Genomic DNA, 57671 nt, shown 5'->3' on the forward strand with positions numbered 1-57671 from the left:
CGTTTCCCATTCTTTGGCTTCGCGACTCGCCGTCTCAAAATTATCTCGTGCTTGTTTGACTAAAGCTTGGTTCGTTTCGTTGTCATTCTCTGCCTTGGCTTTTTCTGCTTCTTCTAACGCAATTGCGGCTTCATGACGTTTCGCTTTCGCTTCTTCGCCAAATTTATTAGCAAGCAAACTTCCTGCTTCCGCAACATTTGGTCCAAATTTCTCTGTCACCTCACGTTGGAAATCAAGTTCTTTTTGAACATCATCTTTATTAAAACGGTTCTCTAATTTGCCACTTTGGCTTTGTGCACTCTCTGTAGTGATATCTGTTTTTATCGCAGCAATTTCTTCTTGTACCGTTTTGCCTGTACGTTTTAATTGCTCTGCTTCATCTTTAATTATGATATTTTGTGTATTAATACCACTTTTTGTTGTGCTAGATTGACTATCAGAATCTTTACCATAGCCCATGCCATAAGAGAATTGGAGAGACTCCTTGCCTTCAGCCAATTTCTTGGTGTTCTCTTGTCCATCTACTCCTTTAGAATTAACGGTTGTATTGCCATTTTTATCGGTATAAAGCAGATTACCATCTTTATCTGTGGCTTGTTTTGTACTTTGAGCTGCACCATTCTCTCCAAATGGTGTTTCAAAGTTAGCTGACACACTGCCACTTACACCAAAACTGCTACCGCTGTAGTTTGAATGGTTTTCAATATCTGAATGAGTCAGACTGCCCGTGCTAAAATGGTTTTTGCCATCTTTTTCTGCCTTTTGTATAGACGTAATCAATGCACCTTTAAGATCAGTATGTTTATTAACATTAATATCATAACCTTCATCTCCGGCATAAATTCCTGCCTGTTCATTCACGCTAGCATGATCAGCATTGATTTTTGATTTATTGAAACTACCACCTGCGGCAAAACCATAGCCTACTGTCACACTACCACTTACATTCATTTGTTTACCATGGTAGCTAGATTTATCTTGCAAACTCTCAATATTCAAGTTTTCAGCATTAAGTTCTACTCGTTTGCCTTTTACTTGGCTACCAATAATATTGGCATCACCACCGGCTTGAATCACGGTTTTACTCTGACTATCACCTACATGGCTAGCAACATAAGTAGTTTCATCACCATTGCCGTAGCCTTTCCCGTAATTACCACCAACTGTAATACCTGCGGCAACACCACTGCCAACTTTAATAGCAACCCCCGCATTAAAGCCACTAGATTTATTGGTACTACGCTCTTTATGATTCTGCTCAACCGCTTTAACAATCACTTGATTATCAGCCGATAAAAACGTGCCTTGTTTACCAGAAACATCTGAACCTTCAATGCTAATATTAGAATCCTTGCCCGCACCTGTCGCACCAATATTCACCTTACCACCAGCATTTACTTTAGATTTTGCTGCAGTATTACCTTCGATATGGGTTCTCGATTCGTTCTTTTGTTGTCCATACGTAATTTGAACACCTACGACAGAATCCATATTGCCACTATCCATAAAATCTTGAATAGACTTACCCGCTTTCATTACACTATCGCCTGCACGGTAAGCATCAAAGCCCGCATTGGCTGCAGCCATTGCGTTTACACGATCGTGCTTACTAGCACCCACTTGTTTAGTAGATTGCACCGCGCCCTGTACAGCCTGAATAGCAGAAAGAACAGGAGAAGTAATCGCAATATTTAAACCTTTTTGTTGAAAAGTTTGTTTATTATTGGTTTCGTATTTATCATCTGCCGCTTTAATTTGAACTTTTTTTGCCAGAATATTTACGTCACCTTTTACTGCACTGACCGTACTCGCTGTTTGTCTATAATTATTATCGGCAATCATCGTAGTATTGCCGTTCAAGCTACCTACTTGGCTACCTTGTGCATAAAGCTTAGTTTGATTATCTTCTGCAGTTCGTCTTTGACTACCAAAAGTGATGCCAATCCCACCACCAGTGAGCGCTCCCGATCTTTTCTTTTGGTAATAATCATCAGAATACACTCGGTTCTCTGCTTCACGAATATCAATATTATTAGCCTTGATCACTAATCCATTTTCAGCTACAGCATTTGAACCTTGAATATTCACATTTCCTTTATTCGAATGAATATAAATTTTATCTGCATCCAAGGTTGAACCTTGAGCAATATCATAATTGTGATTATGGCGACGAGTTTCTCCTTTTGATTGGAATACACCACGTTTAGTCCATTTCGTCGCCTCTGACAAACTTTCTTGTTGGCGACTTTCACGAATATTAATATCTCCCTCTGAAAGCACGCTCATTGTGCCATTACTTACCGAAGAAACTCCGCTCATTTCAACAGAATTTTTACCCACAAAACGAGCATCGCCTTCAATATTAAACTCCGAACCAACTTCATTACGTTGTTCAAGTTTATAGTAATTATTGCTGTTTTTAATATAGTGCTGCTTATTTTCAGTTTCTACTGTACCAAGAGAAAGCTTGTTATTTGCGTGGAAATTCGCTTGACCTTTTACATCAACTTTCGCTCCCTTAAAAGTCATATCCTCTTTAGCGTGAAGTGATACTTGACCTTGATTATTTTTAGCTCCTACATTAATGGAAGCTACTCTATTGATCGATTTATGTTTAAAACGCTCATTATCTGCCGTTTCAGAAAGAGAGCTTTCAATATTAATAGTTTTTGCAATACCAACAAGATTATTCGTCGCATTTAATGCACCACCTAAATTATTAATGCGATTTTTTGCGAGCATATATAAATCTCGTCCCTGAAGTGTACCTCCAGTGTTTTCAATATTATTTGCACTCAAATGTGTTAAATTACGTCCAGAAATCACACCACTATTTTTTACGTCACCTTGCGTATCAATAATAACGTCATTTGCTGAAATCACAGCTCCTCTGCTATCAATATCTGCATTACGACCGACAATATAAACCTGTGGTACAAGTACTTCTGTTTTCGTACCATCTTTTAACGTAACTTCACGTTTCACCATCCATACCATGTCTGAAGTGAGCTGTTTCATCTGCTCAGCCGTCAATGCTACACCAGGAATTAAATTAAGTTTCGTTGCATATTGCGCACCATTATCCATTAAGGCTTTATACTGTTCATAATCTGACGAATACCCATGAAGGAAACGTCTGCCAGTAAGTTGATTAATTTGTTCATTAACTAAACGTTGTTCATAGAAACCATCCCCTAAACGTTTCAGAATATTTTTCGGATCGTTATGAATCTGTTTAAACATATAGTCACTGCTAAGCCATTTTGATCTCTGTGTAAAACGCGGATCTGTTTCAACTAAAAACTGTCCAGATGCTGCTGGATTGATTTTATAAAGGCTTGCTTGCGGTAAACTAATATTAGGTAAATGAGTTTTAATACCAAGATCATCTTTGTTTTTAACCACACCAGAAGTTATCGAGTCTAGATTTACACGATGCGCATTCAAATCTGTGTTTAAAGGTGTTTTTTCAGCTACAGAAACACCTTGGAAATCAGATTTACCATCAACAGTAGCCCCTGTTTTTTCGACAGGTTCAGCAATTGTCAATAATTTCAAACCAAAACTAAAATCTTGGGTTGGATGAACATCAGTAAAATCACTATAATTATGATAGTGATGGTGCCCCTTTCTACCGCGTTTACGTCTCACTTTATATTCTTGAACGAATTGACCTTCATCAGTGATATCAATCGTACCGTGTATATCATCATTATCTAATTTAGAAATTGCGCCACTTAAACGTTCATTTGTTGATTGAGTAAAGACCTTATCGTCGAGTAATAATTTTTGCCCTACAAAAATTTGACTTTGTTTATTATTTAGATCTTCACCTGAAAGGTGTAATTCTCCACCAATTAATATTTTTGCTGGGTCCTGATGTTCTATTGTTGAAGTAGTAGTTGTTCTCGTATAGCGCCATTCTTTCCAACCAAATCCTTCTATACGTGTTCCATTGTTTAATTGGAAATATGAATTTGGATTACGACTACCATTATTCAGGTTATAGTAGCCGTCAACACCACCTCGATAACGATGTGAATCACTTCCTAATGAATATTCATTAATCTGTTCTTTTTCTACTTTTTTACCTAATTTTAAGTGTAAATCTTGGTTTAAAAGATGATGTGTCTTAATCCAACCACTTCCTAAAGCTTCAATGGTCGCACTACCGTTATCAATGCTATTTGCATAACCAGTTGCTTGATTATTTTCATTTAACTGTCCACCAATATAGATATTACCTAAACTCATAATAAGTGAATGGTTACGATTTACTAAATTACCGACACCTAAATCAAGTCTCTCGCGAGCAGCGATAGTCGCCGCTGTTCCGTCAGCATTCTCAAGGTTATTTAAATTGTTTGCTTGAATTGCAAGGTGCCCGCCATAAATACGTGCCGTACCAATGTTATTTACATCATTGGCTTTAATCACTGTGGTATCGCCATCAATTAAGCCAAAGTTATTTAACTTATTAGTTTGAATACGTGTATTTATTGAAGAAATTTCTGCATTAGCATTATTTTGAATAGTAGATCCTTCAACTGATGCTGAATTACCTACCACAAGGTTGGAGTTATTAACAAAATCACCTTTTGTTTTAAAAGTAAGATTATTGCCTACACCAAAGGCTTTATTTAGGGTAAAGCTATCATTTAACTCAATACCCAAATCTCCTTTTGTAATAATAGAACCCTCATCAACTAATGTTTTAGCTTGCAATGTTGTGCCAATCACTGATTCAATTGTTCCTAGTGCATTATTTACAACTAAGGTCAAATCTGGATTTACAATATCAACTCGACCAGTTGATAAAATCTCACCTTTTTGATTATCAAGAGATTGATTAATTGTAAGATTTGCTGATTTTCCAACATAAATGCCGCCAGATTGGTTTTCAACATGATCTGCATTCATTACTAAATTAGCTGTTTGAATACCTTGAGTAGGGGTATCTTGCTTAGCTTTTGTATTTTTATTATTTACATTTGTAACATTTAACACTAAACGATTTGTTGCACTAACCAAAGAGCCTTTGTCACCTTCAGCCTCATTATCCATCGTGGTCAAATTTAATGTTGAATTCACACTTTGAACAATGCCACCTTTGTTATTTAAATTTGTACCAGATAATGTTAAATCCTGAGACGAAATGACACCTTGTGCATTATTTATTGCAGCAGAAGAAATCGCTGCTGTTTTCGCTGAAATATCACCTTGTGTGTTATTCAAATTTTGGGTTTGAATCGTTAAATCAGACTCTCCCTGAATCACTCCTTTAAGGTTATTTAAATCATTTGCAAGCAATGTCGCACGAGAAACAGATGAAATAATGCCATCTTGGTTGTGTAAATTTTCTGTTTTTAATGATAGTTCGCCTTGGCTATAAACAATACCACGCTGATTATTAAATTGATTAACTGATAAATCTGCGCGATTTCCGGCAATCAGTTTTCCATCTTCATTATTAACTTGCTGCGCAGTCAATAAAACTTGTCCACCTAACATTTCACCTTTCTGGTTATTTAATGTTGAGGTACTAATATCAAGACTATTTTTTCCAAATAAATAACCAGATTGAGACTCTATATGTCCTGCATTTGTGTTAAGTTTCACACCTTGATTTGACCAAATCACACCTTGATTATTTTGAATTAACGGACTTTGAATAGAGATCAACCCTTCAGCAGCGATTTTCCCTTGAGTATTATCTAGCCCTTTTTTTAAATTCAGTGAAAAGGCTTCTTTACCACGTTGAATCCAGCTACTCTTCTTATTATTAAGTTGTGCAGTATCTATCACAAAATGCCCTGCATTTAGGTTAGTATTCTCCGCTAGAATAGCGTCTGGACTGATTAATGTAGTATTCCCCTCACTGTATAATGTTGCTTGCTTCAAATTTAAAGGTGAGTAAGTAGATTGGAGAGCAATACTATCAGCTGTTGATTGACTTTCAGATAAATCAAGGGTACCTGCTTTAGCATTAATTTGGCCACTCGCTAGATGCTGAGCTTTAGATGAAACAGAATTTTCAGCTGAGAGCATAATGCTAGCACCTTGGGCACTTTGACTATCTAATGAACGAGTCTCACCTTTTGTAGTTTCTTGAGCAGTTACACCTGCAGCGATTAACGCACCTTTACTAGCCTCAATATTCTTCGCTTGGTAAGTAACATTACCCTTCACTACAGTTTCACCTGTTTGAGTGAGATTATCCTTAGCTTGAACTGAAATCCCACCCTGACGCGAAACAATCGAACCATGTTGTGCCACATTAGCTTGAGAGCGTAATGATACATTACCTTGCTTAGTTTCAATTTTCCCGGTATTTTCAATCGTTTTCTTTGCTCTGAGCTCAGCTTGTTGTGTCGAACTGATAGTACCACTATTGACAACTTTCCCTTGGCTATCAATCTTCACATCACCTGCAGCAGCACCAATATGCCCTGCATTACGTACACCAAGACCTTGACCGTTATCCACTAAATGGATTTTCTCAGCATACATCCCGCCTAATTGGCCCACATCCACACTGTAGCCTTGGTTTTCGCCTTGGGTATTTGAGGTGCTCTCGGCTTTATCGGAGTTCTTATCGCCCACGTACACAACTGAATCATTAGTGCGGTCAATGTTGTTTTTACCTGTGGTAACTTTAATCCCTTTCTTCGACCAAACCCCACCTTTGATTTCGGCTTTCTCCGCGATAATATCGGTGTAATCAGATTGGCTGTTATCCATGCCTTTTTGGCCAACAGTCACTTTGCCGCCTTTTACGCGATAGCCTTTCAGCTCACCATTTTCTACTTCTGCTTTACCAGTTGTCAGCGTGGTGCGTCCCGCATTAATCACACCACAGCCATCACATTGGATACCACTAGGGTTGGCAATCACCACATCTGCTTTTTTACCCGCTACTTCTACATAGCCTTTTAAACGGCTTGGATTCGCTGAGTTAACTTCATTCAAAATCACTTTCGCTTCACCACGAGCAAGATTCGGGTTACCCTGCACCCAGCCTGCCATCTGAGTTTGATAGGCTTTACGAGCATTGTTTAATACAGCCCCTTTCTCTGCCACATCAAATTGAGAATATTGGTTACGCGATACTCCAGCCTGACTTGGTGCTTGAATATTAACTTGTGGGATGCCATTACCTGTTTGTAATACTGTCGGCTGTTGATTACCTGGTGCTGATTTATCCGCACGGATAGCCATATCTTCTGCTTGAACTGAAGGTGAAAGGAACACAAAGCCTAATGCCAACATCAAGCTAAAATGAATTGGATTGAGTGAGAGTGCGGTTGAAAACAACCCTGTTTTTGCTTGTACTGAACTCATATTCTCACTTTGTGCTTTACCTTGTGATTTAACAAGTTCAGATACCACAACAAGTTGATTTAATACACGGCTAAAAATAACTTTGTAATGACGTTTATTCATGTTCTCAATTTCCTTTAAATTTTAAATTCTGTCTAATTTCAATTAATCTGATAAATACGTATTAAAAACGGTAACTTACATTAAACCCGGTCGTCACATGACTGGTTCTAAATCCTTCTGGCTTTTTAATCGGTTTACCTACGAAATAATCATAGTTAATTCCCCATAATTTGCCTCTAAGACCAATCACCCCACCAATTAGGCTACTTCCTACTTGAAGCTCATCTTGACGAGAATGTACTTTACCTTGGTCTATACCTAAATAAAGCTCATGCCCTTTATTGGCAATATCCCAACCAAGTTCATTACGCCATAACCAACCTTTTTCACCCGAAAGCGAAAGCTCACCATCAAATCCTCGTACGGTATAACGCCCACCAATACTAAATTTATCTTGTTGAGTTAAAGGTGTGCGATTCCATTGACCATTCCAACTAGTATTGAAACGAAATGGTTGATTACCCATCGTAAATGGATACGTTAAATCAAGTCCTGCTGTAATAATTTGCATGCGTGAAGTCCCTTCACCAAACGCTTCTTCTGGTGCAGGTAGCGCTTTATTACCGCCTGTGCCACGCTTGTAACCAGCAAAAATCTGCAAAACAAGGTCGCTGATGTAGTGAGTATGATTAATCCCCACTTCCCAACCTGCTGTTCGACGACGTTGTACTTCAACTTCTGTATCATCAATATAGTTATGAGATTTTTTCGTCCATAACGCACCATTGATATACGTTTTATGTTGACTACCACGAGAGAGTAAGCGACTTAAATTCGCTTTCATTTGTTGGCTTTCGCCAGAATAGACATAAGACTCAAAAGCCCCTGCGACTGTTTGATGATAAGAATATTTAGAGCCTGAAAGAGTTAAAAGGTAGTTTCTCCAAGGAATAGAATAATAGAGTGTTACATTTTTACTGCCATAATCACCTTCTGCATCATCACTATTACGCTTAAAGCTACGCGTACCACTGATATAGAACATATCATTCAGTGTTAACACATTATCCCAAGAAAATGTTGCTGAGCCCTGTAAACGACCTGTTGCTTTACTGCCTGAATCATCTACACCTAAAGTTAAATGAAAAGGTAAAGTCTGCTTATAGGAAATCACTATATCGGTTTCTCCTACATTTTCACTTGGTACAAGCTCCATATTAGCATCAGCACTTGGTACACGTTTTAAGTTTTCTAATCCTTGCTCAATATTGCGTACATTTAACATGTCTCCTTGCGACATTGGCATAGCAAACCACAGCGTACCGCGTGTCGCGAATGGAATAGCACTTTGGTCTTGTAATTGAATGCGACCCACTTTACCTGGTATCACTGTTAAAACTAACATGCCTGAACGCAAATCTTGCGGTTCAACCACAACACGTGTTGTTACATAACCTGCATCAATCAAACGATTTTGAACTCGACGAAGTAAGACGTTAATCCCCTCCGAGCCAATACAAGCTGGTAGCGCAAAATCACGTTCAGCATAAACTGATTTTAATGCCCAAGAAAATTGGCTAGGTTGAGCAAGTTTAGGCGGAGTTGTTGATGAAGTAGATTCTTCAGCTTGATAGTCAGTGAGTGCTAATTGATTGATGGGGAAACATTGTGCTTCATTTTGTGGAAAGCTATGGGACGATTCTTTTTCTGCCTCTAAACGTACATTCGCTGATTGCGTTTGCTGGGCCAAAATAGCAGCCTCTTGTTCCGCTTGTTGCTTTTGTTGTTGGGCATCAATTTGTTTTTATACATTTGTATTTGTAGAAGGGGGATTGGCAAAAACAAAAGGGGAAATAAGTAATAAACTGGAAAAAAAAGAGAGCAATAAATTTTTCATCTATTATGTCGATTAGAGTTAAGCTATTGATAAATATAGACCTGTAGGATATCAAATTTTTCTCAAAAAAGCCATTAAAATTTATGTGGTTAAGATAACGACATATTGACTTTATTAAAGTTTCAAAACTATTTAAAAACTGATCGCACTTTTTGTCCAGATACTTTAATTTGTATGCTATTCAAATAGCACACAACCAGCCTCTATACTATCTAGCTCTTATTTTATTAGATATAAGAATTAATAATATTGGTGGTAATAATCCATAAATAATACAGCCTAAATAAAAATGAATTATAATAATTTTTTATACATAAGTGTTTAAAAATAAATTTTAAAAATATAAATATAAAAACAAACAAAACAATAATAAAGTTTTAATATAATTAATTAATGCAAAATAAATTTACATTGCTATAATGCCTTGAGTTAGTAAAAATCAAAGGTATTTTAATATGCGAAAAGGCATCATTATTCTAGGGTTATCGCTTCTTTTAACAGCTTGTGATTTAGGTTTTCCTAAAATGACCGTTAATTACGATAATTTACCTCAAGGGGAAATTAAAGAATATATTACTAAAAATTTTCCTAATGAGCCTGAAAGAGAAGCGCTAATCAAATTGATTTATCCTCATTTAAATGGTGATAATCGTGCAGATAGCATCAAAAAGGCAGTATCCCAAATGGGCATGACTTGTGAGGCTAGGAAAGAAATTTGCGAGTATACCGGATCCATTAGAACGAAACTAACTGGGCATAGTTCAGGAAGTGGTCGAGCAAAACACATTTATCATATTGTTATTTCGCCTAAAAAAGGAATGGATTCATTGACCCTTGAATATCAAATTTTAGAAGATACTGAAAACTAAAACCCAAGAAAGATAAAAGGTACTTAACATGAAAAAATTACTCACAATATCCCTTGCTCTACTTTCCTTTGTTTCAATCAGTTGCGAAGCGAGTAACCATCAGAATCAATCTGGGGTTAAGTCATCAATTTCAACTGAAAAAACTCGTGCAATAAATTTAAACTTAATGTTAAAGGAAGTGTTTGAAACTCGTATTACCGATATTGCAAGTCAACGTGCGGATGTTAGTCATATTGTCTCCAAATATCTTCATTCAGGAATGGATAAGAAAGAAATTAGTGATTTAATTTCGGACCAATTTGAAATTTTAGAAAAAGAGAATAAACTGTTTGCACACTATAAAAAAGGTGAAGGTTACTTGGGTAATAGACGTGACTTTTATATCGAATTGCTTTTTAGTAAAGATGGAAAATTATTAAAAAATAAATCTTATTTAGATAAAAGCAATAATCTTTAATCCCTTCTTTATAGTCTTATATCAACAAAAAGTGCGGTTAAAAATCAGCGTATTTTTAACCGCACTTTATTGTTACAATAACACAACACTTCCTGCAAGATACCTGATTTAATCACATATTAAACCTCTCAACAATCATACCAAAAATTGCTCATTCTTAAACCAATTGAACAAGCCATTTGAACTAACTAATTTTCCAAATAGTCAAAGCAATCGTAAAAGGAATGCTTTTACACGCCGGATTGCATAAGTGCTTTGGCAAGCAATCCCGACAAAAATGAAGGAGTAGATTTATGAAATCTAAATTGATGAAAGGGTTAGTGATTGTTGCATTAGCAGGAAGCTTAACCGCTTGTGAAATGGACAGACAACAACGTCATACTGCAACAGGTGCAGCAATCGGTGGCGTAGCCGGTGGTTTATTAGGTGGTGATATTGCCACAACTCTAGGCGGAGCAGCATTAGGTGGCGTAATCGGTAGCCAAGTAAATAAAGACCGAGACTACGATGATAGGGAATATCGCCATTATAAAAAACATAAAAGACACCATCATCACCACAGAAAACACCGTGATTGGGATGACGACTGGGATGATGATTAAGCCAAAATACAGATAAAAATGACCGCACTTTTAAGATACAAATCAAAGTGCGGTCGTTTTTTTAGGGATTTTATGAATTAATAGAGATTACCACCAGCCTAGTAGTTTCATCCATAATCCACCCACACCAAACCAAATCACTAATGAAAGGATGGAAACAATAAAGCTCACGCCCCACCATTGACCGGTTGAGTTATAACCTGAACCGTATAATGCTGGGCCAGGACCACCTGCGTATTGTGTTAAACTCATGGATAATGTTGAGGTGTAACCTAAACCAATTGCAGCAATGATTGGTGGTGTACCCACAGCGATAGCCGCTGCCAAGAAGGCTAGATACATTGCGGAAATATGTGCCATGGCTGAAGCAAAGAAATAGCGGGTATAGAAATACACTAACACCAAAATAGTAAAGGCAACTGGCCAGCTGAAACCGCCCACAGATGAAGAAATGTGGGTGGAAATCCAAGTGATTGCACCGTATTTATTAAGTGCATTCGCCATCATGACCAATACCGCAAACCAGAACATCGTATCCCATGCGGTGGTTTCTGCCACGATATTTTTCCAGCTCATAATATTGGTTAATAATAAAATAACTAAACCGATAAACGCTGAAATTGTTGCAGGAATATGGAAGACTAAATCACCTACCGTCCAAAGGAATAAGAGAAGGATAAAGTCTAGAGCAAGAATCCATTCTGCTTTGCTCATTGGACCCATGCTTTTTAATTCTTCACGTGCCATTTCTGCCATTTTAGGCGTATCTTTTAATTCTGGCGGATAAATTAAATACACGAAATAAGGTAAGACAATTAAGCTCACAATACCCGGCACGATTGCCCCTAAGAACCATGTCATCCAAGTGATTTCTACACCTTGGCTTTTCGCAAGTTCTGCAATTAACGGGTTACCCGCCATCGCAGTTAAGAACATGGTACAAATAATGGTATCGATTTGAGAGACAGCAATCGCTAAGAATGCACCCGCACGACGAGCGGTTGGACCCGGTTTGGACTCATACGCATCAGCAATAGATTGCATAATTGGGTACATAATACCACCCCCACGCGCAGAAGCCGAAGGAATCCCCGGACCGATAACAACATCAGCCAACGCCATACCATAAGCCACGCCCATCATTTTTTTACCAAAACGACCAACGAAGTACAGCGCGATACGTTTACCTAAACCGGTTTTAATCACCGCGCGAGATAAAAACATGGCAATAGCAATCAACCAAATTGTGCCGTTCGCAAAACCGGATAACATACCAACATCACCTTGTTTTGGCGAAATTGGTGTAAGCCCAGTTAATCCGCTGATCACCAATGCCACCAAGGTTGCAGCACCCATAGGCATGGCTTTAGCGATAATAGCCACAATGGTTGCCACAAACAGCGCTAGCATTCCCCATGCTTTAGCGGATAAACCTTCTGGTGTCGGGATTAACCAAATCCCTAAACCAACGATGATGGCAATCAGCAGCCCCTGCCATTTAAAGCCAAGTTTGACTTCTACTGCTGGAATTTTACTCTCCATAGGATAACTCCTAGATAAATGAACAAAAAAATAATTCATCACGTATAACGACCGTGACGCAATCGATTAAATAAGCGGATATAAAGATACCACTTATTTAGTATGAGTAAAGATTTAAGCGAGTTTTTTAATAAAATTGAGTAAAATTTTGATATAAATAAAAAATAACCGCACTTTTAAAGTGCGGTCGTTTTTTTATTAATTTTATGCAGCTTGTTTCGGTTGTTTGAATACCGTTACTTCAGGTGCATTACCAGTAAATTTTTCAACCTGAACAATACAGGTATTCGGTGAGTTACCTTGTGCAAGTTTTGATGTGCCTTCATCGCGAGTTAATACGTTCGGGCAACCATTTTTACACAATGGTTTTTCACTTTCACCTAAGTCCATTGGGTCGTACCATGCACCTTCATGGAGGGCGACAGTACCTTTGATGATATTTTCTGTGACAACCGCACCCGCAAGTACTTGGCCTCGTTTGCTATGAATGCGAACAATATCACCATCTTTAATACCACGAGCAGCCGCATCTTCAGGGTGAATCATCACTGGCTCACGATCATTTACCGCATATTTTTGACGTAATGAAGTATGCGCCAATTGGCTGTGTAAACGATAGTAAGGATGTGGTGTCACTAAAGCTAACGGATATTCTTCCGTCACATTGCCCGCAAACTCTTCTGGTTCCATCCAGCTTGGATGACCTTTACAGTCGTTATAATGCATTTTCTCGATAACATCAGAGAAAATCTCAATTTTGCCTGACGGCGTGCCAAGAGGATTGAGTAATGGATCTTCACGGAACTCGCCATAACGCACCCATTTTTTCGCGGTTTCACCTGCTTCAAAACTTAATGGTTTATTTTCTGCCCAGAATTTATCAAAACGTGGCATTGCAACACGGTTTGCACGTGCGGCAGTAAAAGCTGCATTGTAGAATTCTTCCAGCCATTCCATTTCTGTTTTACCTTCAGTGTATTGTTCTTCCACACCTGCTCGTTTTGCGAGTTCAACGAAAATATCGTAGTCATTTTTCGCTTCAAATTGTGGAGAAACCACTTGTTTCATCGGGTAAATGCTCATCATGGAGTAATCACCAGCCATGGTTAAGTCATTACGTTCATAACTGGTGGTTGCCGGCAAGACAATATCTGCCATGCGCGCAGTTGGCGTCCAGTTTACCTCATTCACAATCACCACTTCCGGCTGTTGGAAAGCCTTCACTAAGGTATTGGTATCTTGATGGTGAACAAATGGATTACCGCCTGCCCAATATACCGCTTTGATGTCTGGGTAAGTAATTTCAGTACCGTTATAGTGAATTTTTTTGCCTGGATTGAGCAACACATCTGAAATGCGCGCCAATGGGAAAGCGGATTTAGACGTATCATCCAACCATGTTTTTGCACCTGCTTTGCCTGATGGACTTGCGGTAATGGAGCCGATAATACCACCTGTCGCCGTTGGCACCCCACCATTTGAATAGTGATAACTTAAACCGAAACCACCACCTGGCAAGCCAATTTGTCCTAACATAGATGCAAGGGTTACTAACATCCAGTGAGTTTGTTCACCATGACGTTGGCGTTGCATACCCCAACCACCCATTAACATGGTACGTTTGCTGGAGAAATCCGCTGCAAGCTGTTTGATTGTTTCTGCCGGTACACCACAAATTTTTGCCGCCCATTCTGCTGTTTTTGGTTGGCCATCGGTTTTACCTAATAAATATTCCTCGAATTTAGCGTAACCCGATGTGTATTTTTTCAAGAAATCTTTATCGTGCTTGCCTTGTTCAACTAAAGTATGCGCAATACCAAGCATTAATGGCACATCCGTTGCGGTATTCACCGGAATCCATTCTGCATTCAGCATTTGGCAAGTTTCGCTTTTTTGTGGGTCGATACAAATAATGCGTTTTCCACTCGCTTGGAATTTTTTGAAATATTCAATCCCTTTTTGGTCGGTGGACATCCAAGCAATACGCATGGTTGTGAGTGGGTTTGCAGACCAAAGCACAATGATATCGCTGTTTTCTAATACAGATTCCCAGCTGGTTTGTTGTTCATAGACTTCTATAGTACCAAGCACATGCGGCATGATCACTTGCGCAGCACCCGTAGAGTAGTCCCCTTTGTGGCCCACAAAACCACCAGTAGCATTCATATAGCGTTGTAATAACGTACGAGAAGCATGTAATGAACCACAGCTAAACCAACCATAAGAACCTGCAAAAATACCTGTTGGTCCATGTTCGTCACGTACACGTTTAAGTTGATTGTGTACTAAATCTAACGCCTCATCCCAAGAAACACGCACCCATTCATCACGACCACGCATTGTAGTATCGCTTTTTCCTGGGTTAGCTAAAAAACCTTTACGCACCATTGGATATTTCACGCGAGTTTCGCTGTAGAGCTGATCAGCCACAACTGTTTGTAATTCGTTCGGTACCGCGGGCTCAATAGCAGGACCAGATTTCACAACCTTCCCATCTTTCACAACCACACCAAGCGGCCCCCAGTGAGCCGCGGTAACCACGGTTTTCATTTCAGCTTCTTTTGCGACCGCACTTTTTGATACAACGCCTACCATACCACCAGAAAGGGCACTACCTGCCACGCCTAAAGATGTTTTTTTCAGAAAATCACGACGTTGTTCGTTTACGTTATTCTTTTTCATTTCAGCCTCGTTTTAGATAGTTAATTCATTATTGTTTTGCCATATCTTTGGCATTGCGTTGTAGATAAATAGTTAACGCACGTACTTCATCTTTGTTCATTGATGTACGGTCTTTCATGGAATTCACTACACCAATCCATTGGTTAGCGGTGTAATGATCTGCACTAATTGCCGCGTGACAACCACTACATTGAGTTTGATTTAACTGACTACCGTATTGATTAAGTGCGGTCAGATCTGACGTCATTTTTTCTTTTGCGACATTCACCGCAGCATTGATTTCTTTCCAGTCAGAATCCGTTACTGCATCATGTACAGTTTTTACGACTTGAACATGGTTACGCGCATCTTCATCCAATAAAGCAAGCGTAATACGTTTGCCTAATTCTTGATAAACAACCGCTTCAGCTCCCACTTGTTGCCAACCATGTAAGGTGCCTTGAACTTGATCGCCATTTACTTTCCATTGCATTAATTCTGCATAAGGCATGAGGCGAACCTCATTTCCTTTATCATTAGTCGCTTTCACCATTTCAGTGGCAAAAATAGCTGAACCATCAGAGAGAGTACCACCTTGTAAAGCAGAGGATTTTTGCGCATTTTGATCGCCATGAACTTCAGGAAGGAAGTGAACAATGCCCTTATGACAATCAATACAGGTTTGGCCATTTGTTTGAGCATCTGTATGGGTTTGTTTTGCTAATTTAGTTTGTTTTGAAAGCTCCATTGCATCAAAACTATGGCAGCTGCGACAAGTTTCAGAATCGTTGGCTTTCATATCATTCCATACCATTTGAGCAAGCTCTGCACGGTGGGCTTCATATTTTTCTTTATTCTCAATCTTGCCTTGTGCTTCATACCACAAATCTTTTAGAGCAATAAATTTAGCTTTAACATAATGCCAACCTTCTTTTGGAATATGGCAGTCTGAACATTGTGCTCGCACACCTTTTGCATTAGCAAAGTGGCTAGAACCTTCCCATTCTTCTTTTGGATAGCTCATTGAATGACAACTTACACAAAACTCCGGTGTACTGGTTTTATGCATAACCCACTGTGTTCCCCACAATGCCACAGCGCCGACACCAGCCAAGCAAAGTGCGGTCACGATTTTCTTCATTTTTGACATAGACACTCCAACTATACAAATAACAAAAATAACCATAAATAAGTATTATGGATTGTAGGGATATAGTGAGAAATAAACTATGATCTTGCTCAACAAAAGGCTAAACACTTATGAAATAGAAATAAAAAAACATTATATAAATCAATATATAATGTTTTATGTTCAATCTAATTAGGGAGGTTTAAGAATGAAAAAATTGATTCACGCGTTCAAGCACCGCTTTTCTCACGTTATCCTTTTCAAAAAGGATTTCATGTTTTGCTTGAGGTACAAGCATGGATTCTGCATGCGGAAAAAGTGCGGTCAATTTTTCAAGATTTTTGTTATCCACAATTTTTTCCTTTTCCGCTTGTAGGATAAGCACAGGTGTTTCCACTCTTGGAATGATTTTAGGGAGCGCTTTAATTGCATTTAAACACAAATGTACCCAACGGAAAGTCGGGCCACCTAAGTGAATAGCAGCACGTTTTCGATTAATTCGGTTCATCCATTTCATTCGCGTTTTACAATGACTGAGTTCATTAAGATTTAAGTCTGCCGGTTTATAATGTCCTTTACCAAAAACATAGCGATGACCTTGACCAAACGCCATCATCGTTGCAATGATGACTTCATCCCGTAACGGATGTTTCATGGGAACCCCAAAGAAAGGCGAAGAAAGCACTGCTTTTTTAATATGATGATCGTAATTGGCTAGATAATAGGTGGAAATCAAAGCGCCAAGGGAGTGCGCGAGAATATATTGGGCTTGATAAGCATAAAGTGCGGTCGTTTTTTCAATGATTTTTGCCATATCATCGGTATAAAAACGAAACTCATCTAAATGCCCTTTTTGAGGAATAATACGCTGTGAATAGCCTTGTCCTCGATGATCGAAAAGCAAAACATCATAACCTTGTTGATAAAAGTCATAAGCCAACTCAGTCCATTTCAGCATATTTTCTGCTCGACCATTCACCAAAATCATCAATTTTCTGACCGCACTTTCAGGCTGAACCAAATGACGATAAGCCAATTTGATATTTCGTTCGCCAGAAAGATATTGCGTCGGAAATTGCTCAAAAAAAGGCAATAACTCAGCAAGAGCAAATTGATGAAAATGAGGTTCTCTGATCATAATTTTCCAATGAAAAGGGCGTAGTAAATACGCCCTTTGTAGTGAGAAAGTAAAACTTATGCTACCAATTGTTTTAAGATACGGCGAACTGGCTCTGCAGCACCCCATAATAATTGGTCACCTACAGTGAATGCCGCTAAGTATTCCGGACCCATTGCCAATTTACGTAAACGACCAACCGGTACGCTTAATGTACCTGTTACTTTAGCTGGGGTTAATTCACGTAATGTGGTTTCTTTGTCATTTGGAATCACTTTAACCCATTCATTGTGAGACGCTAAAATTTGTTCGATTTCTTCTAATGGTAAGTCTTTTTTCAGTTTGATGGTGAACGCTTGGCTGTGGCAACGTAATGCACCGATACGTACACATAAACCATCAACAGGAATTGGATTGTCGCTTAAACCTAAGATTTTGTTAGTTTCTGCATAACCTTTCCATTCTTCTTTAGTTTGTCCGGTTTCTGGAAGAAGTTTGTCAATCCAAGGAATTAAGCTGCCCCCTAATGCTGCACCGAAGTTATCCGTTGGGAAGCTATCAGAACGCATTTCTGCTGTCACTTTACGTTCAATATCTAAAATTGACGAAGCTGGGTCTTTTAATTCGCTTGAAACCGCTTGTTCTAATAAGCCCATTTGTGAAATCAATTCACGCATATTTTTTGCGCCCGCACCTGAAGCCGCTTGGTAAGTTGCGACAGATACCCATTCCACTAAATCTTTTTCAAATAAACCACCGATAGCCATTAACATTAAGCTCACGGTACAGTTACCACCCACGAAAGTTTTAATGCCTTTTTTCAAACCTTCAGAAATCACGTGTTGGTTTACCGGATCAAGCACGATAATTGCATCATCTTTCATACGTAGCGCAGAAGCGGCATCAACCCAATAACCATCCCAACCTGTTGCTTTTAATTTTGGATAGACTTCATTGGTGTAGTCGCCACCTTGGCAGGTCACGATAATGTCTAATTTTTTGAGTTCATCAATGTCGAATGCATTTTTAAGCTCACCTGCCTCTTTTCCTGCAAACACAGGGGCTTTCTGACCTGCTTGAGAAGTGGTGAAGAAAACTGGATTAATATTGGCAAAATCTTGCTCTTGCACCATACGATCCATTAATACGGAACCGACCATTCCGCGCCAACCGATAAAACCGACGTTTTTCATGAGTTTTTCCTTATTCTATGTTGTGTTGAATAGGTCTATTAATTACAGGCTTTACGCCACAAAATCAAGTTTTTTTAGAAAAAATGAGGCTTTGTTTAATTTTTCTCAATAAAAAATCCCCTTTCGGGGATTTATTGATTATTTATCTGCTTTTTTCGTGGTTTTCTTTACCGTTTTTTTCGGCTCAGATTTACCTTCAGATTTGACCGCACTTTTCTTTGTTGTGGTAGACTTTGTTGCCTTCTCTTTTGTCGTTGCGGATTTAGTTGATTTTTTCTTTGGCTTTTCAGCTAAATTTGCCGTTTTCCATTCCTCAAATTTTTCAAGTAATACTTTACCCATTGGGCTTGGATCACCTGTAAATAAGGTTTGTAAGCCGTTATTTTCAATGATATGACGGCGAAGTTCTAAACGTTCTTGATGGTTTTCTGCTAAACGAATTGCCCGTTCAATATATTCATCTACCGTATTTGCAATTAACCATTCCGGTAAACCTAAACGTTTGAATAAGCCTTCATCGATATGCTCGTGGACTTCTGCACCCGTTTTACATACGCCCACTAAACCTAATGTCACCATATCAATAATGCCATTCGTGTTACCGAATGGGAATGGATTTACCATCATATCGCAGTTATGCAAAATACGAAGATATTGATCATAAGGTGCATGTGGATGAGCTGTTGCATCGCTGCCTAAGTAAGATTTAATAAAACGCTCTATATAAGGATGAGTTACACCCATAGATTGGCCTAATGCAAAATGAAAATGCACCTTCACATTAGCACGATCACGAATAGCTCTTAATGCTGATAAGAAATATGGATTAAGTTTCATTGTAGTGGAAGCCACACCAATGTTTACCACTTCCGGATTTTCACGTAAATGATATTCTACGCTTTGTGGAGCAAGCGCTGAAGGCACATAAGGTAAGGCATCTTTTGGTAAACGTAATAACTGTTCGCTAAAACATTTTTCAGAACCAACATAATCATCCTCTACAATCACATATTCAATAAAATCAGAATGTGTCGTAGCTGGATGGCCTAAAGCAATCACCTGAACCGGTGCAAGACGGGTATTACTTGCAAAGATAGTGGTTAAATCCATACCTATACTTGGCATATAAAGAACAGCTGCGCCATTTTTCTCACAAATAGATTTTAATTTATTTAATTTGTCAAAAATAGAACTTCCATCTAACAAATAGAATTCATCAAATACGGTTCTACCTGCATCATCCACTGCATCGCTACCTACTCCAATTAAGTGAAAATGATCACGAGCTGCAATTAATGAAGTTGAATGTGTTCGATAAATAGAATGAGATGAATGGAAATGCTCTAACAATACCACCATAACTGGTTTGCCATTATATTCACCTAGCTTAGCTACATCACGATCAGTCCATCCTTCAAGTAATAAATGACGACGAATAACTTGATTTAACGCTTTTTTTATCCAATGTTTATTTTCTGAAACATCATAGCTACAATGCATATACACATCATGTGAAATAGCACTTGGCAATTTGTTTAAATGTTCAAGTGTTGCCAATTTATCCGGAAACCACTGTAAAAGAGTATTACGTTTAGAAAATGCTTGTTCCGTACCAATAAAACGTGGTGATTGCAGTGCAAAACAAAGCGATGCACATAACCCTGGATCTAAATTCCACAAAGCATCCAAATTGACATTTACATTAGACTCTGGCAAATACAAAATACAAAATTTAATTAACGATGATCTTGTATTATCTAAATGAAAATCGGATAAATTAGCTTTATCTGGATTTCGATTATAGGTTTGTAAAACATGATCCGCATTTAAAAATGGCGATGACGCAAAAATCATACTAATCCAACGCTGGAAAGTAAAAAAGCGCAGAGCTCCGTCTTCTGAAATATCTAATTTAGGATCAGAGAATAATTGACTTATTGCGACCGCAATACGAGTACATAAGAACTTGATTTTATCTTGTCCTAATTCATCATTTAATTGATGTGGATAATCAATTTCAATACCCTCTATTCCACCAAAATTGTTATCAATTTTCCCTAAAATATCTAACAATGCCACACAAGCTTCTTCATAATTTTTTGCAGCAACTTCTTGTTCAAAACGAATAACACTCGGTTGATTTTGTACTTCTGACATTATTTAAATTCCTTTGATAAAATAAGATTAATAATTAGCAAGTTCCCCACAGATCATATTCATCTGAATGAGTAATAGTTACTTTAATAAATTCACCTACTTTTACAGGCGTACCACTTAGATTTTCAATATAAACTAAGCCATCAACTTCTGGTGCATCAGCTTTTGTACGACCAATGATACCTTCGTCATCAATTTCGTCCACGATTACATCAAGCGTTTGGCCAATTTTTTGTTTTAATCGTTCAGCCGAAATTTCTTGTTGTAACTGCATAAAGCGGTGGAAACGTTCTTCTTTTATATCTTCAGGCACTTGGTCTGCCATTTCGGTAGCCGGTGCGCCTTCCACTGGGCTAAATTTGAAACAGCCCACGCGATCAAGTTGTGCTTCTTTTAAGAAATCCAATAACATTTGGAAGTCTTCTTCTGTTTCACCCGGGAAGCCAACAATGAAAGTTGAGCGTAGGGTTAAATCTGGACAAATCTCACGCCATTGCTTAATACGCTCTAAAGTGCGGTCAATTTTTCCTGGTCTTTTCATCGCTTTTAAGATTTTTGGACTCGCATGTTGTAATGGAATATCCAAATAAGGCAACAATAAACCTTCCGCCATTAATGGAATTAAATCATCCACGTGAGGATAAGGATAAACGTAATGTAAACGCACCCAAATGCCTAATTTGCCAAGCTGTTTACACAAGGTCATTAAGTCATTTTTAATTGGCATACCATTCCAGAAAGCGGTTTTCACACCACCTTCTTTGCGTTGTGTATCCATCGCATAAGCAGAGGTATCTTGTGAAACGACTAATAACTCTTTCACACCCGCATCAGCAAGACGTTTTGCTTCATCCAATACTTGAGTAATAGAACGGCTTTCTAAATCCCCACGCAATGAAGGGATTATACAGAATGTACAACGATGATCACAGCCTTCTGAGATTTTCAAATAAGCATAGTGTTTTGGTGTTAATTTCACCCCTTGTTTTGGAACAAGACTGGTGTAAGGATTATGCTCTGGCTTTGGTACATACTTGTGTACTTGAGCCATTACCGTTTCATAACTGTGTGGACCGCTCACTTCCAATACTTTCGGGTGAACTTGGCGAATTTGATCTTCTTTCGCCCCTAAACAGCCGGTCACAATCACGCGTCCGTTTTCTTCCAACGCCTCTCCAATGGCTTCTAGGGATTCCTGCACGGCACTATCAATAAATCCACAGGTATTTACAATGACCAAGTCCACATTTTCGTAACTTGGTACAATGTTATATCCATCTGTACGTAATTCGGTCAGAATTCGTTCAGAATCTACTAAATTTTTAGGACAACCTAAACTTACAAAGCCAATATTTGGCGTTGATTTTTGCATAAATTTATTCTCAGCTATCATCATCTTTCAAAACTTCGGATTTTACTCAATTTCAAGGCGAAAGGCGATAAATTAAAGGTAAATAGATTGTAAATTTGCCCATTAAAGTCCTTTTTTCAGGTAGAATAACGCCCGTTTTTTTAATTTACTCATATTCATTATTAACATGGAAAATTCTTCTCTTTTTTCGACCGCTCTTGAACAGACGGCTTATTTACTTATCCTAGGGAAAATGCTTCTCGGCCTTGTACTTGGTGGGATTATTGGCTTAGAACGTGAACTTAAACACAAACCGGTTGGGGTCAAAACCTGTGCCATTATTGCGGTGACGACTTGTGTACTGACGATTGTCTCCATTCAAGCCGCAGAACATTATGCGCAAGTTTCAGATAATATCCGAACTGACCCCATGCGACTTGCCGCACAAGTAATCAGTGGCATCGGTTTCTTAGGTGCAGGGGTAATTTTGCACAAGAAAAATGATGCGATTTCAGGCTTAACCACAGCTGCCATTATTTGGGCAGCAGCGGCTATCGGTGTGGCAACAGGTGCAGGCTTTATTTTTGATGCGATTATTGCCACTTTAATGATTTTAATCGCTATCCGTATCAGCCCGATTGTGCAGCGTTATGTTCGTCGTAAAACCTATAAAAAACGTACTCGTTTAGCTATTCAACTGAGTTCTGCTAACGGTATCAGTAAAGTAACAGATTTATTATTGAAACATGATTACCGCATTGAAAATATCTCAGTAAAAGACCAAGCGAGTGGCGAGGTTCGCTTGCAAGTCCGATGCTACAATATTGATAATGAAATGCTAAAAGATGTCTATACACTATTAAAAACAGAAGATGAAGTACTGAGTGTGGATGTAGAAAATTAAAATCAGCTCAAAATAACACATTACTTCTATCGTAAAACTACTACTTGCTAGACAAAAAAATTAAATACCTAAACTGGATAACGTCATGAATTTACAAGATAATTTCGAGCAGCATACGCCTGATGCATAAGGCTATGTTTGTTTATTTGCAAGGGTTCGCGCGTTTTGGAAATGAAAAGCTACATAATAACCTACACTTATGTAGCTTTTATAGCTTAGGGGGCAAATTATCTCAGAGATGTTTGAGTGAAATACCCAATAGAATTGTCTATGATATCTGGGTATTTTGACCAATCAATGTTGAGTATAAACTTACTTTTACACTTTTCAAGACATCTATTCGTTTTTAGTCTTAAGTTTCTATTCACCTTTGTATCATCATCTACTTTAGCTTGTAGATACGATTTAACCGCTAGAGGAATACTTTTCTCCTCTTTTATATAAGGAAGGAAATCCTTAAATTGAGAGGCGATTTTATTTCTTCTATAAATGAGAATTCTACTGAATGGGTTTTCTAGCATTGAAACCTCCGATAGAAAAAGTGGTTGTTGATATGGCGGTTTTATTCTTAATTCTAAGCGAGTAATGCTCCGCTTAATATGTTCTCTCTTAACTATAAGGTTATTTTGGTAAACATCTTCAACTTCTTGAAATTTTAGTTTCTCATATACTAAAAGGTAAGAACTAGAACGTTGAGAACCAATAGCATAATTGTTCTTACAATCATCTTCGTTACCTAAGAAATTCCGCCCTGTTCTAGCATTAGGAATAGAGAAGTAATAATTTCTTAGAAATCGCTTGCTGTGTACATCAAGGGTAAGATCGATTCGAGTTACTCTACTAGTTTGTAACAGCATATCAATAACCTCTACCCCAATATGTTTCTTCAGCCATTTGATCACATTAGGTATGTCTCTATTTTTTGCATATTGTGGAGATAACTCAAATCTAACTCTAGGCTCATTAAGTTTTCTTGGGAAATCGTAAGATAATAGCAGATAAAAATCAGGATTTTTCATCGAAGTAATTTTTATACCACAGCGGTAATGTTTAACTTTTATACTACATATCTCATATTTTCCAGATCTAACCTGCTTTAACTTATCAAATTTTTTGTATACACCCCAGAATTCTTCAGCTGGTATTATTTTTGATACAAAAGATAGCTTATCAATTCCCATATAAATAGGGTATTTTTTGAAAGTACCTACACAGATAAAGTTATTCTTTCTATAAATAGCATTTCTGTTTACAAGAATGGTATTTTTCATAGCTAATTTCCTATTGAGTTGTTGTATTATTTAATAAATATGCTTGTAACGTGCTAATAGAGTGATTGGAACTTGAATTACATGCACATCCTCTATTTACAATCCATTCATCAATTTCCGTTTCTAACCACGCAACAGCTCTCAATGACAATTTCTTTGGTAGTGGAAAATCAGATGTTTTGATTAGTCGGTATATAGTTGATTTGGATAACGTTGTTTTTGCCATTACTTGGCTTAGTTTGATTAGTTTCATAAAAACCTCATTTATTACCAAAAGGCGGAATTACCCTTTGCGAGGTTTCCTTTACAGAAGTGAATATTTAGCTATTTTTAGCTCTTAAACTGGCTGACAGTCAGTTATAAATAGCCTAAAATAACTGACTGTCAGTTGATTTAAGGAAGAAAAGTGAGTACGAATTTTATTGGACAAACAAGAAAGCAAAAGAGAAATTGTGAAGAGCAACAGCGTAGAAGGAAATCAATCAAGGAACGCTTTCCCAAGACGGTTACATTCCATACTTATGAGGATATTGATGAAAAAATATCAAGAAGACAGATGAAGATAGCAAAAGCCTTTGAAATAGTAGGAGAAAAGATAAGACAAGCGGAAGTAAAATCTTTAGCTATTACTTATTATATTTATATTCACGCAAGAAAAGAAAAATTAAGAATATTGCGTCAAATCTATAGATATGCAGGTGAGGAAAATATGACTTTAGATAAATTACTTAAGTTGTTAGATAAAAATGTTCCCCTGAAAAAAGAGAAATGGAATCGAGAAATCCTACTTGCTTATTTATTCTTTAGGGATGAAAGAGATAAAAAATAGTGAACTAGGTAAAATTTCAGAGATTTTTACGCTATTTGTACCACAACTATCAAAAAGAACTAATTTTTCGTTATCGTAACTTTTTATCAAACTCCAATGATAGTTAGTCGAGAATAATACTATTGAGTTAGATTGGCTTTCTAGATGAGAAGATATAAGTAAGGGAATTTTTGAGTGTCTTCTTATGTTAGGGTAGTCTATTCTTATTTGCTTATGTATTTTAGCGGTATGATTTAATAAATACTTCATTTGGTGAAGATCCAATCCACTCGTGAGTAGATCATAAATACCCCAGTTATTCATATAAGCTAAAAGTAGCTCGTGAAATAATGGTTTTCGCTTAATTTTCTTATTTGATACGAAATAGACTGCATTTACTATGCTATAAATTCCGCATAAACAGTCTAATTCCCCCTGTTGCAATGCTTTCATGAAAAATAAAAATATGTTTATATATCAATATTTTAACATATTTTTTAGCATCTACAAAATAGTCTCAAGGAAGACTAAAAGACCACGTTTTTTGTCCGCACTTAACCTATCTAAATGAGCATAAAGTCTATTTCTAATACGATCTTCTGAAACAGGAATAAATTTCTGTTTATCATTAATTTTTTGATCTGATATGCAATCTATAAAAAACCAGCTAATTTCGGTATTCAATGCTGCGGCAATTTCGACTAGATGTGCAACATTAATCTTATTTTCACCTCGCTCATAACGAGAAAGTTGCTGTTGTGCGATGCCAATTTGCTCCGATAGCACGGAGGCACTTAATCCAAGCTCTTTACGCTTTTGCTGAATCCGCTTTCCTATCAATCTATCGGTTTCTGTTACTGAAAGTTTCGACATTATCTAGCCTTAAAATCATCTTTTATAGCTATTTTGTAGCTGTTTTACTCCTTTAAAAATATCGGTTATAGTATATTTTACGAATATCACCTATTTAAGGATTTTGTTATGAAGCATTCTTTTACACTTATTCATTGGTATGGACCTTTTGAGCTTTCTGAAGTGATTGAATCAGATTGGGGAAAAGAGAGCGGGCTCTATTTGTTTACAGGAAAACAAAAAGATGAGACTGAGAGCCAAATTCAATACTGCGGTATTTCGGAACAGTCCTATGCATCCCGATTTAAAACTCATCATAAACACTGGAAAATTGATAGTGAGCGAGAGGTTTGGTTAGGGATTATTGAATCTACACCTTACCCTCATATGAATGGAGCTTATTTAGCCTATTTGAAAGAGCCTGAGCGCTTACTTACCTATTATTTACAAGCTCCATTAAATGAGAAAAATCGTATTTTGAAACCACGACCAATGACAGTAATCAACTATTGGTTTACAAAAGATAAAGAACTTAGAAGAAAAAATGTTCACGTAGCTCAGCAAGGTATGCACAGTGTCATTTCTTGGGATGGTGAAAACTGGCATTTAGGTGATCTTAAAATTGTTTCAGATGAAGAGGAATAACCAGCTATGCAATTAGATGATTTTAATATTACTGCTGAATATATGGAATATTCAGATAGTAGTAATAAATCCGAATGGGGGGAACCACTACCTTGCTGGATTAAGTATGAAAGTGAATCTAAAGAATTAAGTATTAAGTTTGAATATGAACAAGAGGGAAAGCCTAATACTTATGTTTGGTTTAAAGGCATAGTAGATATGCTCACTTATCCTTGTTCAGTAGAGCTAAGATCAAATAAACCTAATGTTACAGAAGAATCAATGTTGTTAGAAATAATAAATGATGGTGAAAATTGGTACTTTGAGGGAGTAGTTTATGATCCTTATACAGAAAAGATTGATGGTGTATTAGTCAATAGAATTGCTGAACGAATGATCTATATCAATCAAGTTGATCCTGATGAAAGCGATCTTGACTTTTAATTAATAACCCAGAGGTTTTTATGTTTTCAGATAATTTGTTATTTCCGACAGATTTATTGGATAGACATTATAATGTGAAATTGCCAGATATGAAGAAAGCGTTATCTATGTTTGGAATCACAAATGCAAATATTAGCTACTCTATTGGCCCGGTGGTAATAACTTACTATATCAAATTAGAATTTGATCGCTTAGAAAAGGAAAGTATCAATCAAATTTCTGATCCGACAAAATGGGCTAAAATATTGAATGTTCGTGCAGTAAGAATGATTCCGAGTGAATTTGGCATACTATCTTTGGAAATTCCACATAATAATCACCATACAATTTCACTTAAAGAGGTGATTGGTTCCGAGGTTTTTATTAATAGCAATGATAAGTTACCGATCGCTTTAGGTGTAAATCCAGAGGGCAATCCTGTAGTAATTGATTTAGCCAAGACACCTCATCTTTTGATTGGGGGAGGTACAGGAGCAGGAAAATCAGTCTGTATTAATACTATTCTTATCAGTCTATTATCAAGATTTGATGAAAAACAACTTAAATTGATATTAATTGCTCCGAAGATCGTTGAATTATCACCTTATAATGATATTCCTCACCTCATTACACCTGTTATCACTGATATGAAAAAAGCCGTGCAAGCCTTAAAATGGTGCGTAGATGAAATAGAACGCCGCTATCAGCTTTTATCATTGTGGGAAGTGCGCAATATCGAAAGCTATAATCAGAAAATCTGCCGTTTAAATGCGGAAGGTATTGCTAAAGATACATTTAGTCCATTACCTTATATTGTGATCGTTATTGATGAATTTGCCAATCTAATGCTGACATCTGGTCAGCAGACGGAAGAATGTATAGTGCGTATTGCACACAAAGCAAGAGCAGTGGGGATTCACTTAATTCTCGCCACACAACGCCCTGCTAGCGATGTTATTACAGGTGTTATTCGGGCAAATATTCCTAGTCGTATTGCATTTACCGTGACAAGTGCGGTAGATTCTTGTACTATTCTTGATCAGCGTGGCGCGGAAACATTGTTAGGGCGAGGTGATATGCTATATTCTGGATCAGGCTCTCCAGATTTAACTCGTATTCACGGTGCGTTTATCAGTGATGAAGAAATAGTTGCGATAACCGATTTTTGGCGTCTGTGCGGACAGACTCAATATCAAGAAAATATCTTCACTGAAGAGGTATTTTCGCCAGTTAAGACTGAGCTTGATCCCTTATTTGATATTGTGCGTAAATGGGTAATTGAAACTCAAACTATTTCAATATCAGCAATTCAACGCAAATTTAACCTTAGCTTTAGTCGAGCCGCTCACATTATGGATCAGCTTGAAACAGAAGGTATTGTATCTGAGCTATCAAAATTGGGAAAACGGCAGTTACTCATAACAGAAAATTAAAGAATAAGCAGGGAACTGCCTATTTTTGCTCTGTTAGTAAATCATCTAGGTAATCAGCCCATTTTTGTAACCAAATTTTACATTCTTTATCGTAAGTATGTAGATTATAAGTGCCTTCAATTCCTTTCTTAGAATGTCCTAGAATAGCCTCGCCAACTTCATTCGGGCACCCCAATCTCGCCAAACCTGTTCGAACTGTTCTACGCAGATCGTGTGGCGACCAATGTTCAATGTCTAACATTGCCCCACTTTTTCTAAGTATCCAAGTTCTTTCGGTAAGGTATTTTTGTTGGATAGGCTTTTCTTGTAATCGCATTTGAAATAAGTATTTTGTTGAACGATCAAATGTTTTAAGAAGATCTACTGTTTGATTAGATAGCTGAACATAGCGAGATGTGCCAGTTTTAGTTTCTCGAAGAAAAATTGTCTTCATTTCTAAATCAATATCATCCCAAGCAATAGCGCAAATTTCCCCTGTTCGACAGCCTGTGAGTAATGTAAGTAGAAATACGTTTTGGATTTTTTCTGTTAGTCTTGATGTTTTCAGCCATTTTAGGAATATCCCTAATTCACGGTGATCAAATGCTCTAGTTCCTTTGTTATTAGTGAGTTTAATGGTTGTCATTTTTAACGTTTCTTTTGCTAATAATGCAGGGTTTACAAAATTTTCATCAAATTTATCTAGTCCAATAGCAAAACGATATGCCGCAGTCCACTCTCTAAGAACACTTCCTGCTTGCACGCTTGCACCTCGATTGTTCACGATATTTGTAATATGTTCGGCGATTTCTTTTCTTGTCATAGAAGAGGCTAATCTATCGCCAAATGGAATGACTACATCATTGTATAAAGTTCGTCTAACTTCATCTTGCCCTTTAGGTTTTCTTGCTCCAACTATTAAACGACCATTTTCACTATAGTGATCTTCAATATATTGCGATAAGTAAAGTTCAACAAGATCTTTGACATAAAAGAGTTTCTGGCTTTCTTTTTGAGCTTGCTCTTTTTTAAATTCTTTTAATTCGGTTGCAGGACAGCGACCAGCTAAACGAATATGTTTTAGCTCTTTTAGCTGCTTTCTTGCCTCTGCTAGGCTAGTTTGAGGAAATGAGCCTATTTTTACTTGAGTTAGCTTTTTAGTTATCGGGCTAGAATATCTATAAAAAAATGTTTTTATACCAGTTTTACCACAAGTTACCCTTAGACCTGAATACTCACCAATATCAGCTTTATCAAAATCTTTAGGCTTCATCATTTCAATAGTTTTCGTAGTTAATGGCTTTTTCATAGCATTACTCATAAAATATTCCGATAAATTCCATTTTTTGCTATATGTATATTATACTATAAGCTATAAAAACCTACAAAAAAACCTACATTTTAGTATAGGATTTAGTGAGTCTTCATAAAACCTAATGAAACTACTAGATACAATAAATTTTATATATATTGTTTAAAATCAATATATTAAAAGGATTAAATAGATGATTTTTGAAGAGAATTTCCAACAACATACGCCAATGATGCAGCAATATCTCAAGTTAAAAGCAGAAAATCCTGACATTTTGTTATTTTATCGAATGGGGGATTTTTACGAGCTTTTTTATGATGATGCAAAAAAAGCGGCAGCGTTGTTAGATATTTCTTTAACGAAACGTGGGCAATCAGCAGGTAATCCCATTCCCATGGCAGGCGTGCCTTATCATGCGGTAGAAGGCTATTTAGCAAAATTAGTGCAATTAGGTGAACCTGTAGCCATTTGTGAACAAGTGGGCGATCCCGCCACATCAAAAGGGCCGGTTGAGCGCAAAATTGTACGAATTGTGACACCAGGTACAGTGAGTGATGAAGCGCTTTTACCAGAACGCCAAGATAACTTAATTGTGGCGGTTTATCAGGAAAAAGAAAAATTTGGTTTAGCCACATTGGACATGACATCGGGACGCTTCCAACTTTGTGAACCTCATTCAAAAGAAGCCTTGCAAGCTGAATTACAGCGTATTAATCCCGTAGAATTACTTTATTGTGAAGATTTTGCCGAAATGGCAATTATTGAACATTATAAAGGACTACGCCGTCGTCCAATTTGGGAATTTGAACTTAGTACGGCGATTTCCGAACTTAATCGTCAATTTGGTACAAAAGATTTACGTGCATTTGGTGTAGAAAAATCACCTCTTGGCTTGGCAGCAGCAGGCTGTTTATTGCAATATGCAAAAGAAACACAACGTGCTTCTCTGCCACACATTCAAAGCATCAGTGTCATTCAAAATAACGATAATATTCAATTAGATGCTGCAACACGCCGAAATTTAGAACTCACTCAAAATCTTGCAGGTGGCACAGAAAATACGCTTTCTTCAGTATTAGATAAATGTGTTACGCCAATGGGCAGCCGTTTGTTAAAACGTTGGATTCATCAACCTATCCGTCAAACAAACATTCTATTAAAACGCCAAAAAACGATTGGTGAAATTATTGAGCAAGATTTGTATCACGAATTGCAGCCTTATTTGCAACAAGTGGGCGATATGGAACGGATTCTTGCCCGTGTAGCACTGCGTTCTGCACGTCCTCGTGATCTCACGCGTTTACGTACCGCATTAGAACAAATTGAACCGATAAAATCACTGATTCAGACAAAAACATCGTCAAATTTGACCGCACTTTCCGCGCAAATTGATGATTTTTCCGCGCAAATTAAGTTACTTCAAAAAGCAATTATTGAAACCCCTCCATTATTAATTCGCGATGGTGGGGTTATTGCTGAAGGCTATAATGCAGAATTAGATGAATGGCGAACCCTTTCCGCTGGTGCTACGAAATATTTAGAAAATTTAGAACAACGCGAACGAGAAAGCACGGGCATTGATACCTTAAAAATTGGCTTTAATGCGGTGCATGGTTATTACATTCAAATCAGCCAAGGGCAAGCTCATAAAGCACCTATTCATTATGTTCGTCGTCAAACCTTAAAAAATGCCGAACGCTACATTATTCCTGAATTAAAAGAATATGAAGATAAGGTTTTAAAATCAAAAGGGGCGGCACTTGCTTTAGAAAAGCAACTTTATGATGAATTATTTGATTTATTATTGCCACATTTAGGTCAATTGCAGTTAGCTAGCTTGACATTATCTGAATTGGATGTGTTAGTTAACCTCGCAGAACGGGCAGAAACTTTAAATTATGTTGCACCACAATTTAGCGATGAAATTGGCGTAAAAATTGAAAATGGTCGTCATCCTGTGGTGGAACAAGTCTTAAAAGACCCCTTTATTGCTAACCCTGTTAATCTCAATCAGCAACGCCATTTATTAATTATTACCGGACCAAATATGGGCGGTAAAAGTACCTATATGCGTCAAACAGCTTTAATTACATTAATGGCGTATATAGGCAGTTTTGTGCCGGCTGATAGTGCGGTTATCGGGCAAATTGATCGTATTTTTACTCGAATTGGTGCCTCTGATGATTTAGCATCTGGCCGTTCTACATTTATGGTAGAAATGACCGAAATGGCGAATATTCTTCATCAAGCCACTTCACAAAGTTTAGTTCTTATTGATGAAATCGGACGCGGGACGTCTACTTATGATGGACTTTCTTTAGCTTGGGCTTGTGCTGAATGGTTGGCGAAGAAAACCCGTTCACTTACGTTATTTGCGACCCATTATTTTGAACTCACCGCGCTGCCAGAACAAATTGAAGGCATTGCCAATATTCATTTAGATGCATTAGAACATAACAATACCATCGCCTTTATGCACGCGGTTCAAGACGGTGCGGCAAGTAAAAGTTATGGTCTTGCTGTTGCAGCGCTGGCTGGTGTGCCTCAATCTGTCATTAAACTGGCGAAGCAAAAATTACATCAGTTAGAAAAATTATCGGCACAAAATGGTGATCAACAAATTCAACATTTAAGAGCGTTAAATCAACATCAAGGTGAATTGGCTTTTGAAGCAGAACCGGATGCTTTACGCGAAGCCATTGAGCAACTTGATCCAGATGAATTAAGTCCAAAACAAGCCTTAGCTTATCTGTATCAATTGAAGAAAATGCTGTAAGAAATAAAAAAGAGCGGTCAAAAAATTCATTATTTTTTATGACCGCTCTTTTATTTTCACTAATTTCTTAAAATCTCATAGATTTCAGCATCTTTTCTATCGAGATAATGGATGGATTGGATTTTACGAATGGTGCGTGATTTACCACGAATTAATAAGGTTTCTGTAGTTGCCAAGTTACCACGGCGAGAAATCCCTTTGAGTAATTCACCGTGCGTAATTCCCGTTGCAACAAAAACAAGGTTATCATCACGCACTAAATCTTCTAATTTTAAGATTTCATTAACCTTCACGCCTAATGCTTCACAACGTTGAACTTCTTCAGCGGCAATTTTACGATTTTCTTCTATATCACCTTTCACTTCATTACGTGGAATAAGACGAGCTTGCATATCTCCACCTAATGCACGAATTGCGGCAGCAGCAGCCACGCCTTCAGGTGCACCACCAATACCATAAACCATATCCACTTCAGCATCCGGTAAACAACATAAAACTGAAGCCGCCACATCACCATCTGGAATGGCCATCACACGAATACCTAAATTATGCATTTGTTTAATCACTTCATCATGACGTGGTTTAGCGAGCACCATCACCGTTAAATCCGATAAGGATTTACCTAAACGAGAAGCCACTCGACGAAGATTTTGTTCAATCGGTAAACTTAAATCAATCATGCCTTTTACTTCAGGACCGACGACTAATTTTTCCATATACATATCAGGCGCTTTTAAGAAGGTACGTTTACCACCAGCTGCCAATACTGAAATGGCATTTGATTGGCCCATTGCAGTCATTCTTGTGCCATCAATCGGATCAACCGCAATAGAAACGAGCTCACCATTACCTGATCCCACTTTTTCGCCAATATAAAGCATTGGTGCTTCGTCAATTTCTCCTTCACCAATCACAATTTCACCGTCCATATGGATTAAATTCAGCATATAACGCATGGCTTTGACTGCTGCATCATCCGCCGCATTTTTATTACCACGACCAAGCCAAGTGTAAGCAGCCAATGCTGCCGCTTCGGTTACTCTTGAAAATTCAATAGCTAATGCACGATTCATTTTTTCCCCCAATGCAAAAAGTCTCGTTATTTTATCACCAAGCAAACGTTTGCATAATAATTTTTGACAATAGGCTTTTAAAAATAAGATTAAGTGGGTAGAATAAAGCCATTTCGGACTATTTTAAAAAAGGAAATCACTATGTCTTTAGAAATTTTAGATCAGCTTGAAGAAAAAATTAAACAAGCAGTAGAAACGATTCAATTACTTCAACTTGAAGTAGAAGAGTTAAAAGAACAAAAAAATCAATCTCAACAATCAGTAGAAGCCTTGCGAAATGAAAATGAGCAACTTAAAAATGAGCACCGCAACTGGCAAGAACATATTCGTTCATTGTTGGGTAAATTCGACAACGTATAATGACTATAAAGGCTTAGAAAATCTAAGCCTTTTTTCTTATTAGGAAACAATATGAATATTTGCGTGATTTCAGGCAGCACATTAGGCAGCGCTGAATATGTGGCGGAACATTTAGAAGAGGTGTTAAAAACGCAAGGTTTTTCGACCGCACTTTTCCACGGACCAGAACTTGATGAGGTGATTGATGAAAATATTTGGTTGATTGTCACTTCTACACATGGTGCAGGTGAATTGCCTGATAATTTGAAACCACTCTTTGAACAAATTGCGGCATCAGATAAAGATTTATCTTCCCTCCGCTTTGCCGTTGTAGGCTTAGGTAATTCAGATTACGATACATTCTGTCATGCCGTAAATAAAGTCGAAACACAATTAAGTAAAAAAAGTGCGGTCAAAATCTGTGAGAGTTTAAAAATAGATGTCTTGCATGTTGATGATCAAGAACAATTTGCGGAAGATTGGCTGCCACAATTTATAAATGCACTTTAGTCATAATAAAGCGATAATTTGAGTTTATCGCTTTTTATTTATCCATATCCAAAAAAATCACCTGTGGATAACTTTAATAAAACCTGTCAAAAAAATGTTCTTTTCCACTGAATAAATATAAGGGTTGTTTTAACTGTGGATAAAATTGAAGGTTATCCACAAGAAAAAAACGTCAAACTGATGACATTTCAACACAGTCTAAAATGATCTAACGTCTTCATTTAAAAAAGGAAAAGGATCTTATTCACAGCGTAAAAGGATCCTAATAGTAACAATAATAAGATCTTTATATATAAATAGATCTTATCTTTATTATCTCTCGATCTTCTCTCATCACAGATTGAATTCTTGCTTTCAAGCACACGGAATTTTCAGTAGAATAGCGCCTATTTTTAGATCGAAGATCAAATTGAAAACGAAGAGAGAGATATGTTTTACACCGAAAATTATGATGTGATCGTTGTTGGTGGCGGTCATGCTGGGACAGAAGCCGCATTGGCACCAGCACGCATGGGATTAAAAACCCTGTTATTAACACATAACGTTGATACCCTTGGACAAATGTCATGTAACCCCGCTATTGGTGGTATTGGTAAAGGCCATTTAGTGAAAGAAGTGGATGCGATGGGGGGCTTAATGGCGCATGCTGCAGATAAGGCGGGGATTCAATTTCGTACTTTAAACAGCAGTAAAGGGCCTGCTGTACGTGCAACTCGTGCTCAAGCTGACCGCGTGTTATATCGCCAAGCCGTACGCATCGCACTAGAAAATCAACAGAATTTAGATATTTTCCAACAAGAAGTAACCGATATTTTAATTGAGCAAGATCGCGTTTGTGGTGTGGAAACCAAAATGGGACTTAAATTCCGTGCTAAATCGGTTATTTTAACTGCCGGTACTTTCTTAGCGGGTAAGATCCATATTGGTTTAGAACATTATGAAGGCGGCCGAGCTGGTGATCCGGCATCTGTTACACTTTCTCATCGTTTACGTGATCTAAATTTACGCGTTGATCGTTTAAAAACGGGTACACCACCGCGTATTGATGCACGCACGATCAATTTTGATATATTGGCTAAACAGCATGGTGATGCGGTGTTGCCTGTATTCTCTTTTATGGGATCAGTTGATGATCACCCTAAACAAATTCCTTGTTATATCACCCATACTAATGAACAAACCCATGAAGTGATCCGTAATAACTTGGATCGCAGTCCAATGTATACCGGTGTAATTGAAGGGATCGGTCCGCGTTATTGCCCATCTATTGAAGATAAAGTGATGCGTTTTGCAGATCGTAATTCACATCAAATTTATTTGGAACCGGAAGGCTTAACCAGTAACGAAGTGTATCCAAACGGGATCTCTACCAGTTTGCCGTTTGACGTGCAAATGGGCATTGTTAATTCCATGAAAGGTTTGGAAAAAGCTCGCATCATCAAACCAGGTTATGCGATTGAATATGATTATTTTGATCCACGTGACTTAAAACCAACGTTAGAAACTAAATCAATTTCTGGCTTATTTTTTGCGGGTCAAATTAACGGTACAACCGGTTATGAAGAAGCAGCGGCACAAGGCTTATTGGCGGGGATTAATGCAGGTCTTTATGTACAAGAAAAAGAGGCATGGTATCCACGTCGCGATCAATCTTATACTGGCGTATTGGTTGATGACCTTTGCACGCTTGGTACCAAAGAACCGTATCGCGTATTCACTTCTCGTGCTGAATATCGTTTGTTATTACGTGAAGACAATGCGGACATTCGTTTAACGCCAATTGCCCATGAATTAGGTTTGATTGATGAGGCTCGCTGGGCACGCTTTAATCAAAAAATGGAAAATATTGAACAGGAACGCCAACGTTTACGCAGTATTTGGTTGCATCCGCGTTCTGAATATTTAGAAGAAGCCAATAAAGTGCTTGGCAGCCCACTTGTGCGTGAAGCCAGCGGTGAAGATTTATTGCGTCGTCCAGAAATGACCTACGATATTTTAACTTCTTTAACACCATACAAACCGGCAATGGAAGACCGAGAAGCCGTAGAACAAGTGGAAATTGCCATTAAGTATCAAGGTTATATTGAGCATCAACAAGAAGAAATTGAAAAACAAAAACGCCACGAAAATACAGCTATCCCGGCTAACTTTGATTACAGCAAAGTATCTGGTTTATCTAATGAAGTACGTGCGAAGTTGGAACAGCATCGCCCGGTTTCAATTGGCCAAGCGAGCCGAATTTCAGGTATTACCCCTGCAGCGATTTCAATTATTCTGGTGAATTTGAAAAAACAAGGCATGCTAAAACGTGGCGAATAATGTTTAGAAATCAAAAGTGCGGTTAATTTTGACCGCACTTTTTTTATAGGCTTAACTTAAAAAAGTTATTAGTGATCGAGAGCTTGTTTCACTGCTACATCCAATCCTGCTGTTGGACGGCCAAGCAATTTCTCAAGGGTTTTGTCTTCTGAGAATAATGCACCGTTTGACGCATCTACATCCCATTGGGCAATTAAGCCTGCAAAGCCTTCATCTAATCCTGCTTGTACAAGTGCTGAGGCATAATCTGCTGCAGGAATATCCACGTAAGGGATATCTTTACCTGTTTGTTTGCTGATTTCTGCTGCAAGGTCGGCTAATGTCCAGCTAGTTGATCCGGCAAGCTCGTAAGTTTGGTTTTCATGCCCTTCACTTAATGCAACGTTTACCGCTGCTTTAGCAAGTTCTGCACGGAGTACAGACGAAATTTTGCCGTTTTTTGCTGAACCGTAGAAAGCATTGTTTGCTAATGCTGCTGGAATTGAAGCTGTGTAGTTTTCGGTGTACCAACCATTGCGTAAAATTGTGTAAGTAATGCCCGAAGCTTTTAATGCGGCTTCAGTTTCAACGTGCTCACCAGCAAGGGATTTTACGGTATTGTCGTTGGTCGCGCCGAGTAAGCTGGTGTAGATAATATGTTTCACGCCGGCTTTTTTCGTTGATTCAATTACATTGTTGTGTTGTACAAAACGCTGACCGATTTCATTACTTGATACCAAAATTAATGTATCTACGCCTTGTAATGCTTCTACTTGACCTTCTGTTTTTGAATAATCAAATTTGCGGGCTTCTACGCCGGAAATTTTTTCCGGGGAACGCACAAGCGCGATGACGTTGGTGTTTTTGGCTTTTAATAAGTCTAATGCGATTGCACCAAATTGACCTGTTGCACCAGTAATTGCGATAGTTTTAGTTGTCATGATGTTTTCCTTCTCGTTAAGTTGAAATGATATTTGAACATTTGATTGTTCGCTTGATGTGGCGTATTATATTTCAATACTTACTTTTGGGAAGTACTTACATAAACGTAAGTTTTGGAATTTTTAAAAAATAATTTTTAACTTGTTGATTTTTAAGGAATTAAAAATGAAAAAAAATTTAAATCGTGGGAATGTTCTGGCTTCAGCTTGCCCTTCTCGCCAAATTTTGCAACATTTAACCAGCCGTTGGGGCGCATTGGTGTTGGTGAGTTTGCATTCTGGTACCAAGCGTTTTAGTGAACTTCGCCGTGCGATTGATGGCGTAAGTGAACGTATGTTGACTAAAACCCTGCAGGAATTGGAGGCTGATGGTATGTTAATTCGTAAATCCTATAATACCGTGCCACCGCAAGTGGATTATACATTAACAGAATTTGGAACAGAAGCTTCTAATAAGATGTTTGAGTTGGTGGACTGGTTGGAAACAAATTTAGGGAATATTTTAGCAAGCCAGAAGAAATAATGTTTCAAGGTAGGAATTTTCAAGTAGAATGACGACAAATAGACAAGATAGATAGAAAAATGAAAGCAAAACTCGAAAATTTACTGACTCAAGCTGAAATCCAATTAACAGATCGACAAAAAGATCAACTGATCCAGTTAGTACAATTACTCAATAAATGGAATAAAGCCTATAACTTAACCTCTGTGCGTGATCCACAGGAAATGTTAGTGAAACATATCTTGGATAGTATTGTTGTTAGTCCTTATTTACAAGGGGATCTTTTTATTGATGTAGGAACCGGTCCAGGCTTGCCAGGCCTGCCTTTAGCCATTATTAACCCTACCAAGCAATTTGTCTTGTTAGATAGTTTAGGTAAGCGTATTAGCTTTATTCGAAATGCAGTACGTGAGTTAGGACTAACAAATGTAGAACCTGTTCTTAGCCGCGTTGAGGAATACCAATCTGAACAAAAATTCGACGGCGTATTAAGTCGTGCATTTGCTTCGTTAAAAGATATGACTGATTGGTGTCATCATTTACCAAAACAAGATGGATATTTTTATGCTTTAAAAGGCATTTATCACGAAGATGAAGTTCAAGAATTAGACAAAAAATTCGAAGTAAAAGACGTGATAACTTTACATGTCCCTGAGCTTGTAGGTGAGCGACATTTAATCGTTTTACGATAAAACACACTTATTTTATGGTTATTTTGTGAATAAATTTTTAAAAGTGTGATTTATTTAACATTTTTTAGCTGTTTAAAAGTTGAAACTCTTTGTAGCACAGGTATAATTAGGTAATTTTTGTATTTTAAAAAATAAGATAATGTCTAAGGTTTTAACAGAGGCCAAAAATCGATATCAAAAAGCGATGATTATTGAATCAGTTTGCCTTGTTGTTTTTGGTTTGTTAGTTGCGCTTTGGCAAGGTGAAAGTGCGGTAGATTTTAGTTTAGGATTTATCTGTGCTTTTGTGCCATTTTGTGCTTTTACTTATATTGTTTTTTTTCGCAAACAAGATTTTTCAACAAAATTAACAGCATTTTATCGCGGTGAAGCATTGAAGTTTATGCTAACGATTGTGCTTGTGGGGGGGGCCTTTAAATGGCTTTCTATCTCACATTTTATTTTATTTTTTGTTGGTTTTTTTACTGCATTAGCGTTGAATAATTTTATTCCGTTTTTGTTAAATAAATCTTAAATTTTTTTCTTTTTTCTACAAAGGGTTGACTATGTCTGGACAAACGACTTCCGAATATATTGGCCACCACTTGAGCTTCTTAAAAACAGGTGATGGTTTCTGGAATGTTCATGTTGATACGCTCTTTTTCTCGATCGTATCTGCCGTGATTTTCTTGTTTATCTTTTCTCGTGTTGCAAAAAATGCAACGACAGGCGTACCAGGCAAAATGCAATGTTTGGTTGAGATTGTCGTTGGTTGGGTTGATGGTATTGTGAAAGAAAACTTTCATGGTCCGCGTAATGTGGTAGCACCAATTGCTTTAACCATTTTCTGCTGGGTATTCATTATGAATGCTATCGACTTAATCCCAGTTGATTTTCTTCCTCAATTTGCCGGTCTTTTTGGTATTCGTTATTTAAGAGCAGTACCAACAGCAGATATCAGTGCAACATTAGGTATGTCAATCTGTGTATTCTTCCTCATTCTTTTCTATACAATTAAATCAAAAGGTTTTGGTGGTTTAGTTAAAGAATATACACTCCACCCTTTTAATCATTGGGCGTTTATTCCTGTAAACTTTATTCTTGAAACGGTAACTTTATTAGCTAAACCGATTTCTCTTGCTTTCCGTCTTTTCGGTAATATGTATGCAGGGGAATTAATCTTTATTCTTATCGCTGTGATGTACTCTGCAAATGTGGCCATTGCGGCATTGGGAATTCCATTACACCTTGCTTGGGCTATTTTCCATATTTTGGTTATTACGTTACAAGCATTCATCTTTATGATGTTAACGGTGGTTTATTTAAGTATTGCTTATAATAAAGCAGATCATTAATCATTTTTTATTAACCGGCTCTAGGGCTAAACTTAACTTCTATTGGAGAACATTATGGAAACTGTAATTACAGCGACAATCATTGGTGCATCAATTCTTCTTGCATTTGCTGCATTAGGTACTGCAATCGGCTTTGCGATCTTAGGTGGTAAATTTTTAGAATCATCTGCTCGTCAACCTGAATTAGCATCTAGCCTACAAACTAAAATGTTTATCGTGGCAGGTCTTTTGGATGCGATTGCAATGATTGCTGTTGGTATTTCATTACTTTTCATTTTCGCAAACCCATTCATCGGTTTATTACACTAATCACCTTATTTGCTTATCAACGTAAAACAAGCATAGTAAGGAGGACGTTGTGAATTTAAATGCAACATTGATTGGTCAACTTATTGCGTTCGCACTTTTCGTGTGGTTCTGCATGAAGTTTGTTTGGCCACCAATTATTAATGCGATTGAAACACGTCAAAGCCAAATTGCGAACGCCTTAGCGTCAGCTGAAGCAGCGAAAAAAGAGCAAGCAGATACTAAAAATCTTGTTGAACAAGAACTTCTATCTGCCAAAGTACAAGCTCAAGAAATTTTAGATGCTGCTAATAAACGTCGCAATGAAGTGTTAGACGAAGTGAAGGCAGAAGCTGAAGAACTAAAAGCAAAAATTATTGCTCAAGGTTATGCTGAAGTAGAAGCAGAACGTAAACGTGTTCAAGAAGAATTACGTGTTAAAGTGGCTTCATTAGCAGTAGCGGGTGCTGAGAAAATTGTGGGTCGTTCTATTGATGAAGCGGCAAACAATGACATTATTGATAAATTAGTTGCAGAGTTATAAGAGGCTTAGCTTATGTCAGAATTAACTACAATAGCTCGCCCTTATGCAAAAGCTGCATTCGACTTTGCCATTGAACAAAGTGCGGTCGAAAAATGGACTGAAATGTTAGGCTTTGCTGCAGCCGTAGCTGAAGATGAAACGGTAAAAGCTTACTTAAGTAGTTCTCTTTCTGCACAGAAATTAGCTGATACAGTAATTTCTATTTGTGGCGAACAATTGGATCAATATGGGCAAAATCTTATTCGGTTAATGGCTGAAAATAAGCGTTTGAGTGCGATTCCTACCGTGTTTGAAGAATTTAAACATTATGTGGAAGAACATCAAGCTATTGCAGAAGTTGAAGTAACTTCTGCACAACCATTGAATGCAACAAAAATCGAAAAAATTGCAGCTGCAATGGAAAAAAGATTAGCTCGCAAAGTGAAATTAAATTGCAATGTAGATAGCTCACTGATTGCTGGTGTAGTGATTCGTACAGAAGATTTTGTGATTGACGGAAGTAGTCGTGGACAACTTACTCGTCTCGCAAATGAGTTGCAATTATAAGAGGAATACAAGATGCAACTAAATTCAACTGAAATTAGTGAATTGATTAAAAAACGCATCGCTCAATTTGACGTGGTGAGCGAAGCCCGTAATACAGGGACAATTGTTTCTGTAAGTGACGGGATTATTCGTATTCATGGCTTAAGCGATGTGATGCAAGGCGAAATGATCGCCTTACCAGGCAACCGTTACGCAATGGCACTTAACCTTGAACGTGATTCTGTTGGTGCGGTAGTAATGGGCCCTTACGCAGATTTAGCGGAAGGTATGGAAGTACAATGTACTGGCCGTATCCTTGAAGTACCAGTTGGTCGTGGTTTATTAGGTCGTGTGGTTAATACACTTGGCCAGCCAATCGATGGTAAAGGTGAAATTGAAAATGATGGTTTCTCTCCTGTTGAAGTCATTGCACCAGGTGTTATCGATCGTAAATCTGTTGATCAGCCTGTGCAAACCGGTTATAAAGCGGTTGACTCTATGGTTCCAATCGGTCGTGGTCAACGTGAGTTAATCATCGGTGACCGTCAAACTGGTAAAACAGCATTAGCAATCGACGCAATCATTAACCAACGTGATTCAGGTATTAAATGTATCTATGTCGCGATCGGTCAAAAAGCGTCGACTATTGCAAACGTAGTGCGTAAATTAGAAGAGCACGGTGCGCTTGAAAATACTATCGTTGTTGCAGCATCTGCATCTGAATCAGCTGCGTTACAATATTTAGCGCCTTATGCTGGTTGTGCAATGGGTGAATATTTCCGTGATCGCGGTGAAGATGCGTTAATCGTTTACGATGACTTGTCAAAACAAGCCGTTGCTTATCGTCAAATTTCATTATTATTACGTCGTCCACCAGGTCGTGAAGCCTATCCAGGTGACGTATTCTATCTACACTCACGTTTACTTGAACGTGCAGCACGTGTAAATGAAGAATACGTAGAAAAATTCACTCAAGGTGCAGTAAAAGGAAAAACTGGTTCTTTAACCGCTCTTCCAATTATTGAAACTCAAGCAGGTGACGTTTCAGCATTCGTTCCAACCAACGTAATTTCGATTACCGATGGTCAGATTTTCTTAGAATCTAACTTATTTAACTCTGGTATTCGTCCAGCGGTAAACCCAGGTATCTCGGTATCTCGTGTGGGTGGTTCTGCACAAACTAAAGTAGTGAAAAAATTAGCTGGTGGTATCCGTACTGCATTAGCTCAATATCGTGAATTAGCGGCGTTTGCTCAGTTCGCATCTGACCTTGATGATGCTACCCGCAAACAACTTTCTCACGGTGAAAAAGTCACTGAATTATTGAAACAAAAACAATATGTACCGCTTAGCGTAGCAGAGCAATCTGTGTTGCTTTTCGCGGTTGAGTTTGGCTATTTAGAAGATGTGGAATTACAAAAAATTGCAAGTTTTGAAGCCGCACTTTTAGATTACGCTCGCCGTAACCACAGCGAGTTTATGGCTGAATTGACCAAAACCGGTAATTACAATGATGAAGTTAAAGCATCATTGAAAACGATTTTGGATAACTTTAAAGCCAATAGCGCGTGGTAAAAGTAACGGAGAAATAAGATGGCAGGTGCAAAAGAGATAAAAACCAAAATTGCCAGTGTACAAAGTACACAAAAAATTACAAAGGCAATGGAAATGGTGGCGACCTCGAAAATGCGTAAAACGCAGGATCGTATGTCGGCTTCTCGTCCGTATTCTGAAACAATACGAAATGTTATCAGCCACGTCTCTAAAGCAAGTGTTGGTTATAAACACCCATTTTTAATTCAACGCGAAGTGAAAAAAGTCGGGATCTTAGTTGTCTCGACTGACCGCGGAATGTGTGGTGGTTTGAACATTAACTTGTTTAAAACCGTAATGACAGAAATCAAACAATGGAAAGATAAAGGAGTTAATGTTGAATTGGGTTTAATTGGCTCAAAAGGCATTAGTTTCTTCCGTTCATTAGGATTACCTGTTCGTGCACAACTTTCCGGTTTGGGTGATAATCCGACAATGGAAGACTTAATTGGTGTTGCAAACGGTATGTTTGGTAGCTATAAAGACGAAGAAGTAGATGCAATTTATATTGCCTACAATAAATTCGTTAATACAATGGCACAAAAACCTGTTTATCAACAATTAATACCATTACCGGTATTAGAAACCGATAATTTAGAGCAAAGACAAAGCACCTGGGATTACCTTTACGAGCCTGAGCCAAAAGTCTTATTAGACAGTTTGCTTACTCGTTATTTGGAATCACAAGTGTATCAATCTGTGGTAGATAACCTTGCTTCCGAGCAAGCTGCTAGAATGGTAGCAATGAAAGCGGCAACTGATAATGCAGGTAATTTAATCAATGACTTGCGATTAGTTTACAATAAAGCCCGTCAAGCAAGTATTACAAATGAATTAAACGAAATCGTCGCCGGCGCGGCAGCGATTTAATGAAAGAGGAACGGTAATGTCAGCAGGAAAAATTGTACAAATCATCGGTGCGGTGATTGACGTTGAATTCCCACAAGATGCAGTACCAAAAGTTTACGATGCATTAAAAGTTGAATCAGGTTTAACCCTTGAAGTTCAACAACAATTAGGTGGCGGTGTAGTTCGCTGTATCGCATTAGGTACGTCTGACGGCTTAAAACGTGGCTTAAAAGTAGAAAATACGGGTAACCCGATTCAAGTTCCAGTAGGGACTAAAACTTTAGGCCGTATTATGAACGTATTGGGTGAACCAATCGATGAGCAAGGTGAAATTGACGCAGAAGAAAGCTGGTCTATTCACCGTCCAGCACCAAGCTACGAAGAACAATCTAACAGTACGGAATTATTAGAAACCGGTATCAAAGTTATCGACTTAATTTGCCCATTCGCAAAAGGTGGTAAAGTAGGTCTATTCGGTGGTGCGGGTGTAGGTAAAACCGTTAACATGATGGAATTAATCCGTAATATCGCGATTGAGCACTCAGGTTACTCCGTATTTGCGGGTGTAGGTGAGCGTACTCGTGAAGGTAACGACTTCTATCATGAGATGAAAGATTCTAACGTATTAGATAAAGTATCATTAGTTTACGGACAAATGAATGAGCCACCAGGTAACCGTTTACGTGTTGCGTTAACCGGTTTAACTATGGCAGAGAAATTCCGTGACGAAGGTCGTGATGTATTATTCTTCGTGGATAATATCTATCGTTATACCCTTGCTGGTACAGAAGTATCTGCGTTATTAGGTCGTATGCCATCTGCGGTAGGTTATCAACCGACATTAGCAGAAGAAATGGGTGTGTTACAAGAACGTATCACATCAACCAAAACAGGTTCTATCACCTCTGTACAAGCGGTATATGTACCTGCGGATGACTTAACTGACCCATCTCCGGCAACAACCTTCGCGCACTTAGACTCAACAGTTGTATTAAGTCGTCAAATTGCGTCTTTAGGTATTTACCCTGCGGTTGACCCATTAGATTCAACTTCACGTCAATTAGACCCACTCGTTGTTGGTCAAGAGCACTATGATGTAGCGCGTGGCGTACAAGGTATCTTACAACGTTATAAAGAATTAAAAGATATTATCGCAATTCTTGGTATGGACGAGTTATCTGAAGATGACAAACTTGTGGTAGCACGTGCACGTAAAATTGAACGTTTCTTATCACAACCGTTCTTCGTTGCTGAGGTATTCAACGGTACTCCAGGTAAATACGTTTCTTTAAAAGAAACTATCCGCGGCTTTAAAGGTATTTTAAACGGCGAATACGACCATATTCCAGAACAAGCGTTCTACATGGTCGGTACAATCGACGAAGCGCTAGAAAAAGCCAAAAATATGTAATCACTTCAAGTCATTTGAAGGAGAACAAAAATGGCGACATTTAACCTAATAATAGTCAGCGCAGAGCGAAAAATCTTTGAAGGTGCTGTTAAACAAATCCAAGCAACAGGTGTGGAAGGTGAACTAGGTATTTTACCAAACCACACCCCTTTGATGACGGCGATTAAGCCAGGGATTGTTAAATTCACTCTTGAAGATGGCAACGAAGAAGTTATCTATGTTTCAGGCGGCTTTTTAGAAGTTCAACCTAAAGTAGTAACAGTACTTGCCGATGTTGCAATTCGCGGTAGCGAGTTAGATGCAGATCGTATTCGTGAAGCAAAACGTAAAGCGGAAGAAAATATTGTGAATCACGCTGTTGATGTGGATCATGATTTACTTGTAGCTAAACTTTCTAAAGAGTTGGCGAAACTTCGTGCTTACGAACTTACTGAAAAACTCGTTAAATCAAAACGATAAGTTAATGATAATAAAAAAGAGCGGTTATTTTGACCGCTCTTTTTATTTTTTATCGTAAGAAATATCGATACGCTTTACTTTCACTCACATCTTCATAAACATAGCCGAGTTCAGCTAAAGCTTTTTCAAATTCTGCGTTATCTTTTTCGCCTAATTGGAAAGCCGCAAGAATATTACCGTAATCAGCTCCATGTGCACGATAATGGAATAATGAAATATTCCAACGTTTACCCAAAATTTCTAAGAATTTAAGTAAAGCGCCTTTTTGTTCTGGAAATTCAAAGCTATAAAGTCGTTCATGATGATTAGAAACTCGTCCACCCATTAAATAACGCACGTGAGTTTTCGCAATATCATCATCAGACATATCTTCTACATCAAAGCCATTTTTCGTTAAATCAGCAATAATTTCTGCTTTTTCAGCTTCATTAGCCGTGCGCACACCAACGAAAATACAGGCTTTTTGATTATCTGCATAACGATAACTGAATTCTGTTACTGCACGGTTTCCGATGACATGAGCAAATTTTAAAAAGCTGCCTGGTTGTTCAGGCATCGTTACCGCCAATAAAGCTTCACGGTTTTCACCAATTTCACAACGTTCTGAAACATAACGCAATGTATGGAAGTTAAGGTTGGCGCCAGATAGAATTGCCGCCATATTTTTGCCTTCCAAATTGTTTTGTTTCACGTATTTCTTCAAACCAGCTAATCCTAAGGCACCAGATGGCTCTGCGACAGCACGCACGTTTTCAAATAAATCTTTCATTGCCGCACAAACTTCATCGCTGTCTACCAATACCATACCATCTAAATATTTTTGACATAAACGGAATGTTTCATCACCAATACGTTTTACTGCTACGCCATCGGCAAATAGCCCAACATGTGCTAGATCTGTAGGTTCACCCTTTTCTAAGGCTGCATTCAAACAAGCTGAATCTTTGGACTCGACACCAATGACTTTAATTTCCGGCATAAATTGTTTGAGCAAAATGGCTACGCCAGCCGCAAGGCCACCACCACCAACTTGCACAAAGACATAATCTAAATCAGCAACTTGTTGGAGCATTTCCATCGCCAATGTACCTTGACCAGCAATAACCAATGGATGATCAAAAGGCGGGATAAATGTCATATGTTTAGATTTTGAAAGCTCAATGGCTTTAGCTTTGGCTTCATCAAAATTGGCTCCATGTAACAACACTTCACCACCAAAACCGCGAACTGCATCCACTTTGATACTCGGTGTATTTTGTGGCATAACAATTAATGCTTTTAATCCAAGCTGTTTTGCTGATAAAGCAACACCCTGAGCATGATTACCCGCAGAAGCAGCAATGACACCTGACTGTTTTTGTTCATCAGAAAGGCTGGATATCATTGCATAGGCGCCACGCAGTTTAAAGCTATTTACTGGCTGTCGGTCTTCACGCTTAATCCAAATATTATTATGTAGGCGATCAGATAATTTGCCCATTTTTTGTAGCGGGGTTACGGTAGCGGCTTCATATACTCTGGAGCCAAATTTGACAATCGCGTTAATGTAATCCGATTGAGAGGGTTGAGGATTGGTAAGTAGATTTTTCATGATACTTAATTTGTTATGATGAAGTGCGGTTAATTTTTTCTTTGTTTTTATCCTCCTCTCATAAAAGAGAGGAGGAATAATTAGAAATTATTTTAATAGACTTTTATCACGCACAGCACCTTTATCCGCAGATGTTGCAAAGTGACCAAATACTTTTAATGCAAAAGACACTTCACGTTCACGGTTAGCTGGTTGCCAGCCTTTGGCATCTTGCTCGGTACGGCGTTTTGCTAATTCTTCATCGCTGATTTTGAGATTAATCGCACGATTTGGAATATCGATTTCGATAATATCGTCATCATATACTAAGCCGATCGCACCGCCAGAAGCCGCTTCAGGTGAAGCGTGACCGATAGATAAACCAGATGTACCACCAGAGAAACGACCATCTGTTAATAAAGCACATTTTTTACCTAAGCCCATGGATTTTAAATAGCTGGTTGGGTATAACATTTCTTGCATACCTGGGCCGCCTTTTGGACCTTCGTAGCGAATGACTACTACATGACCTTCTTTCACTTTGCTACCTAAAATACCGGCTACCGCATCTTCTTGGCTTTCAAATACGATTGCTCGACCGGTAAATTTCCAGATAGACTCATCTACACCCGCCGTTTTTACGATACAACCATCTTTAGCGATGTTACCGAACAATACCGCTAGACCACCTTCTTGAGAAATGGCATTTTCTTTGTTACGGATACATCCACTTACACGGTCATCATCTACGCTATCCCAACGACAATCTTGTGAGAAGGCTTGCGTGGTACGAATACCTGCAGGTCCGGCACGGAAGAATTTGTGTAATTCCTCGTCTTTATTGCGAATAATATCGTATTGATTTAATTGTTCTTCTAGTGTTGTTCCTAATACGGTTTTGGTATCGCGATGGATTAAACCTGCACGATCTAATTCACCTAATAAGCCCATAATGCCACCTGCACGGTGCACATCTTCCATGTGGTATTTATTGGTGTTTGGTGCAATTTTGCTTAAGCAAGGCACAACGCGTGATAAGCGGTCAATATCTGCCATTTTGAAATCTACGCCAGCTTCTTGAGCAGCCGCTAATAAGTGTAAAACGGTATTACTTGAACCACCCATCGCAATATCTAAGCTCATAGCATTTTCAAAGGCCTCAAAGGTGCCAATTGAACGAGGTAATACGCTTTCATCATCTTGTTCATAATAGCGTTTGCAAAGCTCAACAATTTGACGACCTGCTTTTAAGAATAATTCTTTACGGTCAGCATGGGTCGCTAACATCGAGCCATTACCCGGTAAAGATAAACCTAAGGCTTCCGTTAAGCAGTTCATTGAGTTAGCTGTAAACATTCCTGAGCAAGAACCACAAGTAGGGCAAGCACTTCGCTCAATCGCATCAATACGCTCATCACTTACATTTGGATCTGCTGCCTCAATCATCGCATCCACTAAATCTAAGCGAATAAGTTGATCAGATAATTTTGTTTTACCCGCTTCCATTGGACCGCCTGAAACGAAGATAGTTGGAATGTTCAAACGCATTGCCGCCATTAACATTCCCGGGGTAATTTTGTCACAGTTGGAAATACACACCATGGCATCGGCGCAGTGAGCGTTTACCATATACTCCACGCTGTCTGCGATTAAGTCTCGGCTTGGTAAGGAGTAAAGCATCCCACCGTGTCCCATGGCAATACCGTCATCCACTGCAATGGTATTGAATTCTTTTGCTACGCCGCCGGCTTTTTCAATTTCCGCCGCGACCAGTTGTCCCATGTCTTTTAAATGCACATGCCCCGGGACGAATTGGGTGAAAGAGTTCACTACCGCAATAATGGGTTTTCCGAAGTCATTTTCTTTCATCCCTGTTGCACGCCATAAGGCACGTGCACCTGCCATATTACGACCTTGTGTACTGGTCGCAGAACGTAGTTTTGGCATAGTTATAAATTCTCCAAGTAAATTTCGTTAAGATATATGTACTTTAATATTTAAAGTGAGTTCAATTCTTGAGTATTTTATGGACTATAGGTTATACATTATGCAACCAGTTAGTAATAGGCTAGATAATATTGCTAATACGATAAGTTTTTTCATTTCTATTTCTCCATTGATAATAATTTTTGGTAATAAAAAAGATTATACGTTTTATAAATTACTTATTAGGTAACAATAAGATTATTTTATCTCCACCACCCCCGACAACTTTGCTAGCTGATTAGCCAATAGATCAAAAGTGCGGTTAGATTTTAAAGTAATTTTTAATCACGCTTTATTGTCATTTAACGGAATGGGCAAAAATCAAGGAGTGCATTACGCTCGTTGAAGCAATCAAGAAGACTAAATGGAATCCACAATGGAGCCGTTAAGATTATTAGTGGTCCTGTAAGTATATTTTCACCCGTGTCCGAAAGACTATATGATTTGCTGGTAGTATAAGTCGTACGATAAACTGTTGCCATAATAGGTTTTGCCAGTTTATATTTTGCTAGTAATTCATCACGATTCTTATATTCTTGGATAATACCATCCGCCTTGTACGTTTTAATATAAAAAATATCAAGTTGAGATGAAATATCAGAATCTTCTTTTATCCCTTTTTTAACCTTATCTTTTGCTTGAGATGCTTGTGTAAAATTAAATTGATTTACTAGTTCATCCCGTTGTTTTTTCGTTAATTTATCTGCTTTAACAAACACTCTTAAATATGATGAAGCTCGTTGCTTTTTATCCTCATCCAAATATATATAAAGTTCAGGTGACACTTTTTCTATTGATTTTGCATAGGTGCTATTAAGAAATATTGATAAATTAGAAACATCTTGCCCTTTAAATTCAAAATTTTCTTTATCAGTAAAAACAAAAAGCCTGCCATCTTGACTAAACATAAACATCTCAATGGGTTCTTTACTTGATGTTACATCAGACTGTATATTTTTATCTACAGTACATGCTGACAAACACAATAATGAACACAGCATTATGAATGATAATAGCTTTTTCATTTTTGATTCCTTTACTTTATTTCAATCACATCCGGCAATTTTGCTAACTGATTTACCAACAGATCAAAAGTGCGGTCAGATTTTACAGTGATTTTTAATGGCACTTGTGTTTCTACTAGTGCCATTTCCATATTAGTCACAGTGAAACCGCGCAAGCGAATAACGCGTAATACACGTTCTAAAACTTCAGGACGATGTTGAACAGTCAATTCAAAAGTATATTGGTTCATCTTAAATTTCCTCCAACATATCAGCATTACATGCACCCGGTGGGACTAATGGCCACACACATTCATCAGGTGGAATACATACTTGTAGCAAATAAGCGGTTTCGCTATTTAATAAACGATTAAGCGCTTTATCTACTTCGTCAGCTTGTTCAATGCGTTCAGCTGGAATATCAAAGGCTTTCGCTAACATCACGAAATCAGGGTTATCTTCTAAAATAGTTTCAGAACGACGTTTATTCCAGAAAAGGTCTTGCCATTGACGCACCATACCAAGGCGTTGGTTATCTAATAGCAAAATTTTTACCGGCAAATTACCGCGTTTGATTGAACCCAACTCTTGAATGTTCATCATCAATGAACCATCGCCTGTCACTAAAATCACTTCATCATGAGGACGTGCTTTTTTCGCGCCTACCGCTGCAGGTAAACCAAATCCCATTGTGCCGAAGCCTGCGGAGGTGATATAGTTTTCTGGTGCAAAATGACGCATATGTTGCGCAGACCACATTTGATGTTGGCCCACATCGGTACAAATCACAGCATTTTGAGGTTTACGCTGTGAAAGTGTGTTAAGCAATGACCAAGGGTCAATAGGACGATTACCTTCGTTATCGATATAAGTGAAATCGAGTTTGGCTTTTAACGATTGGATGTGTGCTCGCCAATCATCAATTGCAAGCGGAATACTTAAAGCCTCTAAGGCTTGAATTAAATCACCTTGAAGGGCGACATTTGCCATGCGAAGTTTGTTGATTTCCGCGGCATCAATATCACAATGAATGACTTTAGCATGTGGAGCAAAACTGTCTAATTTACCGGTCACACGGTCATCAAAACGTGCACCGCATACTAATAATAAATCACATTCTTGCACGGCAATGTTTGCAGCTCTTGTACCGTGCATACCAATCATGCCCATATAAACGGGATCGGTTGGGTCAATTGAGCCTAAACCTTTCAATGTTGAAACAGATGGCATTTGGGTGATTTGTAGGAATTTTTTGATCGCTTGTGTTGCTTTCGCCATACCAACACCGCCGCCCACATAAAGCACTGGTTTTTTCGCTTGAGCCAATAATGCTTTTGCTTCAGCTAATTTTAATTCTGAAAGTGCGGTTGGTTTTACGATCGGTTTGACTATAGGTTTGACATGTTCTGGCACATCACTTACTTGGATGTTGCGAGGCACATCAATGAGAACAGGGCCAGGTCTGCCACTTTGTGCAATTTGGAAAGCAGAAGCAATAATTTCGGGGAGTTCTTCGATGGATTGCACGATGTAGCTGTGCTTGGTGCAAGCAAGAGATAATCCTAACACATCGACTTCTTGGAAAGCATCTGTACCGATAAGAGGTGCGGCTACTTGACCGGTAAACGCAACGATTGGTACAGAGTCAGCAAAGGCATCGCCTAAACCGGTAATTAAATTGGTTGCACCCGGACCAGAGGTTGCCACGCAAACGCCGACTTTGCCAGTAGAGCGTGCATAACCAATCGCGGCTATTGCTGCACCTTGTTCATTACGACAAAGGAGATGGTCAAGACCTGAGTCATAGATGGCATCATAGGTTGGCATGATTGCCCCGCCTGGGTAGCCGAAAAGATCGGTTACGCCGTGCGCTTTTAAACATTCGATAATGAGTTGTGCGCCTGTCATGTTGCTTCCCGTTTTTATGATTATTAAATAATTTTATGAATATTGAAGTTTTGCATTGTAGCGGAATTTTTCGCCTTTGGTTAGGTTTTCGCGAAAAAACAAACGAAAAAAACACGATAATCTTGGTTATCGTGTTTTTTGATGAGAAGTGCGGTCAGAAAACGTGATGTTTTCTGTGCGTAAAATTAGAAGCCTGCTTGTTTTTCTAATTGTTCAACTAGTGCATCGTCTAAGCCTAACGCTTGTGCTAAGTCTGCTAAGAAAATGATTTCTTTGCGAGATAAATCTTTGCTTACTAAACGAGCAGCTAAGTATACATTGCTTGCAAGTGCAGTATCGTTGCCTACAAGACGAGCAATTTCATTGATAGAAATTGGATTTTGAATTTCTTGTGCAAGCCATTGTGCTAATTCAGGGTTGTTACCTGCTTCGTTTGCAATAATTTGTTTTTCATCTTCTGTGATTTCACCATCTGCTGCCGCTGCGGCGATCATAGTACGTAAAATTAATTCACCTGCATCTACATGGCTTGATGAGTTTAATACATCAAATGCATTTTCTGAGATTTTTGGTTGGCTGCTTTGTTGGGATTTTTGATAGTTTTGGTAAGCTTGATAAGCAAGGTTACCTAAAACGGCAAGCGAACCTAATTTAGCTAGGCTTGCACCGCCACTACGACCTAAAATCATCGATAAAATACCGCCTAACGCTGCACCACCACCTACTTTGGTGAGAGAGTCGATAGTTTGGTTGCCGGTTTCAAGTTTGCTTGCAGAGTTTTTCGCGACATCTAAAACTTGATTTAAAATGCTGTTGAGATCCATAAATGTTTCCTTTTGGTTGTTAATAGAGATTAAATTCGGCCTTTAGACAGTAATTTTTAAAAAAAATTCATTATTTTTAACCGCACTTTAAATCAAATTCTTGACTCGGTTTTAGAATTCATTATATTGAAACCTTTCTTCATTCAAAAGGAACTTAATATGACGCAGTCAAACGCAAAGCGTGAGACCTTCTCTGGTCGGAAAGCATTTATTATGGCGGCGATTGGATCCGCTGTTGGCTTAGGAAACATCTGGCGTTTCCCTTATACCACTTATGAAAACGGTGGCGGTGCATTTATTATCCCTTATCTTATCGCACTTTTAACCGCTGGTATTCCATTGCTTTTCTTAGATTACGCAATCGGTCATCGCCATCGTGGTGGTGCACCGCTTTCTTATCGTCGCTTTAACCCACACTTTGAAGTGTTTGGTTGGTGGCAAGTGATGGTGAACGTCATCATCGGTCTTTACTACGCCGTGGTATTAGGTTGGGCGGCAAGCTATACCTATTTCTCACTTAATTCTGCTTGGGGCGACCAACCGATTGATTTCTTCCTACACGAATTCTTAAAAATGGGCGATATCAGCAATGGTGTGAGCTTTGAGTTTGTAGGCATGGTAACTGGCCCATTAATTGCTGTATGGTTAGTGGCATTAGGTGTGCTTTCTTTAGGTATTCAAAAAGGGATTTCTAAATCTTCAGATATCTTGATGCCTGTTTTAGTGGTGATGTTTGTGGCGTTGGTAGTTTATTCTTTATTCTTACCAGGTGCAGAAAAAGGCTTAAACGCACTATTTACACCAGACTGGTCAAAACTGTCTAACCCAAGCGTGTGGATTGCGGCTTACGGTCAAATCTTCTTCTCTCTTTCTATCTGTTTCGGGATTATGATCACGTATGCATCGTACTTGAAAAAAGATTCAGATTTAACAGGTAGCGGTTTAGTTGTTGGTTTTGCGAACTCTAGTTTTGAAGTGCTTGCCGGTATTGGTGTATTTGCGGCATTAGGTTTCATCGCAACCGCACAAGGTGTAGAAGTGAGCGAAGTGGCAAAAGGTGGTATTGGTTTAGCTTTCTTTGCATTCCCAACTATTATTAACAAAGCACCATTCGGTGAAGTATTAGGGGTATTGTTCTTCGGTTCATTAACCTTTGCGGCATTAACCTCATTTATCTCTGTTATTGAAGTAATCATTTCAGCGATTCAAGATAAACTCCGTTTACGTCGAGCAAAAGCGACCTTTGTTGTTGGTTTACCAATGATGGTGGTTTCGGTGATTTTATTCGGTACAACAACCGGCTTACCAATGCTTGATGTGTTCGATAAATTTGTGAACTACTTCGGTATTGTAGCAGTGGCATTTGTTTCATTAATTGTGATTGTTGCAAATGAAAAACTAGGCTTATTAGGCAACCACTTAAATCAAAGCTCTTCATTCAAAGTGGGTTTCCTATGGCGTTTATGTATTGTCATCACAACCGGTATTCTTGCCTTTATGTTATTCAGTGAAGGTGCGAAAGTATTTACAGAAGGTTATGAAGGTTATCCAAGCTGGTTTGTAAATATCTTTGGTTGGGGTATGGCAATTTCGCTAGTGGTGGTTTCGTTCATTCTTTCTCGTTTAAAATGGAAAAATGAAGACAACTTCAAGCTTGAAGAAAAAGGAGAATAAAGATGACAAGTATTTCAATTACAATGATGATTGTGGCGCTTTTAGTAATTTGGGGCGGCTTGATCTTTTCCTTAATCAGACTTCCAAAAGAAGAAAAATAAGGTCAAAATTGACCGCACTTTGAAATAAGTAGGGCGTGCTGAGCACGCCCTTTTTTGTTATTTCGATAAATCGATTTGATATACCGCAAATCCCACTTCATCGGTGCCGACTTTCTTCATTGGGTATTGCGCATTGTCTTGAATAAATTTCGCTGCTTGTTCGCTTGGCGAGGTTTCAAAACGTACATCTAATTTATCGTTACCTTTAATCGGTGCAAAACGCCAATTTTTATCCGCACTTGGGTTTACATGGCCATTTTTTTCGCTTTCTGCTTTGATGTAATCCGCAAGAATTTGGCGGTTTTCATCTGGAGAAGCGTAAACAATGTGCGCATCGCCCGTGCCTGGGAATTTATTACCGTAAGCACGATAGTTATTAGTCGCAATTAAGAATTCTGCTTTTGGATCAACTGGTTTACCTTGGTAGGTTAAATTCACTACACGGTGTGAGTTCGGGTTAATCAATTTACATTCGCCGTCATAACGCGGTGGTTGAGTCAGGTCGAATTCATAATTTACGCCGTCAATCACATCGTAGTTATAAGTACGGAAACCGTCCCAATCAAGTAAAGATTGTGGTTTGTCGCTGGTAGGATCGATTTGTTTAAACATACCTGCGCTACATTCTAACCATTCTTTCAATTCTTCACCTGTTGCTTTGACAACAACTAAGGTATTTGGATAGAGGTATAAATCTGCTGCATTACGGAAGGTTAATTCACCTTTGTTAACTTCAGTATAGCCAGTAGGGTCATTTTTACGTCCGCCGGCTTTAAATGGTGCGCCCGCACTTAAAATTGGTAAGCCCGCCATTGCCGCAACACTTGGTGCTACCTTTTCCACATAAGCTTTTTGTGCTTGGTTCACAATTTGAATGGTTGGGTCATCTTGCACTAGGGCTAAGTAGCTATACATGTTATCGGTCGCTTTACCGATTGGCTGTGCCACGAATTCACGGGTGGCTTCATGCACAGGTTTTAAAAGTGCGGTCAATTCTGCATCACTTTCTGTGGTCGCTTTTTTGTTTTCTGCATCGTAAATTGGACGAAGAGCCGCTTTACCATCAGCCACTAACCATTTGCCGTTGTGTTGAGCAAGGGTTAAGTCAATCACACTGATGTTGTTTGCCCAGTAACCTGCCATACTTTCAGGCACGCCTTTCACAGTACCTTTAGCAATATCCGCATTGGGTGATTTGGCGAACTCTTTATTCGGGAATAAACGGTGAGAATGACCGAATACAATCGCATCAATGTGTGGTACATCAGCAAGGTAGAATGCTGAGTTTTCTGCACCTTCTTGATATGGTTCGTCAGATGGCCCAGTGTGTGCAAGTGCCACAATAATATCGGCACCTTTTTGTTTCATTTCTGGCACATATTTTTGTGCGGTTTTCACGATATCGCGCGTTTCAACTTTGCCTTGTAAATTTGCTTTATCCCACACCATAATTTGTGGTGGCACAAAACCGATATAACCAATGTTTAGTTTGTGCGTTTTACCTTGGCTATCCACCACTTCTTTCGTTTGAATTACATAAGGTGTGAAATAGGGCTCTTCAGTGCCTACTTTCACTACGTTGGCATTGATGATAGGAAATTTAGCTTGTTTAATCGCATCCGCTAAATAATCTAAGCCATAGTTAAACTCGTGGTTACCTAATGTGCCCACTTCATAGTGCATTGCATTTAAGCAATCTACGGCTGGGTTTGGTTTGCCTTCTTTATAACCTTTAGCCGCTTGATAGTCAGCGATTGGGTTACCTTGGATTAAGTCACCGTTATCAACTAAAACGCTGTTTTTTACCTCTTGACGAGCTTGACGAATCAAGCTTGCAGCACGGGTAAAACCGAATTTCTCAGTCGGTGCATCTTTGTAGTAATCGAAGTCAGTCAAAAAACTGTGAATATCGGTTGTTGCCACAATACGTAAATCGACTTGTGTGTTGCTTTTTGCAAAAGCAAAACGACTCGCACTTAACGCTAAAATGCTACTTGCGCTAAGTTGTATGAAATTTCTTCTGTTGATCATATGCACTCCTGTTGTGTGAGAATCGACGGGATTGTAAATCTCTTTTATATATAAAGAAAGCGCAATATAAAGTTCTGGAATAAAGTGTGATGAGCATCACAAAATAAAGGATTGAATTCGGTTGCAAAACTTCACGTTTGGGACAAAAATAGGCTATCCAATCCGCTAAAAATTAAGTCATTCACAGTAAGGTAGCCTGCATTTATTGATGGCATCCGATAAGGAGATCGCTATGGCTTTTAATCTTAAAAATAGACACCTATTGAGTCTTGTTCATCATTCAGAACGAGAAATTAATTACTTGTTAGATTTATCACGTGATTTGAAATGTGCTAAATATGCAGGAACAGAGCTGCAACAACTTAAAGGTAAAAATATCGCACTGATTTTTGAAAAGACCTCAACGCGAACCCGTTGTGCTTTTGAAGTAGCGGCTCATGATCAAGGTGCACAAGTGACTTACATTGATCCAAATTCA

The 57671-nt window shown here is 38.3% G+C and carries 47 protein-coding genes and 1 pseudogene (1 of these 48 running past the window's edge); 26 read left to right on the forward strand and 22 right to left on the reverse strand.

The window, feature by feature from the left end:
* A partial coding sequence (locus HMPREF3263_RS00970; protein ID WP_256337357.1) for a two-partner secretion domain-containing protein occupies positions 1-7443 on the reverse strand: 7443 nt, incomplete at its 3' end.
* Positions 7444-7504: 61 nt separating this feature from the next.
* Positions 7505-9280 (reverse strand): annotated as a pseudogene (locus HMPREF3263_RS00975) (ShlB/FhaC/HecB family hemolysin secretion/activation protein).
* Between the two features lie 455 nt (positions 9281-9735).
* Between HMPREF3263_RS00975 and HMPREF3263_RS00980 the strand changes: the two are divergent.
* From HMPREF3263_RS00980 to HMPREF3263_RS00990, 3 genes are all read left to right on the forward strand, one after another.
* Positions 9736-10149, forward strand: a complete 414-nt coding sequence (locus HMPREF3263_RS00980) for a hypothetical protein (RefSeq protein WP_005697053.1) — start codon at positions 9736-9738, stop codon at positions 10147-10149.
* A 28-nt stretch (positions 10150-10177) separates the two neighbouring features.
* Entirely contained in the window at positions 10178-10606 is a 429-nt protein-coding gene (locus HMPREF3263_RS00985) for a hypothetical protein (RefSeq protein ID WP_005697050.1), read from the forward strand.
* A 293-nt stretch (positions 10607-10899) separates the two neighbouring features.
* Positions 10900-11208, forward strand: a complete 309-nt coding sequence (locus HMPREF3263_RS00990) for a hypothetical protein (RefSeq protein ID WP_005699278.1) — start codon at positions 10900-10902, stop codon at positions 11206-11208.
* A gap of 87 nt (positions 11209-11295) precedes the next feature.
* On the opposite strand, the gene HMPREF3263_RS00995 is transcribed toward HMPREF3263_RS00990, so the two are convergent.
* The 7 genes from HMPREF3263_RS00995 to rimO all read right to left on the reverse strand — a co-directional run bounded on the left by HMPREF3263_RS00995 (position 11296) and on the right by rimO (position 22379).
* On the reverse strand, positions 11296-12750 hold the full coding sequence (locus HMPREF3263_RS00995; RefSeq protein ID WP_005699327.1) for a DASS family sodium-coupled anion symporter: 1455 nt from the start codon (positions 12748-12750) through the stop codon (positions 11296-11298).
* 204 nt (positions 12751-12954) lie between these two features.
* The gene (gene torA, locus HMPREF3263_RS01000) at positions 12955-15432 is read right to left on the reverse strand and encodes a trimethylamine-N-oxide reductase TorA (RefSeq protein ID WP_005699271.1); all 2478 of its coding nucleotides are present in this window, start codon (positions 15430-15432) and stop codon (positions 12955-12957) included.
* Positions 15433-15460: 28 nt separating this feature from the next.
* Positions 15461-16561 (reverse strand): NapC/NirT family cytochrome c, encoded by a 1101-nt coding sequence (locus HMPREF3263_RS01005; protein WP_005699312.1) that lies wholly within the window; start codon positions 16559-16561, stop codon positions 15461-15463.
* Between the two features lie 181 nt (positions 16562-16742).
* On the reverse strand, positions 16743-17678 hold the full coding sequence (locus HMPREF3263_RS01010) for an alpha/beta fold hydrolase (protein ID WP_005699308.1): 936 nt from the start codon (positions 17676-17678) through the stop codon (positions 16743-16745).
* 56 nt (positions 17679-17734) lie between these two features.
* The gene (asd, locus tag HMPREF3263_RS01015) at positions 17735-18850 is read right to left on the reverse strand and encodes an aspartate-semialdehyde dehydrogenase (RefSeq protein WP_005699320.1); all 1116 of its coding nucleotides are present in this window, start codon (positions 18848-18850) and stop codon (positions 17735-17737) included.
* Positions 18851-18988: 138 nt separating this feature from the next.
* On the reverse strand, positions 18989-21007 hold the full coding sequence (locus tag HMPREF3263_RS01020; RefSeq protein WP_005699286.1) for a UDP-glucose:protein N-beta-glucosyltransferase: 2019 nt from the start codon (positions 21005-21007) through the stop codon (positions 18989-18991).
* A 34-nt stretch (positions 21008-21041) separates the two neighbouring features.
* On the reverse strand, positions 21042-22379 hold the full coding sequence (gene rimO / locus HMPREF3263_RS01025; protein ID WP_005697059.1) for a 30S ribosomal protein S12 methylthiotransferase RimO: 1338 nt from the start codon (positions 22377-22379) through the stop codon (positions 21042-21044).
* Between the two features lie 166 nt (positions 22380-22545).
* On the opposite strand from rimO, the gene HMPREF3263_RS01030 reads away from it, so the two are divergent.
* Complete coding sequence (locus HMPREF3263_RS01030; RefSeq protein ID WP_005697062.1) at positions 22546-23262, forward strand: MgtC/SapB family protein; 717 nt, start codon at positions 22546-22548, stop codon at positions 23260-23262.
* Between the two features lie 227 nt (positions 23263-23489).
* Here the strand turns inward: HMPREF3263_RS01030 and HMPREF3263_RS01035 are convergent, their stop codons facing one another.
* Both HMPREF3263_RS01035 and HMPREF3263_RS01040 read right to left on the reverse strand, forming a co-directional pair.
* The gene (locus tag HMPREF3263_RS01035; protein ID WP_005699267.1) at positions 23490-24533 is read right to left on the reverse strand and encodes a hypothetical protein; all 1044 of its coding nucleotides are present in this window, start codon (positions 24531-24533) and stop codon (positions 23490-23492) included.
* 10 nt (positions 24534-24543) lie between these two features.
* Positions 24544-24786 (reverse strand): AlpA family transcriptional regulator, encoded by a 243-nt coding sequence (locus HMPREF3263_RS01040; protein WP_070852829.1) that lies wholly within the window; start codon positions 24784-24786, stop codon positions 24544-24546.
* 153 nt (positions 24787-24939) lie between these two features.
* Here HMPREF3263_RS01040 and HMPREF3263_RS01045 point away from each other — a divergent pair, with 153 nt between their 5' ends.
* On the forward strand, positions 24940-25362 hold the full coding sequence (locus HMPREF3263_RS01045; RefSeq protein WP_032827300.1) for a hypothetical protein: 423 nt from the start codon (positions 24940-24942) through the stop codon (positions 25360-25362).
* Between the two features lie 483 nt (positions 25363-25845).
* On the opposite strand, the gene HMPREF3263_RS01050 is transcribed toward HMPREF3263_RS01045, so the two are convergent.
* Complete coding sequence (locus HMPREF3263_RS01050; protein ID WP_005699313.1) at positions 25846-26214, reverse strand: helix-turn-helix domain-containing protein; 369 nt, start codon at positions 26212-26214, stop codon at positions 25846-25848.
* A gap of 108 nt (positions 26215-26322) precedes the next feature.
* Here HMPREF3263_RS01050 and HMPREF3263_RS01055 point away from each other — a divergent pair, with 108 nt between their 5' ends.
* The 3 genes from HMPREF3263_RS01055 to HMPREF3263_RS01065 are packed head-to-tail and all read left to right on the forward strand — an operon-like array spanning position 26323 to position 28673.
* On the forward strand, positions 26323-26838 hold the full coding sequence (locus HMPREF3263_RS01055; protein WP_005699280.1) for a hypothetical protein: 516 nt from the start codon (positions 26323-26325) through the stop codon (positions 26836-26838).
* Between the two features lie 6 nt (positions 26839-26844).
* Entirely contained in the window at positions 26845-27261 is a 417-nt protein-coding gene (locus tag HMPREF3263_RS01060; RefSeq protein ID WP_005699315.1) for a hypothetical protein, read from the forward strand.
* Between the two features lie 20 nt (positions 27262-27281).
* Positions 27282-28673: a DNA translocase FtsK gene (locus HMPREF3263_RS01065; protein WP_005699334.1), complete on the forward strand. Its 1392-nt coding sequence runs from the start codon at positions 27282-27284 to the stop codon at positions 28671-28673.
* A gap of 19 nt (positions 28674-28692) precedes the next feature.
* Here the strand turns inward: HMPREF3263_RS01065 and HMPREF3263_RS01070 are convergent, their stop codons facing one another.
* Positions 28693-29973, reverse strand: a complete 1281-nt coding sequence (locus HMPREF3263_RS01070; RefSeq protein ID WP_005699348.1) for a tyrosine-type recombinase/integrase — start codon at positions 29971-29973, stop codon at positions 28693-28695.
* A 184-nt stretch (positions 29974-30157) separates the two neighbouring features.
* Between HMPREF3263_RS01070 and mutS the strand changes: the two genes are divergently transcribed.
* Entirely contained in the window at positions 30158-32740 is a 2583-nt protein-coding gene (gene mutS, locus HMPREF3263_RS01075; RefSeq protein ID WP_070852830.1) for a DNA mismatch repair protein MutS, read from the forward strand.
* Positions 32741-32799: 59 nt separating this feature from the next.
* Here the strand turns inward: mutS and glpX are convergent, their stop codons facing one another.
* The gene (gene glpX / locus HMPREF3263_RS01080; RefSeq protein WP_070852831.1) at positions 32800-33813 is read right to left on the reverse strand and encodes a class II fructose-bisphosphatase; all 1014 of its coding nucleotides are present in this window, start codon (positions 33811-33813) and stop codon (positions 32800-32802) included.
* Between the two features lie 141 nt (positions 33814-33954).
* On the opposite strand from glpX, the gene zapB reads away from it, so the two are divergent.
* From zapB to mnmG, 3 genes are all read left to right on the forward strand, one after another.
* A complete protein-coding gene (gene zapB, locus HMPREF3263_RS01085) occupies positions 33955-34173 on the forward strand; it encodes a cell division protein ZapB (protein WP_005699085.1) in 219 nt (72 codons plus the stop codon).
* Between the two features lie 51 nt (positions 34174-34224).
* Positions 34225-34662, forward strand: coding sequence for an FMN-binding protein MioC (gene mioC, locus HMPREF3263_RS01090; RefSeq protein WP_005694958.1), 438 nt, complete (start codon positions 34225-34227; stop codon positions 34660-34662).
* A gap of 429 nt (positions 34663-35091) precedes the next feature.
* On the forward strand, positions 35092-36981 hold the full coding sequence (gene mnmG, locus HMPREF3263_RS01095) for a tRNA uridine-5-carboxymethylaminomethyl(34) synthesis enzyme MnmG (RefSeq protein ID WP_070852832.1): 1890 nt from the start codon (positions 35092-35094) through the stop codon (positions 36979-36981).
* A 68-nt stretch (positions 36982-37049) separates the two neighbouring features.
* Here mnmG and HMPREF3263_RS01100 read toward each other — a convergent pair whose 3' ends face one another.
* Positions 37050-37901, reverse strand: a complete 852-nt coding sequence (locus tag HMPREF3263_RS01100; RefSeq protein ID WP_049371377.1) for an SDR family oxidoreductase — start codon at positions 37899-37901, stop codon at positions 37050-37052.
* 166 nt (positions 37902-38067) lie between these two features.
* On the opposite strand from HMPREF3263_RS01100, the gene HMPREF3263_RS01105 reads away from it, so the two are divergent.
* The 11 genes from HMPREF3263_RS01105 to HMPREF3263_RS01155 all read left to right on the forward strand — a co-directional run bounded on the left by HMPREF3263_RS01105 (position 38068) and on the right by HMPREF3263_RS01155 (position 46095).
* Positions 38068-38424, forward strand: coding sequence for a winged helix-turn-helix transcriptional regulator (locus HMPREF3263_RS01105; protein ID WP_005699328.1), 357 nt, complete (start codon positions 38068-38070; stop codon positions 38422-38424).
* A 59-nt stretch (positions 38425-38483) separates the two neighbouring features.
* A complete protein-coding gene (gene rsmG, locus HMPREF3263_RS01110) occupies positions 38484-39095 on the forward strand; it encodes a 16S rRNA (guanine(527)-N(7))-methyltransferase RsmG (protein ID WP_070852833.1) in 612 nt (203 codons plus the stop codon).
* 139 nt (positions 39096-39234) lie between these two features.
* Positions 39235-39609 (forward strand): ATP synthase subunit I, encoded by a 375-nt coding sequence (locus HMPREF3263_RS01115; protein WP_049375898.1) that lies wholly within the window; start codon positions 39235-39237, stop codon positions 39607-39609.
* Positions 39610-39640: 31 nt separating this feature from the next.
* The gene (gene atpB / locus HMPREF3263_RS01120; RefSeq protein WP_070852834.1) at positions 39641-40429 is read left to right on the forward strand and encodes a F0F1 ATP synthase subunit A; all 789 of its coding nucleotides are present in this window, start codon (positions 39641-39643) and stop codon (positions 40427-40429) included.
* A gap of 54 nt (positions 40430-40483) precedes the next feature.
* On the forward strand, positions 40484-40738 hold the full coding sequence (gene atpE / locus HMPREF3263_RS01125; protein WP_005629249.1) for a F0F1 ATP synthase subunit C: 255 nt from the start codon (positions 40484-40486) through the stop codon (positions 40736-40738).
* A gap of 49 nt (positions 40739-40787) precedes the next feature.
* Positions 40788-41258 carry a F0F1 ATP synthase subunit B gene (atpF, locus tag HMPREF3263_RS01130; protein WP_005699161.1) on the forward strand — a complete coding sequence of 157 codons (471 nt, stop codon included), beginning with the start codon at positions 40788-40790 and terminating at the stop codon, positions 41256-41258.
* A 12-nt stretch (positions 41259-41270) separates the two neighbouring features.
* A complete protein-coding gene (atpH, locus tag HMPREF3263_RS01135; RefSeq protein WP_005699133.1) occupies positions 41271-41804 on the forward strand; it encodes a F0F1 ATP synthase subunit delta in 534 nt (177 codons plus the stop codon).
* A 12-nt stretch (positions 41805-41816) separates the two neighbouring features.
* Positions 41817-43358, forward strand: coding sequence for a F0F1 ATP synthase subunit alpha (gene atpA, locus HMPREF3263_RS01140; protein WP_005699126.1), 1542 nt, complete (start codon positions 41817-41819; stop codon positions 43356-43358).
* An 18-nt stretch (positions 43359-43376) separates the two neighbouring features.
* Entirely contained in the window at positions 43377-44246 is an 870-nt protein-coding gene (gene atpG, locus HMPREF3263_RS01145; RefSeq protein WP_005699149.1) for a F0F1 ATP synthase subunit gamma, read from the forward strand.
* A 16-nt stretch (positions 44247-44262) separates the two neighbouring features.
* Positions 44263-45636, forward strand: a complete 1374-nt coding sequence (gene atpD, locus HMPREF3263_RS01150; RefSeq protein ID WP_005699122.1) for a F0F1 ATP synthase subunit beta — start codon at positions 44263-44265, stop codon at positions 45634-45636.
* A gap of 30 nt (positions 45637-45666) precedes the next feature.
* Positions 45667-46095: a F0F1 ATP synthase subunit epsilon gene (locus tag HMPREF3263_RS01155; RefSeq protein ID WP_005699104.1), complete on the forward strand. Its 429-nt coding sequence runs from the start codon at positions 45667-45669 to the stop codon at positions 46093-46095.
* A gap of 49 nt (positions 46096-46144) precedes the next feature.
* On the opposite strand, the gene ilvA is transcribed toward HMPREF3263_RS01155, so the two are convergent.
* From ilvA to HMPREF3263_RS01185, 6 genes are all read right to left on the reverse strand, one after another.
* Entirely contained in the window at positions 46145-47686 is a 1542-nt protein-coding gene (ilvA, locus tag HMPREF3263_RS01160) for a threonine ammonia-lyase, biosynthetic (protein ID WP_005694942.1), read from the reverse strand.
* Positions 47687-47773: 87 nt separating this feature from the next.
* Positions 47774-49612: a dihydroxy-acid dehydratase gene (gene ilvD, locus HMPREF3263_RS01165; protein WP_005694941.1), complete on the reverse strand. Its 1839-nt coding sequence runs from the start codon at positions 49610-49612 to the stop codon at positions 47774-47776.
* A 341-nt stretch (positions 49613-49953) separates the two neighbouring features.
* Positions 49954-50676, reverse strand: a complete 723-nt coding sequence (locus tag HMPREF3263_RS01170; RefSeq protein ID WP_005699172.1) for a hypothetical protein — start codon at positions 50674-50676, stop codon at positions 49954-49956.
* Positions 50677-50687: 11 nt separating this feature from the next.
* Complete coding sequence (gene ilvM, locus HMPREF3263_RS01175) at positions 50688-50906, reverse strand: acetolactate synthase 2 small subunit (RefSeq protein WP_005699189.1); 219 nt, start codon at positions 50904-50906, stop codon at positions 50688-50690.
* A gap of 1 nt (position 50907) precedes the next feature.
* Positions 50908-52563 (reverse strand): acetolactate synthase 2 catalytic subunit, encoded by a 1656-nt coding sequence (gene ilvG / locus HMPREF3263_RS01180; protein ID WP_070852835.1) that lies wholly within the window; start codon positions 52561-52563, stop codon positions 50908-50910.
* Between the two features lie 185 nt (positions 52564-52748).
* Positions 52749-53387, reverse strand: a complete 639-nt coding sequence (locus HMPREF3263_RS01185) for a tellurite resistance TerB family protein (RefSeq protein ID WP_065242603.1) — start codon at positions 53385-53387, stop codon at positions 52749-52751.
* Between the two features lie 159 nt (positions 53388-53546).
* Between HMPREF3263_RS01185 and HMPREF3263_RS01190 the strand changes: the two genes are divergently transcribed.
* Both HMPREF3263_RS01190 and HMPREF3263_RS10545 read left to right on the forward strand, forming a co-directional pair.
* On the forward strand, positions 53547-55061 hold the full coding sequence (locus tag HMPREF3263_RS01190; protein ID WP_005694934.1) for a sodium-dependent transporter: 1515 nt from the start codon (positions 53547-53549) through the stop codon (positions 55059-55061).
* Positions 55062-55063: 2 nt separating this feature from the next.
* The gene (locus HMPREF3263_RS10545) at positions 55064-55162 is read left to right on the forward strand and encodes a methionine/alanine import family NSS transporter small subunit (protein ID WP_049375886.1); all 99 of its coding nucleotides are present in this window, start codon (positions 55064-55066) and stop codon (positions 55160-55162) included.
* Positions 55163-55219: 57 nt separating this feature from the next.
* Here the strand turns inward: HMPREF3263_RS10545 and cpdB are convergent, their stop codons facing one another.
* Positions 55220-57193 (reverse strand): 2',3'-cyclic-nucleotide 2'-phosphodiesterase, encoded by a 1974-nt coding sequence (gene cpdB / locus HMPREF3263_RS01195; protein WP_005699167.1) that lies wholly within the window; start codon positions 57191-57193, stop codon positions 55220-55222.
* A 232-nt stretch (positions 57194-57425) separates the two neighbouring features.
* Between cpdB and HMPREF3263_RS01200 the strand changes: the two genes are divergently transcribed.
* Positions 57426-57671: the 5' end (the start) of an ornithine carbamoyltransferase gene (locus tag HMPREF3263_RS01200; RefSeq protein WP_005699138.1), read on the forward strand. Its footprint extends 759 nt past the window's final position; only the first 246 of its 1005 coding nucleotides appear in the window; it begins with the start codon at positions 57426-57428; its stop codon lies beyond the right edge, outside the window.

The organism is Haemophilus sp. HMSC61B11, assembly GCF_001838615.1.
In the GTDB taxonomy this organism is placed as follows: domain Bacteria; phylum Pseudomonadota; class Gammaproteobacteria; order Enterobacterales; family Pasteurellaceae; genus Haemophilus_D; species Haemophilus_D parainfluenzae_AD.

What these genes read in the sequence shown, in the direction of transcription:
- HMPREF3263_RS00980 (WP_005697053.1), top strand. Translation starts at nt 9,736, where the DNA reads ATGCGAAAAGGCATCATTATTCTAGGGTTATCGCTTCTTTTAACAGCT.
- HMPREF3263_RS00985 (WP_005697050.1), top strand. Translation starts at nt 10,178, where the DNA reads ATGAAAAAATTACTCACAATATCCCTTGCTCTACTTTCCTTTGTTTCA.
- HMPREF3263_RS00990 (WP_005699278.1), top strand. Translation starts at nt 10,900, where the DNA reads ATGAAATCTAAATTGATGAAAGGGTTAGTGATTGTTGCATTAGCAGGA.
- HMPREF3263_RS00995 (WP_005699327.1), bottom strand. Translation starts at nt 12,750, where the DNA reads ATGGAGAGTAAAATTCCAGCAGTAGAAGTCAAACTTGGCTTTAAATGG.
- torA (WP_005699271.1), bottom strand. Translation starts at nt 15,432, where the DNA reads ATGAAAAAGAATAACGTAAACGAACAACGTCGTGATTTTCTGAAAAAA.
- HMPREF3263_RS01005 (WP_005699312.1), bottom strand. Translation starts at nt 16,561, where the DNA reads ATGTCAAAAATGAAGAAAATCGTGACCGCACTTTGCTTGGCTGGTGTC.
- HMPREF3263_RS01010 (WP_005699308.1), bottom strand. Translation starts at nt 17,678, where the DNA reads ATGATCAGAGAACCTCATTTTCATCAATTTGCTCTTGCTGAGTTATTG.
- asd (WP_005699320.1), bottom strand. Translation starts at nt 18,850, where the DNA reads ATGAAAAACGTCGGTTTTATCGGTTGGCGCGGAATGGTCGGTTCCGTA.
- HMPREF3263_RS01020 (WP_005699286.1), bottom strand. Translation starts at nt 21,007, where the DNA reads ATGTCAGAAGTACAAAATCAACCGAGTGTTATTCGTTTTGAACAAGAA.
- rimO (WP_005697059.1), bottom strand. Translation starts at nt 22,379, where the DNA reads ATGCAAAAATCAACGCCAAATATTGGCTTTGTAAGTTTAGGTTGTCCT.
- HMPREF3263_RS01030 (WP_005697062.1), top strand. Translation starts at nt 22,546, where the DNA reads ATGGAAAATTCTTCTCTTTTTTCGACCGCTCTTGAACAGACGGCTTAT.
- HMPREF3263_RS01035 (WP_005699267.1), bottom strand. Translation starts at nt 24,533, where the DNA reads ATGAAAAATACCATTCTTGTAAACAGAAATGCTATTTATAGAAAGAAT.
- HMPREF3263_RS01040 (WP_070852829.1), bottom strand. Translation starts at nt 24,786, where the DNA reads ATGAAACTAATCAAACTAAGCCAAGTAATGGCAAAAACAACGTTATCC.
- HMPREF3263_RS01050 (WP_005699313.1), bottom strand. Translation starts at nt 26,214, where the DNA reads ATGTCGAAACTTTCAGTAACAGAAACCGATAGATTGATAGGAAAGCGG.
- HMPREF3263_RS01055 (WP_005699280.1), top strand. Translation starts at nt 26,323, where the DNA reads ATGAAGCATTCTTTTACACTTATTCATTGGTATGGACCTTTTGAGCTT.
- HMPREF3263_RS01060 (WP_005699315.1), top strand. Translation starts at nt 26,845, where the DNA reads ATGCAATTAGATGATTTTAATATTACTGCTGAATATATGGAATATTCA.
- HMPREF3263_RS01065 (WP_005699334.1), top strand. Translation starts at nt 27,282, where the DNA reads ATGTTTTCAGATAATTTGTTATTTCCGACAGATTTATTGGATAGACAT.
- HMPREF3263_RS01070 (WP_005699348.1), bottom strand. Translation starts at nt 29,973, where the DNA reads ATGAGTAATGCTATGAAAAAGCCATTAACTACGAAAACTATTGAAATG.
- mutS (WP_070852830.1), top strand. Translation starts at nt 30,158, where the DNA reads ATGATTTTTGAAGAGAATTTCCAACAACATACGCCAATGATGCAGCAA.
- glpX (WP_070852831.1), bottom strand. Translation starts at nt 33,813, where the DNA reads ATGAATCGTGCATTAGCTATTGAATTTTCAAGAGTAACCGAAGCGGCA.
- zapB (WP_005699085.1), top strand. Translation starts at nt 33,955, where the DNA reads ATGTCTTTAGAAATTTTAGATCAGCTTGAAGAAAAAATTAAACAAGCA.
- mioC (WP_005694958.1), top strand. Translation starts at nt 34,225, where the DNA reads ATGAATATTTGCGTGATTTCAGGCAGCACATTAGGCAGCGCTGAATAT.
- mnmG (WP_070852832.1), top strand. Translation starts at nt 35,092, where the DNA reads ATGTTTTACACCGAAAATTATGATGTGATCGTTGTTGGTGGCGGTCAT.
- HMPREF3263_RS01100 (WP_049371377.1), bottom strand. Translation starts at nt 37,901, where the DNA reads ATGACAACTAAAACTATCGCAATTACTGGTGCAACAGGTCAATTTGGT.
- HMPREF3263_RS01105 (WP_005699328.1), top strand. Translation starts at nt 38,068, where the DNA reads ATGAAAAAAAATTTAAATCGTGGGAATGTTCTGGCTTCAGCTTGCCCT.
- rsmG (WP_070852833.1), top strand. Translation starts at nt 38,484, where the DNA reads ATGAAAGCAAAACTCGAAAATTTACTGACTCAAGCTGAAATCCAATTA.
- HMPREF3263_RS01115 (WP_049375898.1), top strand. Translation starts at nt 39,235, where the DNA reads ATGTCTAAGGTTTTAACAGAGGCCAAAAATCGATATCAAAAAGCGATG.
- atpB (WP_070852834.1), top strand. Translation starts at nt 39,641, where the DNA reads ATGTCTGGACAAACGACTTCCGAATATATTGGCCACCACTTGAGCTTC.
- atpE (WP_005629249.1), top strand. Translation starts at nt 40,484, where the DNA reads ATGGAAACTGTAATTACAGCGACAATCATTGGTGCATCAATTCTTCTT.
- atpH (WP_005699133.1), top strand. Translation starts at nt 41,271, where the DNA reads ATGTCAGAATTAACTACAATAGCTCGCCCTTATGCAAAAGCTGCATTC.
- atpA (WP_005699126.1), top strand. Translation starts at nt 41,817, where the DNA reads ATGCAACTAAATTCAACTGAAATTAGTGAATTGATTAAAAAACGCATC.
- atpG (WP_005699149.1), top strand. Translation starts at nt 43,377, where the DNA reads ATGGCAGGTGCAAAAGAGATAAAAACCAAAATTGCCAGTGTACAAAGT.
- atpD (WP_005699122.1), top strand. Translation starts at nt 44,263, where the DNA reads ATGTCAGCAGGAAAAATTGTACAAATCATCGGTGCGGTGATTGACGTT.
- HMPREF3263_RS01155 (WP_005699104.1), top strand. Translation starts at nt 45,667, where the DNA reads ATGGCGACATTTAACCTAATAATAGTCAGCGCAGAGCGAAAAATCTTT.
- ilvA (WP_005694942.1), bottom strand. Translation starts at nt 47,686, where the DNA reads ATGAAAAATCTACTTACCAATCCTCAACCCTCTCAATCGGATTACATT.
- ilvD (WP_005694941.1), bottom strand. Translation starts at nt 49,612, where the DNA reads ATGCCAAAACTACGTTCTGCGACCAGTACACAAGGTCGTAATATGGCA.
- HMPREF3263_RS01170 (WP_005699172.1), bottom strand. Translation starts at nt 50,676, where the DNA reads ATGAAAAAGCTATTATCATTCATAATGCTGTGTTCATTATTGTGTTTG.
- ilvM (WP_005699189.1), bottom strand. Translation starts at nt 50,906, where the DNA reads ATGAACCAATATACTTTTGAATTGACTGTTCAACATCGTCCTGAAGTT.
- ilvG (WP_070852835.1), bottom strand. Translation starts at nt 52,563, where the DNA reads ATGACAGGCGCACAACTCATTATCGAATGTTTAAAAGCGCACGGCGTA.
- HMPREF3263_RS01185 (WP_065242603.1), bottom strand. Translation starts at nt 53,387, where the DNA reads ATGGATCTCAACAGCATTTTAAATCAAGTTTTAGATGTCGCGAAAAAC.
- HMPREF3263_RS01190 (WP_005694934.1), top strand. Translation starts at nt 53,547, where the DNA reads ATGACGCAGTCAAACGCAAAGCGTGAGACCTTCTCTGGTCGGAAAGCA.
- HMPREF3263_RS10545 (WP_049375886.1), top strand. Translation starts at nt 55,064, where the DNA reads ATGACAAGTATTTCAATTACAATGATGATTGTGGCGCTTTTAGTAATT.
- cpdB (WP_005699167.1), bottom strand. Translation starts at nt 57,193, where the DNA reads ATGATCAACAGAAGAAATTTCATACAACTTAGCGCAAGTAGCATTTTA.